This is a genomic window from Amycolatopsis circi, assembly GCF_003385235.1.
Taxonomy (GTDB): Bacteria; Actinomycetota; Actinomycetes; order Mycobacteriales; family Pseudonocardiaceae; genus Amycolatopsis; species Amycolatopsis circi.
Genome location: NZ_PQIA01000022.1, coordinates 1 through 54,253, shown reverse-complemented (window position 1 = coordinate 54,253; position 54,253 = coordinate 1). Strand labels below are relative to the sequence as shown.

54 protein-coding genes, 6 tRNA genes and 3 pseudogenes (1 of these 63 cut by a window edge) are annotated in these 54,253 nt (G+C 70.2%); 36 read left to right on the top strand and 27 right to left on the bottom strand.

What is annotated here, in order from left to right:
• Together D0D37_RS12180 and D0D37_RS12175 are read right to left on the bottom strand one after the other, a co-directional pair.
• On the bottom strand, positions 1 to 269 hold the 5' portion of the coding sequence (locus tag D0D37_RS12180) for a S66 peptidase family protein (protein WP_116200614.1). 631 nt of this gene lie to the left of the window's left edge; 269 of the gene's 900 nt are visible here — the first part of the coding sequence; its start codon is at positions 267 to 269; the stop codon falls past the left edge of the window.
• Positions 266 to 2,206 carry a S9 family peptidase gene (locus D0D37_RS12175; protein ID WP_116200613.1) on the bottom strand — a complete coding sequence of 647 codons (1,941 nt, stop codon included), beginning with the start codon at positions 2,204 to 2,206 and terminating at the stop codon, positions 266 to 268. The genes D0D37_RS12180 and D0D37_RS12175 overlap by 4 nt, the downstream gene beginning before the upstream one ends.
• 130 nt (positions 2,207 to 2,336) lie before the next feature.
• Here D0D37_RS12175 and D0D37_RS12170 point away from each other — a divergent pair, with 130 nt between their 5' ends.
• The 6 genes from D0D37_RS12170 (at position 2,337) to D0D37_RS12145 (ending at position 7,514) form a co-directional block, all read left to right on the top strand.
• Positions 2,337 to 2,912: a DUF3090 domain-containing protein gene (locus D0D37_RS12170; protein WP_116200612.1), complete on the top strand. Its 576-nt coding sequence runs from the start codon at positions 2,337 to 2,339 to the stop codon at positions 2,910 to 2,912.
• An 8-nt stretch (positions 2,913 to 2,920) separates the two neighbouring features.
• Positions 2,921 to 3,730 (top strand): SCO1664 family protein, encoded by an 810-nt coding sequence (locus D0D37_RS12165; protein WP_116200611.1) that lies wholly within the window; start codon positions 2,921 to 2,923, stop codon positions 3,728 to 3,730.
• 11 nt (positions 3,731 to 3,741) lie between these two features.
• Positions 3,742 to 4,620: a phosphotransferase gene (locus D0D37_RS12160; protein ID WP_116200640.1), complete on the top strand. Its 879-nt coding sequence runs from the start codon at positions 3,742 to 3,744 to the stop codon at positions 4,618 to 4,620.
• Between the two features lie 103 nt (positions 4,621 to 4,723).
• Positions 4,724 to 5,530, top strand: a complete 807-nt coding sequence (locus D0D37_RS12155) for a DUF3097 domain-containing protein (RefSeq protein ID WP_116200610.1) — start codon at positions 4,724 to 4,726, stop codon at positions 5,528 to 5,530.
• Positions 5,531 to 5,622: 92 nt separating this feature from the next.
• Positions 5,623 to 6,057 carry an NfeD family protein gene (locus tag D0D37_RS12150; RefSeq protein WP_116200609.1) on the top strand — a complete coding sequence of 145 codons (435 nt, stop codon included), beginning with the start codon at positions 5,623 to 5,625 and terminating at the stop codon, positions 6,055 to 6,057.
• A 116-nt stretch (positions 6,058 to 6,173) separates the two neighbouring features.
• Positions 6,174 to 7,514 (top strand): SPFH domain-containing protein, encoded by a 1,341-nt coding sequence (locus D0D37_RS12145; protein ID WP_425266930.1) that lies wholly within the window; start codon positions 6,174 to 6,176, stop codon positions 7,512 to 7,514.
• 124 nt (positions 7,515 to 7,638) lie between these two features.
• On the opposite strand, the gene D0D37_RS12140 is transcribed toward D0D37_RS12145, so the two are convergent.
• Positions 7,639 to 8,982 (bottom strand): MFS transporter, encoded by a 1,344-nt coding sequence (locus tag D0D37_RS12140; RefSeq protein ID WP_116200608.1) that lies wholly within the window; start codon positions 8,980 to 8,982, stop codon positions 7,639 to 7,641.
• A 166-nt stretch (positions 8,983 to 9,148) separates the two neighbouring features.
• Between D0D37_RS12140 and D0D37_RS12135 the strand changes: the two genes are divergently transcribed.
• Positions 9,149 to 9,718 carry a TetR/AcrR family transcriptional regulator gene (locus tag D0D37_RS12135; protein WP_116200607.1) on the top strand — a complete coding sequence of 190 codons (570 nt, stop codon included), beginning with the start codon at positions 9,149 to 9,151 and terminating at the stop codon, positions 9,716 to 9,718.
• Between the two features lie 255 nt (positions 9,719 to 9,973).
• Here D0D37_RS12135 and D0D37_RS48805 read toward each other — a convergent pair.
• Positions 9,974 to 10,189 (bottom strand): annotated as a pseudogene (locus tag D0D37_RS48805) (DUF5937 family protein); the annotation flags it as partial.
• Between D0D37_RS48805 and D0D37_RS12125 the strand changes: the two are divergent.
• Together D0D37_RS12125 and D0D37_RS12120 are read left to right on the top strand one after the other, a co-directional pair.
• Positions 10,092 to 10,430, top strand: coding sequence for a hypothetical protein (locus D0D37_RS12125; RefSeq protein WP_208719914.1), 339 nt, complete (start codon positions 10,092 to 10,094; stop codon positions 10,428 to 10,430). The pseudogene D0D37_RS48805 and the gene D0D37_RS12125 sit on opposite strands and share 98 nt — an antisense overlap.
• Before the next feature lie 4 nt (positions 10,431 to 10,434).
• Positions 10,435 to 11,202 (top strand): SGNH/GDSL hydrolase family protein, encoded by a 768-nt coding sequence (locus D0D37_RS12120; protein ID WP_116200606.1) that lies wholly within the window; start codon positions 10,435 to 10,437, stop codon positions 11,200 to 11,202.
• On the opposite strand, the gene D0D37_RS12115 is transcribed toward D0D37_RS12120, so the two are convergent.
• On the bottom strand, positions 11,199 to 11,726 hold the full coding sequence (locus tag D0D37_RS12115; protein WP_116200605.1) for a CGNR zinc finger domain-containing protein: 528 nt from the start codon (positions 11,724 to 11,726) through the stop codon (positions 11,199 to 11,201). The two genes, D0D37_RS12120 and D0D37_RS12115, sit on opposite strands and share 4 nt — an antisense overlap.
• Before the next feature lie 504 nt (positions 11,727 to 12,230).
• Here D0D37_RS12115 and D0D37_RS46530 point away from each other — a divergent pair.
• From D0D37_RS46530 to D0D37_RS12080, 8 genes are all read left to right on the top strand, one after another.
• Positions 12,231 to 12,313, top strand: a tRNA-Tyr gene (locus D0D37_RS46530).
• Between the two features lie 25 nt (positions 12,314 to 12,338).
• Positions 12,339 to 12,411 (top strand) — tRNA-Gly (locus tag D0D37_RS12110).
• Positions 12,412 to 12,439: 28 nt separating this feature from the next.
• Positions 12,440 to 12,513: transfer RNA gene (locus tag D0D37_RS12105), tRNA-Arg, on the top strand.
• Positions 12,514 to 12,670: 157 nt separating this feature from the next.
• Positions 12,671 to 12,742: transfer RNA gene (locus tag D0D37_RS12100), tRNA-Gln, on the top strand.
• A gap of 5 nt (positions 12,743 to 12,747) precedes the next feature.
• Positions 12,748 to 12,819 (top strand) — tRNA-Gln (locus D0D37_RS12095).
• A gap of 17 nt (positions 12,820 to 12,836) precedes the next feature.
• A tRNA-Lys gene (locus tag D0D37_RS12090) sits at positions 12,837 to 12,909 on the top strand.
• Positions 12,910 to 13,457: 548 nt separating this feature from the next.
• On the top strand, positions 13,458 to 14,768 hold the full coding sequence (locus D0D37_RS12085) for an ammonium transporter (RefSeq protein ID WP_116200604.1): 1,311 nt from the start codon (positions 13,458 to 13,460) through the stop codon (positions 14,766 to 14,768).
• Complete coding sequence (locus D0D37_RS12080; protein WP_116200603.1) at positions 14,765 to 15,103, top strand: P-II family nitrogen regulator; 339 nt, start codon at positions 14,765 to 14,767, stop codon at positions 15,101 to 15,103. Before D0D37_RS12085 ends, D0D37_RS12080 begins: the two co-directional genes overlap by 4 nt.
• Positions 15,104 to 16,028: 925 nt before the next feature.
• Here the strand turns inward: D0D37_RS12080 and D0D37_RS12075 are convergent.
• Complete coding sequence (locus D0D37_RS12075) at positions 16,029 to 18,215, bottom strand: MGH1-like glycoside hydrolase domain-containing protein (RefSeq protein ID WP_116200602.1); 2,187 nt, start codon at positions 18,213 to 18,215, stop codon at positions 16,029 to 16,031.
• A gap of 185 nt (positions 18,216 to 18,400) precedes the next feature.
• On the opposite strand from D0D37_RS12075, the gene D0D37_RS12070 reads away from it, so the two are divergent.
• Positions 18,401 to 18,628 carry a hypothetical protein gene (locus tag D0D37_RS12070; protein ID WP_116200601.1) on the top strand — a complete coding sequence of 76 codons (228 nt, stop codon included), beginning with the start codon at positions 18,401 to 18,403 and terminating at the stop codon, positions 18,626 to 18,628.
• 25 nt (positions 18,629 to 18,653) lie between these two features.
• Positions 18,654 to 19,058: a hypothetical protein gene (locus tag D0D37_RS46525; RefSeq protein ID WP_162834179.1), complete on the top strand. Its 405-nt coding sequence runs from the start codon at positions 18,654 to 18,656 to the stop codon at positions 19,056 to 19,058.
• A gap of 167 nt (positions 19,059 to 19,225) precedes the next feature.
• On the opposite strand, the gene D0D37_RS12065 is transcribed toward D0D37_RS46525, so the two are convergent.
• Positions 19,226 to 20,104 carry a trypsin-like serine peptidase gene (locus D0D37_RS12065; protein WP_162834178.1) on the bottom strand — a complete coding sequence of 293 codons (879 nt, stop codon included), beginning with the start codon at positions 20,102 to 20,104 and terminating at the stop codon, positions 19,226 to 19,228.
• 246 nt (positions 20,105 to 20,350) lie between these two features.
• On the opposite strand from D0D37_RS12065, the gene D0D37_RS12060 reads away from it, so the two are divergent.
• Entirely contained in the window at positions 20,351 to 20,770 is a 420-nt protein-coding gene (locus D0D37_RS12060) for a DUF2690 domain-containing protein (protein ID WP_116200599.1), read from the top strand.
• A 189-nt stretch (positions 20,771 to 20,959) separates the two neighbouring features.
• Here the strand turns inward: D0D37_RS12060 and D0D37_RS48800 are convergent, their stop codons facing one another.
• Entirely contained in the window at positions 20,960 to 21,475 is a 516-nt protein-coding gene (locus tag D0D37_RS48800) for a helix-turn-helix domain-containing protein (protein WP_116200598.1), read from the bottom strand.
• A gap of 285 nt (positions 21,476 to 21,760) precedes the next feature.
• Here D0D37_RS48800 and D0D37_RS12050 point away from each other — a divergent pair, with 285 nt between their 5' ends.
• A complete protein-coding gene (locus D0D37_RS12050; RefSeq protein ID WP_116200597.1) occupies positions 21,761 to 22,450 on the top strand; it encodes a TMEM175 family protein in 690 nt (229 codons plus the stop codon).
• 619 nt (positions 22,451 to 23,069) lie between these two features.
• On the top strand, positions 23,070 to 23,960 hold the full coding sequence (locus D0D37_RS12045; RefSeq protein WP_116200596.1) for a CHAP domain-containing protein: 891 nt from the start codon (positions 23,070 to 23,072) through the stop codon (positions 23,958 to 23,960).
• 348 nt (positions 23,961 to 24,308) lie between these two features.
• Here the strand turns inward: D0D37_RS12045 and D0D37_RS12040 are convergent, their stop codons facing one another.
• From D0D37_RS12040 to D0D37_RS12030, 3 genes are read right to left on the bottom strand one after another with little or no spacing between them, the layout of a single operon-like run.
• Positions 24,309 to 25,745, bottom strand: a complete 1,437-nt coding sequence (locus D0D37_RS12040) for a glycosyltransferase family 39 protein (RefSeq protein WP_162834177.1) — start codon at positions 25,743 to 25,745, stop codon at positions 24,309 to 24,311.
• 24 nt (positions 25,746 to 25,769) lie between these two features.
• Positions 25,770 to 27,278, bottom strand: coding sequence for a sensor histidine kinase (locus tag D0D37_RS12035; protein ID WP_116200594.1), 1,509 nt, complete (start codon positions 27,276 to 27,278; stop codon positions 25,770 to 25,772).
• Positions 27,268 to 27,999: a response regulator transcription factor gene (locus D0D37_RS12030; protein ID WP_116200593.1), complete on the bottom strand. Its 732-nt coding sequence runs from the start codon at positions 27,997 to 27,999 to the stop codon at positions 27,268 to 27,270. Before D0D37_RS12030 ends, D0D37_RS12035 begins: the two co-directional genes overlap by 11 nt.
• A gap of 852 nt (positions 28,000 to 28,851) precedes the next feature.
• Between D0D37_RS12030 and D0D37_RS12020 the strand changes: the two genes are divergently transcribed.
• The 3 genes from D0D37_RS12020 (at position 28,852) to D0D37_RS47115 (ending at position 30,125) form a co-directional block, all read left to right on the top strand.
• Positions 28,852 to 29,070 carry a helix-turn-helix domain-containing protein gene (locus D0D37_RS12020; RefSeq protein ID WP_425266925.1) on the top strand — a complete coding sequence of 73 codons (219 nt, stop codon included), beginning with the start codon at positions 28,852 to 28,854 and terminating at the stop codon, positions 29,068 to 29,070.
• Positions 29,070 to 29,765 carry a Clp protease N-terminal domain-containing protein gene (locus tag D0D37_RS12015; protein ID WP_116200591.1) on the top strand — a complete coding sequence of 232 codons (696 nt, stop codon included), beginning with the start codon at positions 29,070 to 29,072 and terminating at the stop codon, positions 29,763 to 29,765. Before D0D37_RS12020 ends, D0D37_RS12015 begins: the two co-directional genes overlap by 1 nt.
• A gap of 192 nt (positions 29,766 to 29,957) precedes the next feature.
• Positions 29,958 to 30,125 (top strand): hypothetical protein, encoded by a 168-nt coding sequence (locus D0D37_RS47115; protein WP_167493521.1) that lies wholly within the window; start codon positions 29,958 to 29,960, stop codon positions 30,123 to 30,125.
• Here the strand turns inward: D0D37_RS47115 and D0D37_RS12010 are convergent, their stop codons facing one another.
• Positions 30,126 to 30,926 (bottom strand): pentapeptide repeat-containing protein, encoded by an 801-nt coding sequence (locus tag D0D37_RS12010; protein WP_116200590.1) that lies wholly within the window; start codon positions 30,924 to 30,926, stop codon positions 30,126 to 30,128.
• Between the two features lie 46 nt (positions 30,927 to 30,972).
• A complete protein-coding gene (locus tag D0D37_RS12005; RefSeq protein ID WP_116200589.1) occupies positions 30,973 to 31,389 on the bottom strand; it encodes a hypothetical protein in 417 nt (138 codons plus the stop codon).
• A gap of 86 nt (positions 31,390 to 31,475) precedes the next feature.
• On the opposite strand from D0D37_RS12005, the gene D0D37_RS12000 reads away from it, so the two are divergent.
• Genes D0D37_RS12000 through D0D37_RS11985 form a run of 4 tightly spaced genes read left to right on the top strand, consistent with a single transcriptional unit; the run spans position 31,476 to position 34,798 of the window.
• On the top strand, positions 31,476 to 32,642 hold the full coding sequence (locus tag D0D37_RS12000; RefSeq protein WP_244223485.1) for a sensor histidine kinase: 1,167 nt from the start codon (positions 31,476 to 31,478) through the stop codon (positions 32,640 to 32,642).
• Positions 32,639 to 33,244: a response regulator transcription factor gene (locus D0D37_RS11995; protein ID WP_116200587.1), complete on the top strand. Its 606-nt coding sequence runs from the start codon at positions 32,639 to 32,641 to the stop codon at positions 33,242 to 33,244. Before D0D37_RS12000 ends, D0D37_RS11995 begins: the two co-directional genes overlap by 4 nt.
• 51 nt (positions 33,245 to 33,295) lie before the next feature.
• The gene (locus tag D0D37_RS11990; protein ID WP_116200586.1) at positions 33,296 to 33,874 is read left to right on the top strand and encodes a TetR/AcrR family transcriptional regulator; all 579 of its coding nucleotides are present in this window, start codon (positions 33,296 to 33,298) and stop codon (positions 33,872 to 33,874) included.
• Positions 33,875 to 33,919: 45 nt separating this feature from the next.
• A complete protein-coding gene (locus tag D0D37_RS11985; protein ID WP_116200585.1) occupies positions 33,920 to 34,798 on the top strand; it encodes an alpha/beta fold hydrolase in 879 nt (292 codons plus the stop codon).
• Between the two features lie 8 nt (positions 34,799 to 34,806).
• Here D0D37_RS11985 and D0D37_RS11980 read toward each other — a convergent pair whose 3' ends face one another.
• Together D0D37_RS11980 and D0D37_RS11975 are read right to left on the bottom strand one after the other, a co-directional pair.
• A complete protein-coding gene (locus D0D37_RS11980) occupies positions 34,807 to 35,295 on the bottom strand; it encodes a DinB family protein (protein ID WP_116200584.1) in 489 nt (162 codons plus the stop codon).
• A 207-nt stretch (positions 35,296 to 35,502) separates the two neighbouring features.
• Positions 35,503 to 36,576 carry a hypothetical protein gene (locus D0D37_RS11975; RefSeq protein ID WP_116200583.1) on the bottom strand — a complete coding sequence of 358 codons (1,074 nt, stop codon included), beginning with the start codon at positions 36,574 to 36,576 and terminating at the stop codon, positions 35,503 to 35,505.
• A gap of 562 nt (positions 36,577 to 37,138) precedes the next feature.
• On the opposite strand from D0D37_RS11975, the gene D0D37_RS11970 reads away from it, so the two are divergent.
• Positions 37,139 to 37,942: an SDR family oxidoreductase gene (locus tag D0D37_RS11970; RefSeq protein WP_116200582.1), complete on the top strand. Its 804-nt coding sequence runs from the start codon at positions 37,139 to 37,141 to the stop codon at positions 37,940 to 37,942.
• Positions 37,943 to 38,205: 263 nt separating this feature from the next.
• On the opposite strand, the gene D0D37_RS11965 is transcribed toward D0D37_RS11970, so the two are convergent.
• A complete protein-coding gene (locus D0D37_RS11965) occupies positions 38,206 to 39,159 on the bottom strand; it encodes an ArsR/SmtB family transcription factor (protein WP_208719912.1) in 954 nt (317 codons plus the stop codon).
• A 70-nt stretch (positions 39,160 to 39,229) separates the two neighbouring features.
• On the opposite strand from D0D37_RS11965, the gene D0D37_RS11960 reads away from it, so the two are divergent.
• Entirely contained in the window at positions 39,230 to 40,378 is a 1,149-nt protein-coding gene (locus tag D0D37_RS11960) for an MFS transporter (RefSeq protein WP_116200580.1), read from the top strand.
• A gap of 383 nt (positions 40,379 to 40,761) precedes the next feature.
• Here the strand turns inward: D0D37_RS11960 and D0D37_RS11955 are convergent, their stop codons facing one another.
• Entirely contained in the window at positions 40,762 to 41,883 is a 1,122-nt protein-coding gene (locus tag D0D37_RS11955) for an FAD-dependent oxidoreductase (RefSeq protein ID WP_116200579.1), read from the bottom strand.
• Positions 41,884 to 41,962: 79 nt separating this feature from the next.
• On the opposite strand from D0D37_RS11955, the gene D0D37_RS11950 reads away from it, so the two are divergent.
• Together D0D37_RS11950 and D0D37_RS11945 are read left to right on the top strand one after the other, a co-directional pair.
• Positions 41,963 to 42,658 (top strand): TetR/AcrR family transcriptional regulator, encoded by a 696-nt coding sequence (locus D0D37_RS11950; RefSeq protein ID WP_116200578.1) that lies wholly within the window; start codon positions 41,963 to 41,965, stop codon positions 42,656 to 42,658.
• Positions 42,655 to 43,818, top strand: a complete 1,164-nt coding sequence (locus D0D37_RS11945) for a tyrosine-type recombinase/integrase (protein WP_116200577.1) — start codon at positions 42,655 to 42,657, stop codon at positions 43,816 to 43,818. Before D0D37_RS11950 ends, D0D37_RS11945 begins: the two co-directional genes overlap by 4 nt.
• A 3-nt stretch (positions 43,819 to 43,821) precedes the next feature.
• On the opposite strand, the gene D0D37_RS11940 is transcribed toward D0D37_RS11945, so the two are convergent.
• From D0D37_RS11940 to D0D37_RS11930, 3 genes are all read right to left on the bottom strand, one after another.
• Positions 43,822 to 44,628, bottom strand: coding sequence for an MBL fold metallo-hydrolase (locus D0D37_RS11940; protein WP_116200576.1), 807 nt, complete (start codon positions 44,626 to 44,628; stop codon positions 43,822 to 43,824).
• Between the two features lie 86 nt (positions 44,629 to 44,714).
• On the bottom strand, positions 44,715 to 45,458 hold the full coding sequence (locus D0D37_RS11935; RefSeq protein ID WP_116200575.1) for a hypothetical protein: 744 nt from the start codon (positions 45,456 to 45,458) through the stop codon (positions 44,715 to 44,717).
• 27 nt (positions 45,459 to 45,485) lie between these two features.
• Complete coding sequence (locus tag D0D37_RS11930; RefSeq protein WP_116200574.1) at positions 45,486 to 46,172, bottom strand: TetR/AcrR family transcriptional regulator; 687 nt, start codon at positions 46,170 to 46,172, stop codon at positions 45,486 to 45,488.
• An 83-nt stretch (positions 46,173 to 46,255) separates the two neighbouring features.
• Between D0D37_RS11930 and D0D37_RS11925 the strand changes: the two genes are divergently transcribed.
• Entirely contained in the window at positions 46,256 to 47,392 is a 1,137-nt protein-coding gene (locus D0D37_RS11925) for an FAD-dependent oxidoreductase (RefSeq protein WP_116200573.1), read from the top strand.
• Positions 47,393 to 47,426: 34 nt separating this feature from the next.
• On the opposite strand, the pseudogene D0D37_RS11920 reads toward D0D37_RS11925, so the two are convergent.
• Together D0D37_RS11920 and D0D37_RS11915 are read right to left on the bottom strand one after the other, a co-directional pair.
• Positions 47,427 to 48,137, bottom strand: a pseudogene (locus D0D37_RS11920) (helix-turn-helix transcriptional regulator); the annotation flags it as partial.
• 126 nt (positions 48,138 to 48,263) lie between these two features.
• Positions 48,264 to 49,100: an alpha/beta fold hydrolase gene (locus D0D37_RS11915; RefSeq protein WP_116200572.1), complete on the bottom strand. Its 837-nt coding sequence runs from the start codon at positions 49,098 to 49,100 to the stop codon at positions 48,264 to 48,266.
• 114 nt (positions 49,101 to 49,214) lie between these two features.
• Here D0D37_RS11915 and D0D37_RS11910 point away from each other — a divergent pair, with 114 nt between their 5' ends.
• A complete protein-coding gene (locus D0D37_RS11910; protein ID WP_116200637.1) occupies positions 49,215 to 49,691 on the top strand; it encodes an anthrone oxygenase family protein in 477 nt (158 codons plus the stop codon).
• An 18-nt stretch (positions 49,692 to 49,709) separates the two neighbouring features.
• On the opposite strand, the gene D0D37_RS11905 is transcribed toward D0D37_RS11910, so the two are convergent.
• The 5 genes from D0D37_RS11905 to D0D37_RS11885 all read right to left on the bottom strand — a co-directional run bounded on the left by D0D37_RS11905 (position 49,710) and on the right by D0D37_RS11885 (position 53,533).
• Positions 49,710 to 50,198 (bottom strand): GyrI-like domain-containing protein, encoded by a 489-nt coding sequence (locus D0D37_RS11905; protein ID WP_116200571.1) that lies wholly within the window; start codon positions 50,196 to 50,198, stop codon positions 49,710 to 49,712.
• 29 nt (positions 50,199 to 50,227) lie between these two features.
• Positions 50,228 to 50,551 (bottom strand): YciI family protein, encoded by a 324-nt coding sequence (locus D0D37_RS11900; RefSeq protein WP_116200570.1) that lies wholly within the window; start codon positions 50,549 to 50,551, stop codon positions 50,228 to 50,230.
• Positions 50,536 to 51,354 (bottom strand): alpha/beta fold hydrolase, encoded by an 819-nt coding sequence (locus D0D37_RS11895; RefSeq protein WP_116200569.1) that lies wholly within the window; start codon positions 51,352 to 51,354, stop codon positions 50,536 to 50,538. The genes D0D37_RS11900 and D0D37_RS11895 overlap by 16 nt, the downstream gene beginning before the upstream one ends.
• On the bottom strand, positions 51,351 to 52,697 hold the full coding sequence (locus D0D37_RS11890; RefSeq protein WP_116200568.1) for an RNA polymerase sigma factor: 1,347 nt from the start codon (positions 52,695 to 52,697) through the stop codon (positions 51,351 to 51,353). Before D0D37_RS11890 ends, D0D37_RS11895 begins: the two co-directional genes overlap by 4 nt.
• An 86-nt stretch (positions 52,698 to 52,783) precedes the next feature.
• Positions 52,784 to 53,533: a TetR/AcrR family transcriptional regulator gene (locus tag D0D37_RS11885; RefSeq protein WP_116200567.1), complete on the bottom strand. Its 750-nt coding sequence runs from the start codon at positions 53,531 to 53,533 to the stop codon at positions 52,784 to 52,786.
• 106 nt (positions 53,534 to 53,639) lie between these two features.
• Here D0D37_RS11885 and D0D37_RS11880 point away from each other — a divergent pair.
• Positions 53,640 to 54,253, top strand: a pseudogene (locus D0D37_RS11880) (ATP-dependent helicase); the annotation flags it as partial.

The following is a 54,253-nucleotide window of genomic DNA, read 5'->3' as shown; positions in this document are numbered from 1 at the left end:
ATCATCCGCTGCGTCCCGTAGCCGCCGCGCGCCGCGAGCACGCACTGGACTTCCGGGTCCAGCCACGCCTCGGTGAACTCCGCCGCCCGCGCCCGGTCCGGCGCGGACAGGTAGGACTGCCCCGAAGCCCGCACCCCGGCGCCGACCCGCACCTTCACCCCCCAGTCGCGCAGCACCGGCAGCGCGGCGTCCAGCAGATCCTGCGGCACCGGTCCGGACGGCGCGACGAGCGCGACCGTGTCCCCGGCGGAGAGTCTGGCGGGCCTCACCGGGACAGCTCCAGCCGCGGCACGTCCGGCGTCTCGAAGCCGAACACCTGGCCGTAGAAGGAAAGTTCCGCCTCCAGCGCGGCGACGATCGTCTCCGCCTTCCGGAACCCGTGCTGCTCGCCCTCGAACCGCAGGTACGCGTGCGGGATCCCGGTGCCGTCGATTTCGGAGACGAACCGGTCCGCCTGCTCCGGCGGGCAGATCTCGTCCTCCAGGCCCTGCAGGAACAGCACCGGCCCGGCCAGCGAGCCCACGTGCGTCATCGGCGAGCGCTCCCGGTACCGGTCGGCGGTTTCCGGATACGGGCCGACCATGCTGACCAGGTACTGCGACTCGAAGTCGTGCGTTTCGCCGCCCTCGCCGGTCCAGCCGGCGAAGTCGAGGATCGGGAACTTCACCGTCGCCGCCGCGTAGGTGCGGGTCATCGTGATCGACGCGGCCGAGGTGAACCCGCCCGCGCTGCCGCCGCGGATGCCCAGCCGGGCCCGGTCGGCGATCCCTTCCGCGACCAGAGCTTCGGCGACCGCCGCGCAGTCGCGCACGTCCACCACGCCCCACTGCTCCCGCAGCCGCTCCCGGAACGCTCGCCCGTAGCCGGTGGAGCCGCCGTAGTTCACCGCGACGACGCCGATGCCGCGGCTGGTGAAGTACGCGAAGTCCAGGTCGAGCGATTCGTCGCTGTGCCCGGTCGGCCCGCCGTGCACGTGCACCACATACGGCGGCAGTTCGCCTTCCGGCGCAACGAAGTCCGGGTTCGTCGGCGGGAACACGTATGCCGGGATCTCCGCGCCGTCCGGTCCGGTGAAGACGCGCTCCTGCGGCACCGGCAGGTACTCCGCGGGCGGCAGCGAGGCAGGCTGCGGCGTCAGGGCGCGCCACTTCCCGGTGTCCGGGTCAAGCACCACGACCGCGCTCTCGTGCCGGGGCCCGCCCGCGATCCCGGCGATCCCGTCCTCGGTCGCGACCAGCCCGCTCGAAGACCACACGGTCAGCTCGGTGTCGACGCGCGTGACCGAACCGTCGCTCTCGTCGAGAATCGCCGGCTTGCCCGAGTTGAGCACCGCGTGCTTCCCGCCGCCCAGCGGGGCGAACCAGCTGGTGCCGAGCTTCCACATCGGCCCGCCCAGCTCGCGCTCCGCCGGCGCGAGGTTGACCGCCGAACCGTCGAGCCCGACGCGGTGCAGGTTCCACCAGCCGTCCGGGTCGGCGAGCACGAGCAGTTGCTCCGCGGACTCCCACGCCACCTGGCACACCGCGACCTCCGGCCCGCCCGCGAGCACGCGCGCTTCCCCGAACGACCCGTCGGCCGCGACCGGCGCGACGAACAGCTCGGTCCCGTCCCACGGCATCGCCGGGTGATCCCAGGCGATCCACGCGGCGTGCGCGCCGTCCGGCGACAGCTGCGGCGCGGTGAAGAACCGGTGCCCTTCGACCAGCACCCGTTCGGCGGAGCCGTCCAGCGGAATCGCGACCAGTTCGCGGGAGATGTCGGTGCGCCGCGGCCCGGTGCTGCGCTCGCGGACGGCCCACACCTCGCCCGCGCGGCCGGGCCGGAGGTCGCCGTACCGGACGCCTTGCGGCGTGGCCGGTTCCGGCGTCAGCGCGACGACCTCGCCGTCTGTGCCGTTCTTGAACGCGTACACCCGCTGATCGGCCCAATGCGTGAAGACCACGACGCCGTCGACCGCGAGCCACGGCCGTCCGCCGTACTCGTGCACCCGGTTCCGGACGTTCCACGGCGCGGGCAGCACGTCCTCGACGCCGCCGCCGGGAAGCGCGCGCACGAGCGCGACGCGACCGCCTTCGGCAGGCCGCGCCTCCGCCCACCAGAGCGCGCCGTCGACCGCGGCGAGCCATTGCGCGCCGCCGCCGGCGGCCGCTGCGTCGGCCGCCGTGACGGGAGAGGTCCAGGTTCCATGAGGAGAGATGCGAGGCACCCGGAAAGCCTAACGAGGATCCGCTGTGTGTCCGGATCCGCACGCACCGCGCAGGAATCGCGCGCGAACTTCCCGCAACCCGGGGCGGCGGATGCCGATCATGCGTGCGTGGCCTAGGGTCGAAGACGCTATGTCACGCGTAATCCACGTCTTCCGCAAGCCCGACCGGTTCGTGGCCGGCACGGTCGGCGAGCCCGGCGACCGCACCTTCTACCTCCAGGCGACGGAGGACGTGCGGACGATCAGCGTCACCATCGAAAAACAGCAGGTCGTCGTCCTCGCGGAGCGGCTCGGCTCGCTCCTGGAGGAGGTCGCCAGCCGGTTCGGCGCCGACGTGCCCGCACAGGCCCCCGACGACGAGGTCGACGTGGAGCCGCTCGCGGTGCCCGTCGAGGAGGAGTTCCGGGTCGGCACCATGGGGCTCGGCTGGGACGCCGACTCCGGCGCGGTCGTCGTGGAACTGCTCGCGATCACCGAGGGCGAAATCGACGAGACGGTCGTGCTCGACGACACCGAGGAGGGCCCGGACGCGGTCCGCGTGTTCCTCACCCCGGTCGCCGCCCGCGCCTTCGCCGAACGCGCCGACCGGGTCGTCAACGCCGGCCGCAAGCCGTGCCCGCTGTGCGGCGAACCGCTCGACCCGGCCGGGCACATCTGCCCGCGGCAGAACGGGTACCGGCGCGACGTCGACGTGACCGAGGACTGAGGGCGCCCGTGGCGAGCACCGCGCCAGGGCCGGCCGACCCGGCCGCCCGCGACTTCGTCTCCCGCGGCCGCATCGACGTCGAGGGCAGGCTGGTCGACGCCTCCAACGTGACGCTGTTCTGCGCGATCGAACTCGACGGCGTGACCGGCCGCGTCGTGTACAAGCCGGTGTCGGGGGAGCGCCCGCTGTGGGATTTCCCGGACGGCACTCTCGCCGGGCGCGAAGTGGCCACCGCGATGATCTCCGACGCCTGCGGCCTCGGCGCGATCCCGCCCACCGTGCTGCGCGACGGCCCGTTCGGGCCGGGCATGGTGCAGCTGTGGGTCGAGACCGACGAGGACACCGAGGTCGTCGACGTCTGCGCGCCGGAGGAAGTCCCGGAAGGCTGGCGCACCGTGCTGCACGCGCACGACCGGCTCGGCGAACCGGCGGTCCTCGTCCACGCCGACCACCCGGACCTGCGCGAACTCGCGGTCCTCGACATCGTCGTCAACAACACCGACCGCAAGGGCGGACACCTGCTCGCCGGCACCGACGGCCACGTCTACGGCGTGGACCACGGCATCTGCCTGCACACCGACCCGAAGCTGCGCACCGTGCTGTGGGGCTGGATCGGCGAGGAACTGCCCGAGGACGCGGTCGAGAAACTGCGGAAACTCCGCGCGGACCTCGACGGCCGTCTCGGCGCGGAACTCGGCGAACACCTGACCGCCTTCGAGATCCGGGCGCTTTCGCAGCGCACCGACTACCTGCTCGCCGAGGCGGTGTTCCCCGAGCCCGGCGACGACTGGCGCGCGATCCCCTGGCCGCTGTTCTGATGGCGGAACTGATGGACAACGCTCTGATGGACGCCGCCGCCCGCGCCCGCCTCGTCAACCGCTTCGGCCCGGCCGCCGAAGCGTGGTGCGACGCGCTGCCCGCGCTGGCCGACCGGCTCTGCCGCCAGTGGGGCCTCACCGTGTCCGAAGCCCGGCCCGGCAACACCGGCCGCACCCTGCTCTGCCGCGACGGCGAGGGCGTGCTGAAGGTGCTCAAGCTCTGCCCGGACCGCGCGATCGCGACCGCGGAGGCCACCGCGCTGGGTTCCTGGACCGGATTGTCGCGCGTCGTCCAGATCCTGGATGCCGACCTCGACCACGGCGCGGTGCTGCTCGAAGGACTCGAACCCGGAGACGCGTTCACCGAACGCGGCGCCGACGTCCCGTGGGACCAGATCGGAGAACTGCTCGCCGACGTCCACGGCGTCCCCGTCGCGGGGCCGTTCCCGACGCAGCTCGAACGCGTCCGGTTCATGTTCGGCCTCGCCGAGCAACGCTTGACCGGTTCCCCGGCGGAAGCGCACCTGCCGCTGGACGCGCTGCGCACCGGCCTCGCCCGGTCCGAGAAACTGGCCGCCAGCGGCCCGATCGCGCTCGTCCACGGCGACCTGCATCCGGGCAACGTCCTGGACGCCGGACCGGCGCGGGGAGCGGTCGCGATCGACCCGCGCCCGTGCGTCGGCGACCCGGCCTTCGACGCGGTCGACTGGGCAGTGCTGCCGATGGCCGACGGCGCGGCCGTGGAGGACGGGATCGCCAAACTCCCGCACCTGGACGGCGACCGGGTGCGCGCGTGGTGCGTCGCGCTGGCCCCGCTGGTCGCGATGGGTCCGCTCAGCCGCGGCGGGCCGACGCCGTTCACCGACGCCGTGCTGCGGATAGGTGCCTGAGCCGTTCCCCACGGCAGGCCCGAGCCGAGAACGGCCAGCCCGGCGGCCGGTCCCCGGCGTGGCGGCGGGACGCCTCGCCGCCACGGCGATAACGTGCCCGACCGTGCGCTATCACGACGTGCTGTCCGGCCCCCGCAAGCGGAAGATCCCGGAGGTCCCCGCCGAGCCGGGCCTCGTGGTCGAAGACCCGGCCAGCGGCTACTGCGGCGCGGTGGTGAAGATCGAGTACGGCAACGTCGTCCTCGAGGACGCCAAGGGCCGCCACCGCGTGTTCCCGCTCGCGCCCGCCGCGTTCCTGCTGGAAGGCAAACCGGTCACGCTCGTGCCGGTCAAGAAGACCGCCGCCCCGGAACGGCAGGTGTCGGCGTCCGGCTCGGTCCGCGTGCAGGGCCTGCAGGCGCGGGTCGCGCGCGACTCCCGGATCTGGGTCGAGGGCAAGCACGACGCCGAACTGGTCGAACGCGTCTGGGGACACGACCTGCGCGTCGAGGGCGTCGTCGTGGAACCGCTCGACGGCGTCGACGTCCTGGCCGACCGGATCGCCGAGTTCGGCACCGGGCCCGGCCGCAGGCTCGGCGTGCTCGTCGACCACCTCGTCGCGGGCAGCAAGGAATCCCGGCTGGTCGAACAGATCCGCGACGAGCAGGTGCTGGTCACCGGCCACCCGTACGTCGACGTCTGGCAGGCGGTGAAACCGGCGTCGGTCGGCATCCGCGCCTGGCCGGAGATCCCGCGCGGCATCGAATGGAAGACCGGCATCTGCGACGCGCTCGGCTGGGGCGAACCGTACGAGGGATGGCAGCGCGTGCTCGCCGGCGTGCGCAGCTTCCGCGATCTCGAAACGCCGCTGATCGGCGCGGTCGAACGGCTCATCGACTTCGTGACCGAACCGGGCGGCGACACTCCGTAGTGTCCGGTATGCCGGAAAAATCCAAGGTCACGCGTCGGTCACGTCGAGTAGTTTGCCCGGTGCGAAAGGACGCGATCTGAGAGCATGAGGGCATGGCAGCGGCTCTGATCTGGCTGATCCTCGGCATCGTCCTGATGATCGCGGAGGTGATCTCCGGGGACTTCGTGCTGATCATGCTCGGCATCGGCGCGTTGCTCGGGGCCGGCACGGAAGCGCTCACCGGCAACATCTATCTCGACGTCGCCGTGTTCGCGGTCAGCTCGGTCGGGCTGATCGCGCTGGCGCGCCCGGCGCTCAAACGCCGCTTCCTCGCCGGATCGGGCATCCCCACCGGCATCGACGCGCTGGTCGGAGCCCGGGCCGTCGTGGTGTCCACTGTGGACTACGATGCCGGCCAGGTGAAGATCGGCGGCGAGGTGTGGTCGGCGCGCGCCGTGCACGAATCGCAGCCGCCGATCGCCCCGGGCACCAGCGTCACGGTCGTCGAGATCTCCGGCGCCACGGCCGTGGTGGACATTGTCGCGTGAGGCGCCGTCCGAGGAAAAACGGTACTAGGTAAGGGGAAACGCTCTTGTCCACAATAGCGATCGTCGTGGTCGCACTGCTGGCCCTGTTCGTCATCATCACAGTGGTCAAGGCGATCATGGTGGTGCCACAGGCCCAGTCGGCGGTGATCGAGCGGCTCGGCCGGTTCCGCACGGTCGCTTCGCCCGGCCTGACCTTCCTCGTCCCGTTCCTGGACAAGGTGCGCGCGCGGATCGACCTGCGCGAGCAGGTCGTCTCGTTCCCGCCGCAGCCGGTGATCACCGAGGACAACCTGACGGTGAACATCGACACCGTCGTGTACTTCCAGGTTACCGACTCGCGCGCCGCGGTCTACGAGATCTCCAACTACATCATCGGCGTCGAGCAGCTCACCACCACCACGCTCCGCAACGTGGTCGGCGGCATGAGCCTGGAGCAGACGCTGACCTCCCGCGACGCGATCAACACCCAGCTGCGCGGCGTGCTCGACGAGGCCACCGGCCGCTGGGGCATCCGGGTCGCCCGCGTCGAGCTGAAGGCGATCGAGCCGCCCGCCTCCATCCAGGACTCGATGGAGAAGCAGATGCGCGCCGACCGGGAGAAGCGCGCGATGATCCTCACCGCCGAAGGCCAGCGGGAATCGTCGATCAAGACGGCCGAAGGCCAGAAGCAGAGCCAGATCCTCGCCGCGGAAGGCCAGAAACAGGCCGCGATCCTCGCCGCCGAGGCGGAACGGCAGTCGCGGATCCTGCGCGCACAGGGTGAACGAGCCGCTCGCTACCTGCAGGCGCAGGGCCAGGCGAAGGCGATCGAGAAGGTGTTCGCCGCGATCAAGGCCGGCCGCCCGACGCCGGAAGTCCTCGCCTACCAGTACCTGCAGACGCTGCCGCAGATGGCGCAGGGCGACGCGAACAAGGTCTGGATGATCCCGAGCGACTACGGCAAGGCCCTCGAAGGCTTCGCCCGCGCGCTGGGGGCTCCGGGAGACGACGGCGTGTTCCGGTACGAGCCGCCGAAGGACGACACCCCGGCTCGCCCGGACCTCGACGACGAAGAGGTCGCCGGCTGGTTCGACACGAGCAGCGACCCGAAGGTCGCCGAGGCCGTCGCGGCCGCGGAAGCGGTGGCACGCAAGGAGGTCGACGGGCCGCTGGGCGCGTCGCCGGAGCGGCGGGCGATCGGCGGGGCCACGGCCAAGCCCGAGGCTCCCGCGCCGGTCCGGGAAGAGGAGCCGCCCGCTCCGCCGGAGCGGCCGCAGCCCAGCGCGCCGCCGCCCGCCCAGCAGCAACAGCAGTCGCTTCCGCAGCCCCAGCCTCCGGCGCCGCCGCAGGGCGGGCCGTACCAGGGACCGCCGCCGCAGCAGTTCGGCGGACCGCAGGGACCCGGCCCGGGAAGCGGGCCGTTCCCGCAGCAGGGCCCGTTCGGCGGACCGCAGGGCGGACCGCCGCCGCAGCGCTGATCGCTCTGAACGAAAAAGGGCTGCCGCACCTTCTCCCGGTGCGGCAGCCCTTTTTCGCGGTCCGTGAAGGGAACCCTGAGGGAATCAGAGTCCGTGAAGGTTCCCCTCACGGACGCCTGGAACGTCAGCGGGCGTAGACGCCGACGTCGTCGATGTCGGCCTTCGAACGGTCGGGCAGCGCGATCACGCACAACACGGTCACCACGACCGAGGCGACGATGTAGATCGAAATCGAGTACGGCGTGCCGGTGGTGTGCAGAAGCCAAACTGCCAGCAGGGGCGCGGGTCCGCCCGCGAACACCGACGCCAGTTGATATCCCAACCCCGCGCCGCCGTAGCGCAGATGCGTCGGAAAACTCTCGCCGATCAGGGCTGCCTGCGGGCCGTACTGCATCGAGTGCGCCACCAGGGAAACGATGATGGCCAGGAAGATCATCGCGTGACCGCTGTGGGTCAGCACCGTGAAGTACGGGAACGCGAGCACTCCGGTGAGCACCGCGCCAGTCAGGTAGACCTGTTTGCGGCCGATCCGGTCGGAGAGCTGGGAGAACAGCGGGATCAGCAGCAGTTCCGCGGCCGCGCCGACCAGGACCGCGTTGAGCACGAACGTTTTGCTGAACTCCGGTCGTTGCACCACATAGACCAGGACGTAGCTGGTGAACAGGTAGAACGGCATTTGCTCGCTGAACCGCAAACCGGCCGACAGCAGGATTTCCCGCCAGTGGTGCCGGACCACGTCCTTCACCGGGGTTTTCGAGGTGCGCTTGGCGGCGACCGCGGCGGCGAACATCGGCGTTTCCAGAATCCGCAGCCGGATCACCAGGCCGATCGCCACCAGCACCAGGCTCAGCAGGAACGGGATCCGCCAGCCCCACGAGGAGAAAGCGTCCGGGGACAGCGTCGCGGACAGCAGGGTCATCCCGCCGGTGCCGAGCACGAGTCCGACCGGGACGCCGACCTGCGCGAAACTCGCCAGCAGCCCGCGCCGGCGCTGGTCGCCCCATTCCATCGCCAGCAGCACCGATCCGCTCCACTCGCCGCCGATCGCGATGCCTTGCACCAGGCGCAGCAGCACGAGGATCAGCGGGGCCGCGACGCCGATGGTCGCCGCACCGGGCAGCAGTCCGACCACCGCCGAGGACAAGCCCATCAGCAGAAGCGTCACGATGAGCGTCGCCTTGCGGCCCAGCCGGTCGCCCCAATGGCCGAAGATCGCCGCGCCGACCGGGCGGGCCGCGAACCCGACCGCGTAGGTCGCGAACGACTGCATCACCCCGGCGTAAGCCGACGACGAGGGAAAGAACAGATGGGGAAAGACCAACGCCGCGGCGGTGTTGTAGAGGAAGAAGTCGTACCACTCGATGGTGGTGCCGATCGAACCGGCCAGAGCCGCCCGGCGTACTTGCACCCGGCGGTCGCCGGAGGAAGCTTGGACTGACTGGGTGACTTCGTTGTCGCCTAGAGTCATGGTCGTGCACCTCTCGTGACGGTCGTCACACTACAGTGTGAACGACCGGCAGAGGTTTGACGATTCCTGACGCCTGCTCCGGACGGGTAGTTTCCGGCCCTCCGGCACACCCGACCCACCTGGATCGGGCGCCGCGCGGGCAGGGCGCGCGACTACCATCACAGCCGTGACCGAGGACAAACCGCTGCGCGCCGACGCGCGGCGAAACCGCGCCAAGGTGCTCGAAGCCGCCGAGACCGTGTTCGCGGCGAAGGGCACCGGCGCGCCGACCGAGGAGGTCGCGCGCGAGGCGGGCGTCGGCATCGGCACGGTGTTCCGGCACTTCCCCACGAAAGAAGCGCTGCTGGAGGCCGTGCTCTACGCGCGGCTGCACCGGTTCGTCGACGAGGCGGACGCGGTCGTCGCGCAGAACGCCGACGATGCCGGAGCCGCGTTCTTCACCTTTCTCACCAGCTGGATCGAGATGTCCAGCGCCAAAAACGCCTACTTCGAAGCGCTCACCTCCGCGGGCGTGTGCGTCCCCAGCACGGGTTCGGTGATCGGGGAGCGGCTGCGCGAATCGCTCGGCGTGCTGTTGCGGCGCGCCCAGGACAGCGGTGCGGTGCGGCGCGACGTCACCACGACCGAGCTGATCCCGGTGATCATCGGCACCGCGAAGGCGGCCGAGCACGTCGGCTCCGATCGCGAGCTGCGCGACCGGACCATCGCGATCCTGTTCGACGGCCTCCGCACCTGAGTCAGCTAAGGACTGCGGCCAGCAGGTCCATGCCCAGCGAGGACAGCTGCCGCAACGCGAGGGAGTAACGGACGTACCGGCCTTGGCGCGAGGTGCCGGGACACCTCCGGCGCGGACAGATCCCAGTTGTGCGCGAGTTCGCTGGTGGTGTGCGGGTTGCGTGCGAACCAGGCGCAGCCGTACCGGATGCGCGAGTGCGTCGAGGCGCAGTTCGACCGTTTCCAGCGGCACCGGCGCGGCGGCGTCGGCGACCGGATACTGCACGACTGGCTGCCAGCCTGCTGCGTGGACCACGATCAGGTGCGGGCTGCCGAAAACGCAGGGATGAACGTGACGCCCTCCCGGGCGGAGGTCGCTGGCGGCTGGCGGAGTCGTGCTGGGGTTGTCGTATCTCGGGTTCCTCACCGCGACTGTGCTCGGGTCCAGTTGGGCGGGTCCGGCGATCGCCGCCGTCTCGGTGGTCTGCACCATCGGCGAGATCATCTACGCGGGCAACGCCACCACGTTCGTCATGGCCTTGGTGCCCGCGCGCCTGCTCGGCCGGGCGGTGGCCCGCTTCGAGCTGTCGACCGGTGTCGGTCTGGCGGTTTCTCCGGCGGTGCTCACCACGCTCGCTCCGCTCGGCCCGGGCGCGCTCTGGGGCGGCCTCGCCGGAGCTGCTCTGCTGTACGCGGGCGCCGTCGCAGAGGTGGGGGAGCCGGGCCTAAACTGAGGCAATGACCAACCGCTTAGTCTGTATTGGCGATTCGTTCACCGAAGGCGTCGGGGACGACGATCCGTCCGCGCGCAACGGGGTGCGCGGGTGGGCCGACCGGGTCGCCGAGGTGCTGGCGGCCGGGGAGCCCGGGTTTCGCTACGCCAATCTAGCGGTGCGCGGGAAGCTCCTGCCGCAGGTGCTGAACGAACAGATCGAACCGGCTCTGGCGATGAAGCCGGACCTCGTCACCGTCTACGCGGGCGGCAACGACCTGATGCGGCCGCGGGTCGACGTCGACAGCCTCGCCGACTCGTACGAGCGCGCGGTGGCCCGGTTCCGCGCGGCCGGTGCGCAGGTGCTGCTGTTCACCGGCGTAGACGGCGTGGAAGACGCGCTGTTCCGGCAGATCCGCGGGCGGGTCGCCATCTACAACGAGCATGTGCGCGGCATCGCGGCCCGGCACGAGGCGCTGCTGGTGGACATGTGGTCGATGCGCCAGCTGCGCGACCGTCGCATGTGGTCGCCGGACCGGCTGCACCTCAACGCGGCCGGGCACACCGAAATCGCCATCGCCGTTCTCGACGCGCTGGGCGTCCAGCACAGGCTCGCGAACGCCGCGCTGGGCCCGCGACCTCGCCTGTCGACGCGGGAACAGCGCGCGGCGAACCTTCGCTGGGGCAGGGAACACGCGTTGCCGTGGATCGGCCGCCGCCTGCGCGGCGAGTCCTCCGGCGACACGATCGCCCCGAAATACCCGGAACTGCAGTCGTTCGAAGCGGCCGACTAACCCACGAGCTGCCGCGCGCGATGGTCGGCGACATTGACCCGCGTGCCGCAGCGAGTGGAACAGAACCGCCTGCGCCCGTTGCGCGACGTGTCCACGAACGCGATTCCGCACCCTTCGCGCGCACAGACGCCGAGGCGGTGCGGCTCCTCGCACACGAGATGCGCGAGCCCGCCCGCGGTGTAGGCGTAGAACCGCTCGACCACTTCCGCGCCCTCGCTGGAGTAGTGCAGATGCGGCCCTTTCCCGTCATGGCTGGCGATGTTCGGCCGGCACGCGGCGACGGTGAGCAACTCGTTCAGGAGATCGATCCGCTCGGCCGTCGTCTCCGCGACGAACACCCGGTGCAGCCGCCGCCCCCACGCGAGGATCCGCTCCGCTTCGTCCGCGGTGATGCGGGGCAGCACCATGTCGCGCGCCTGTCCCGCGGCCCGCACCTCGGCGGCCGTGACGTCGTCGCGCTGGGCAAGGGTTGCGAGGTCGGCGGCTACTTGCGCGCCCGCGCCGCCGTAAGGGTTGAAGTGCACTCGGCCATTACAACACGATCTGCCTTCCAGGGAAAGCCCGGCCGAAAACACTTCTTCGGAAAATAAGATTGACGCACCGCTTCGGCACAGGCGAAGATGAATCCACCACAGCGGATGAAGGAGCGGTCATGGCGAACATGCGGAAGCGGGAGAGGCGAGGCCAATATCCGGCCGCCGTCCGCGCTGCCCAGCGTTCGCCGCGCTATCAGCACCGCACCTGCCGAAAAGGCGGCCTCCACGGTGGTATCCGCTCCCTGACCTGACGCAGCAGTCGTTCGCGCACAGGGAGCCGCCCGTCGAGAAACCGATCCGGGCGGCTTCTTTCGTCAGGCCTCCGAATGCACTCAATTGCGAATATTTATTTTCCTGCTGCCCATTTTCGACGGGCGCGGTTTTTTGACAACTGCACAGCGGAGCAAGACATTTCCGAGACTCGTCCCCGTCGCCTCACCCGCGGCCAGGACGAGCGCCGGGTCCGGCAGCCAAGCGCCGCCGGACCCGCACGGTGAAGACGGGGCGGCGGCCCCACCCGGCTGTAACCCGGGCGCCCTTTTCGGGCAGTGAGGGTTCGACTCCCTCCTTCACCACTGCGCCCTGCTCCGGGCGCGCCTCGCGGTCGTGGTGAACTCGGCGGACACGTCGGTCTTCCAAACCGAAGAAGAGGGTTCGACGCCCTCCGGCCGCTCGCGGTCCGGCCCGGTAGCCGGACGCACACCCTTGTAGCTCAGCGGGAAAGAGCGCCGCACTACGAATGCGGAGGCCCCAGGTTCGAGTCCTGGCAGGGGTACGGGCCCGGCGCCGAGGGGGCGCCGGTGCCTCCCACTCGCGGGTCCGGCCCGGTGCCGGACCGCGTTCCGGATGCGAGGGGCATCGGCGACCCCGCCTGGTTCGGGACCAGGAGACACCGCGTTCGACCCGCGGGCATCCGACGCGCTCGGCCGCGTTCCCGGTTGGTGTAACCGGCAGCATCGCGGATTTTGGATCCGCGGGACCAGGTTCGAATCCTGGACCGGGAGCCCCGTGCCCGTTCGTCCAACTGGCAGGACGCCGCGCTCTGGACGCGGAAACCGAGGTTCGACCCCTCGACGGGCAGCAAGACCCCCGCAGCGCGGACCGTTAGCTCAATCGCGCAGAGCAGCCGGCTTTTACCCGGCGGGTTCAGGGTTCGAATCCCTGGCGGCCTACTTCCGGACCCCAGGTCACCAGTGCTGGTGAACTGGGGTTTTGTGCCGTTCGGACGAGTTTCTCCCGACACTGCACTGTCCATTGTGGTCTCCTGCGAGCCCGAGGGGAGCCCGAGAGCGCGGGCGCCGTGCACAGCGGCCTGCCGGGGGATCGCCGACGCGAGTTTCCGGGCGGCGTCGGCGGCGACTTCCTGGGCGACGTTCGTGTAGATCCATGGTGACCTTGAGCGAGGAGCGGCGGAGGATGCGCGTCCGCTCTATGAGCGTCGCCGCTCCGTGGCGGAGCCCGTGGAAAGTGTCGGGATCCAGCGGGAGCCGGCCGACCCCGAATACTCGGCCTGACCATTCGCCGCCTCTCTGCCCGTTTCGTTTCGTGGCGCCGTGCGCGGTAATTCCGATGGTCTCGTCACGGATCACCGTCCTTTCGATTCCGGTTCGACCGTTTCGCCGGACTGCGGGTCGGCAGCGGAAGCACGACGGAAACATCCCGGTAACACCGCCCGGTTAACTTCCATCGGCCGGGCGAGGAGACGAGGAGAGTCCGATCGTGGTCGATACCGGAAGCACGGCGTGGTTGCTGGGCAGTGCGGCACTGGTCATGTTGATGACGCCGGGCCTCGCGCTGTTCTACGGCGGAATGGTCCGCGCCCGGAGCGTGCTGAACGTGATGGCGATGACGTTCGTCTGTCTCGCCACCGTCGGTCTCGTCTGGGTCGCTTACGGGTATTCGCTCGCGTTCGGCTCTGATTGGTTCGGCGGGCTGCTCGGCACGTTGCGGCTGGCGGGATTGCACGGGGTCGCCGAGCAGCTGGTCGGGCCCGCGGGAAACCAGGTGCCGCTGTTCGCGTTCGTCGCCTTCCAGATGATGTTCGCGGTCATCACGGTGGCGCTGCTGGCGGGCGCGATCGCCGAACGGGCCCGATTCTGGACGTGGACGTTGTTTTCCGTCGTGTGGGTCACCCTGGTGTACCTGCCGGTGGCGCACTGGGTGTTCGCCCCGGACGGATGGATCGCGGCCCACCTGCACGTGCTGGACTTCGCGGGCGGAACCGTCGTCGAAGTGAACTCCGGCGCGGCCGCGCTCGCGCTGGCGCTCGTGCTCGGCCGCAGGCACGGCTGGCCGAAGCAGGCCGTCCGGCCGCACAACCTGCCGTTCGTGATGTTCGGCGCGGGCCTGCTGTGGTTCGGCTGGTTCGGCTTCAACGCCGGTTCCGCGCTGGCCGCGAAGAACCTTGCCGCCACTTCGTTTCTGAACACCACCGTCGCGGGTGCGGCCGCGGTGCTGGGCTGGCTGCTCGTCGAGCAGTTCCGCGACGGGAAGCCGACCACGCTCGGCGCCGCTTCGGGCGCGGTGGCCGGGCTGGTGGGGATCACGCCCGGATGCGCTTACGTCGAACCGATCGGCGCGATCGCGATCGGCGTGGCGGCGGGCGTCGCGTGTTCGTTCGCGGTGAGCCTGAAGTACCGGTTCGGGTTCGACGACTCCCTGGACGTGGTCGCGGTGCACGGCCTGGGCGGTTTCGTCGGGACGCTGCTCATCGGCCTGTTCGCGACCGCCAGCGTGGATCCGGGCGGCGTGAACGGCCTGTTCTACGGCGGCGGGTTCGACCAGCTGTGGCGCCAGGCGGTCGGAACGCTGGCGGTACTAGGGTATTCGCTGGCGGTGACCTTCCTGATCGGCTGGGTCATGCACAAGTTCATGGGATTCCGGGTCGACCGCGAAGCCGAGATCGACGGTGTCGACGAGGCAGAGCACGCCGAAGGCGCGTACGAGCTGGCAGTCCAGTCCGGACGCCGGGGGAGCGCGCCCGCCGGCGCACTGGGATCGCACCGGCCCGCGCGCGAGGAGACCCGATGAAGCTGTTGACCGCCGTGGTGAAACCGTTCGTGCTGGACGATGTCCGGATCGCGTTGCAGGAACTGGGCATCGCCGGGATGACCGTGAGCGAGGTCCGCGGGTACGGCAGGCAGAAAGGCCACACGGAGATCTACCGGGGCGCGGAGTACGAGGTCGATTTCATCACCAAGTACCGCCTGGAGATCCTCCTCGACGACGACCAGGTCGAGGAGGCGCTGCGGACGGTGCTGGAGACCGCGCACACGGGCAAGATCGGCGACGGGAAGGTGTGGGTGACGCCGGTGGAGACCGTGGTGCGCGTCCGGACCGGGGAGCGCGGGCGCGACGCGTTGTAGCGCCGCTTCAAACGGATCCGGTCGCGGTCGGGCGGGCCGCACCGCTTGACGAACCGGAAATCCACCTCGTCCACTGTGGACAGTATGGCGGTTTCCGTGGCATAGGAGGATCGGTTTCGACCGGGGCCAAGCACGAGAAAGCTCCGGCGGGCCAGTACGGCCGGTGCCGGAGCTTCGGCGGAAAGAGTCAGCGCGGCTGGTCGGCCGCCGTGACGATGGCGGCGGTGTCGTGCCCGGTTGCGCGGGAACGGCTGTGGTCTTCGCCGGTCCGTTCGGGAGGAAGTGCTGGCCCGCACGGCTTTTCGTTGCGGTCGTCAACGCTGCGGTGCGGTAGGGCGCTCAACGAAACTGCCGTTGTCCCGCCTTTTCTCGGCACCGCTCGACGGGCGGCGCTCGCGTGCCTGGCAGAGCGGAAATTTCACGACCGGGCAGGGCCTGGGACACCGGGCCCTGCCCTCCTGCTGGTTCGCCGATTCAGCGGTTTCACCCAAGCGCCGAGATGCCTGCCATCGCTTCATCCGGTCAGACAGGAGAGTTCTCTTCGGCGAAAACCGCGAAACGCACCGAACTTTTATCCAGCATCAATTTGCCGCCGGTGTACGCGAGTCTGTCCCTAACTGAAAAATGTCGACCCGCGTGTCGCTCGCCTTTCCCGCGATGAGTAGTCGTTCCGCTGTCGTAAAGCTTTCTTCGCGTGGCGTGTCGACGACGGACGCTCCCGTGCGTGGACCACCGCTCTCGGCGCAATACGCTCCTTCGCCGCCATCGTCCAGCCACGACAACCCTGGGGAACCGCGGTCCCGAAACGACGCGCCCGACGAGGTCGCACCGACCCGGGATCTCGTCGGGCCAGGCCCGCATCGGGGTTGTTCCCGTCCGGCGAATCAGGGCGGTGAGCGGCCCGATTCGCCGGACGGTCCCGGCGTCAGGCTCGCTGCGGGTGATCGAGTGCCAGCAGCATCGCCGCGGACCAGCTGAAGCCGCGTGAGTTCATCGGGGCGCCGTTGGCTGGGTTGTAGTTCTCCATCAGCGGCCCGTTGCCCAGCAGACCGGCCGCGTTCGAGCGCAGCTGGTCGGCCAGTGCCGCTGAGTCGGTGCCGTATCCGTAGCGCTGCAAGCCGGTCAACGCGAAGTACGCGTGGTCCAGCCACACCGCGCCGCGCCAGTAGCCGGTCGGCTGGTAGTACGGCGAACTCGCCGAGGTGGTCGGGAACGGCATGCGGGTGTCGAATTCGCTGGGGGACAGGAGGTTCCTCCGCACGGCTGCCGCCTGGCCGGGAGTGGCGACGCCGGCCCACAGGGGGATGACGCCTTCGATTCCCTTGCCGCGTGCGGTCAGCCGCCGCCCGGTGCCCAGTTCCGTGTCGTAGAACCAGCCGGTGGCCGGGTCGAACATGGTGCGCTGGACGGTGGCCGCGACGTCGGCCGCCGAGGCGCGGTAGGACCGGGCGGCCCGGCGGTCGCCGAGCCGGTCGGCGATCAGCGCCAGGGTTTTCTTGTCCATCACCAGGTAGGAGTTGAGATCCACCGACTCCTGGGCGAGCGACGAACCGACGATCTGTCCGGACGGCGAGGTGTTGTCCACGACGCTGGCGCCGAGCTTCGCGTCGAAGCGCGGCGCGTTGTCCATTCCGCTTTCCCACGCGGCCGCCAGTCGCTTGTCCTCGGCGGTCGCGTTGGCCGGATCGACGGTGGCGCCGTATTCGGCGAGGCCGTTGTGGTCGTGGTCGCGGTCGCGGTACCACCAGGCGTGGTAGGCGGCCAGCTTCGGGTACATCTCGCGCAGGAACGCGAGATCGCCGTTGCGTTGGTAGACCGACCAGACCGCCCAGGCGGCGAGAGGCGGTTTGGAGTTGCGCTCGTTCCAGTTGCCGCCGCCGTGGGCGGGGTCGTTGTAGAAGACGGCGTCCGGGATCATCCCGGCGTCCTGCGGCCGGGCCGTCGACGCCGCGGTCACCTGGTAGTCGAACATGGAGCGGATCTGGGATTCGGCCAGCGCCGGATCGAACACGGCGGTGCCGACCGCCTGCTTCCAGGTGTCCCATGCCCAGAGGCCGTTGAACCACTTGTTGGAGATCGCGGGCGTGATGCCGTCGTGCTTCAACGCGCCTGCGGGACTGCGCCAGTTGGTGATCAGCGTTTCGGTCGACTTCACCGCCAGCCGCCGCCGGTTCGGCGGCACCCCGCGGGTGGCCGCCGTGACGTAGCCGTGCCAGCGAGCGTCGTCCTCGGCGACGGTGCGCCACGGCTGAGCCAGCGCGCGCTTCGCCGCCGACGCGTCGGCGGCGGCCTCGGCGGGGGTGAAGGTGTAGGACTCGGTCCAGTTCAGCGTTTGCCGGCCGTGCGGGCCGAGCACCAGGGGCGCGTCGCTCGTGGTGGTGTACGTGTCGCCGGCGACCGTTGTGGTCACCGGGTCGGCGTGAGCGACCTGGAACCGTTCGGTGCCGTCGGTCAGGTAGTCGTTCGTCTCGCGCACCTTGGCGAAACCGACCGCGACGCCGTCCTCGGTCACGGAGAGCCGGGGAGCGCCGTGCTCGGGTCCGGCGTCCGGCCGCAGCAGCGTGCCGCTCCAGCCTGCGCGGACCGACCGCCGCCGGTGCTCGGTGTTCTCCACGGTGGCCTGGACCAGTGCGGTGCGGTTGCTGGCGTAGCGCAGCTCCATGACGACGCGCAGACCGTCGACCTCGAAACTCTGCCGCAGCGCGCCGGGCAGCGAGCTGAATGCCGGGTCACGAGCGCCGGCGAGGCTGATCGGATGCCCGGCTTCGCTCAGGTTGAGCCGGCTGAAACCGGTGCTCAGCCACCACGGGTACTCCTGCGCGAGGTACAGCGGCCCGGTGAACGCACCGTAGGACGCGGTGTCGCCGACCTTGGGCAGCGCGTAGGCGTGCCATGCGCCGCGGTCGGCGAACACGTTGATGTCGCTGACATCGCCGCCGGCCGAGCCGGGCAGCGCCGAGGTGGGCACGCCCTGCAGATCGAGCACGTCCGCGTAGGACGAGGCGGATGCGGCGGCCTCGTCCCCGGAGGACTCGGACGCGACCGCGGGAGGCGGGAGAAGGAGAGCCGCGCCGACGGTGATCGCCGCGAGAGCTGGGCGGGAACGGAACATGGACACCTTCCTGAGCGAGAGAATCGACCCGCCGGAAGCACCGCGCCGGGCGCCGCTTCTGCACGTCGACGGGGCACGATATCGCCTGGCTGTCAGCAGGCCCAGACCGGACGCGATCCGAGAGCACGGGCGGCCCCGACGGTGATCGGAGACAGCGAGTCCGGTGCGGCAGCCGCGGTACCCGGGTGACCCGGAACCGAGCAGCGTCCCCGGATGAGGGGCGGTTCAGCCGCCTCGAACGGCTCGTCGACTACCCGCTGCGCCGCATCGATCTCTGCCGCGGACTCATGGGCGAGACCGCGGCTCGTCGCGGGTCACCACAGGTGAACCAGCCAGTGTGCCGTTCGTACCTCGAGGTCGAAGACATCGTCGTATTCGCGGGAACGTCGGTCGGGTATGCGGCGACTGCGTAGTCCCTGGCAACGAGGAAGAGCGAGCGTGGGATCGTTCGGCGACGGTGTCATGGAAACGATCTGGAGCACTTCGCTGTCTGTCCTAAGGACGCCGGTGAATCGCTGCGCCGGAGCCAAAGGTGCGGCCGGGGACGCGGTTCAGACCTCGACGGCAAGCCTGATGTCGGCGATTCCTGGTTGGAGCGTGAACAAGACGCAGGTGTCCGTCGAGGTTACCGAGTCGGTCCCTGGTCGATGTTCGTTGAGTTGCTGTGCAGCGGTGAGGACGTCGCCCGTTGGCGAACTGGCGGAATTCGTCGGCTGGGCGCGCCGGAACGGTGCGAGCCCAGCCGAGAGTTGCCGCTTATTGCGCCGATGGATCGGCGATTACGAAATCCTCGACACCGCTGGCACCGCCTCCCTCTGGATCACCGGCGCATCCGCTGCTTGACGTGCCGCAGCGCAGCCGCCGCGGCCGGACGCGACGAGAACGCCCGAACTCGACCCACTCGCCACCGTGACGGGTGCCAGGCGAAGGCGTGGTGTGCTGGAGCACGCATTCCTGGCGCTGGAAGTGCTCACGGGGGCGGAGCTGGCTCCGGCGGGCGGTTGCCCGGATCAGGTCTGGCTGCCGATCCGGTCGAGCATGCTCTTCATCTCGGCGGTGAAGTACGGGCTTTGGATCGTGCCGTTGTTCACCGTGACGCTGAGGACGCCGTCCACCGTGCCGAGGCTGGTGTTCGGATCGATGTTGATCAGCCAAGGGCCGCCGAGTGCCTTGCCGCCGCCGACCGGGGCGCAGGGCATCTGGATGCGGCCGTCGGGGAGTGCGCTGGTGGTTCCCGCGCAGGTGGAGGGGAATCCTTGCAGCGAGTAGCCGAGGGAGTTGACGAACATGTCGCGCGGCCAGTTCCAGCCCAGGCCGTCGCCGCCGACGGCGTCGACGAGCCGCTGGTTGTTCTGGTTGTTCCAGGTGCTCACCATCGCGACGTCGTAGTTCAGGCTGCCGTCGTTGACCCACGCGTTGAAGGCGATGTACTGCTTGGCGGCGAAGCTGCCGTAGGGCTGGCTTCCCCGGAAGGTGTCCGGCACGAAGATCCAGTTCCGCATCCAGTCGTGCCCGGCGCGGCTGTAGGCGCAGCTGGCGCTGGTGATCACCAGGATGCGGGACGCGCTGTTCAGCGCGTTGCCGTCGCAGCTGCGGTTGGAGTTGTCCCACGGGTCGACGTAGAAGATCTTGCCCAGCCGGGACGGCACCTCGTCCGGCGCCAGGTTGGCGGGGCGGCGGATCGCCGGTGCCGCAGCGGGCTTGCTGCCGGGTTTCCCCTTGGCTGCCAGCGTTTTGTGTTCCCCTGCGGGGACTGCGGTCGGCTTGGCCTCGCGCATTCGTTCGGGTGTCCAATAGGCCCGCACGGCAGCGGACGCGTCCTGTGCGCCAGTGGCCGCCGTCGAGGTCGTGCTCGTGGTGGAGGGCGCCGCAGCCGCGGCACCGGTCATTGCCAATACGGCAAGCGCTATGGCCGCCGAAGCGGCTCCTAATTTTCTCACGGACGAATCCTTCCCCCAGACAGCGCGTGGCCCACCGCGCGCTAAGTCGCCGATCGTGGATGCCGGCCGTCACGGCGGCGTCACGTCGGCGCGGTGACGCGAAAGTGACGGTGCGGGCGGAGCCTGGACGCCGTCGGCCGCAGGGGTGCCCAAGACCGGTAGCGGACGACTTCGATTTCGATCCGAGGGGGAAACATGAAACATGTCGCTGTCCAAGCAGCTATGGCGCTAGGCCTGACGCTGATCCCAGTCGTCCCGACCGGTGCGCAGGCGGCAACGTCGTCGATGCCGGTCTCTTGTTCGGCGGAGAGCTGCTACGGGAAAAACCCGATCAGCAGGGGATGCGACCAGGACGCGGTGACCATGTACACCGCGGGAAATGCTCAGGAATGGGTCGAGTTGCGATTCAGCAGCGCCTGCTTCGCCGCGTGGATCAAACTCCATGGGCAGCCCGGAACCAGCGGCTACGTCCGGAACACCCAGACCAGGCAGATCGGACAGGAAATCCGGGTCGGGAACTCCAGCTACAGCCTCATGGTGAACGACGAGAACGGCATCCGGGCGTTCGGCTGCGTCAGCATCGCCGAACGACCGGTGTGCACTCCGGCGTTCTGAGCGGTTGCCCGGGCGAGGTGTTCCGTCGGAGCCCAGGCCACGACAGGCTGCGTGTGTGTTCACGATGAGGATGACACCGCAGCGACGCGCGAATGACCTGTTCGGACAGTCCTTAGTGGAGCGCAACGCCGCGTGCTCTGGGACAGGTTCCGCGTAGGGTGCCGGGGACGGCTGCAGGCACCAGCGACGTCACTGGTGCCTGCAGCCGGTAGCTGGCACCTGGAGATCTTTGTTGTCTCCGCGACAATCAGACCTGACGCGGTCCGGTTCGCTGGCTCTGTGAGGTCGGGGAATCTGGTGGGCGGCCAGTACCTCCAGGCGGCGCGTGGGGCAGGCAGCGCCGGGATCGTGCGCAGCGGTCCGCGGCAGAAGGAAGACCGGGGATGGTCGAGCTTCCTGCCGGCAGTTGAGAACGCTGCGTCGGGAGAACGACCCGGAGGTTCTGGAAGCGGCGGTTGAGCAGGACGTGGCCGGAGGATTCGTGATCGCGTTGACGAACGTGCTGCGCGAGACATCCGCGGCCGCCGCGATCTCCTCCACGCTGACCGCCTCGAAACCGCGTTCGCCGATCAACTCGAACGCGGTCGCGCGGATAGCACGCCACGTCTGGAGCTTTTGCGCTCCCGCAAACCACCGCTGCCACCACGATGAGCCTGAACTTGGACCGAGTGCAACTTTGGAGATGGCTCCGTGCCACGGCCGCATTGGGTGACAGCTATCGCCTGTTTCCGGTGACAGTCATGACCTGCAATCGCTATCAGACGCAGGTCTCAAACCGTGTCCGACGCGGGAATTCCGGTGGGATGCGAGTTGCGGGGGTTGCGCGTGGAGCGGTGGTTCCGTTCGTCCACTCTGGAACGGATTTCCGGGCAGATGTCGCGCCGGTGTCGCTCTGGCAGGCGTGTCGTGGCCGTGGTCTCGGCGGCGGGCTTGTATAGCCAGCGGTGACAGTCCGCTTTGCGGACGGGGCAGAAGAAAGGTGCAACACGCATGAGTGCCAGCGACGTCGCCGACGAGACCGGCGCGGGAGGACCCGGCCGGGCGCGGCCGGTGTCCGTGCCGGGCAAGGGCAAGGGGGGTGCGTCCGGGGAGCGGCTGGTGCTGTTCACCGACGCGGTGACCGCGATCTCCATTACCTTGCTGATCCTGCCGTTGGTCGACCTGGTCCCGGAGGTCGCGTCGCACGGGCACGCCAGCGAGGTGATCACCGGTCACGTCGACCAGATCTGGAGTTTTCTGCTGAGTTTCGCGGTCATCGCGAACGTCTGGCGGGAGCATCACCGGACGTTCTCCTCGGTCGGGAGGGTCACCCGGCCCTTCACGATGTGGAACATGGGGTGGTTGCTGTCGGTCGTCGTGCTTCCCCTCCCGACGGAGATGATCGGCGCTTTCGGCCGGGACCGGTTCGTGGCGGTGTTCTATTACGCGACGCTCCTGGCGAGCATGGTGTGCCGGTTCGCGATGCTGAGGATCCTGAAGGCCGACCCGGAGTTGCTGGACGAGGACGATCGGGAGCCGGAAACGCTCCAGGAGCTATACACGGAAAGCTATCTCAACGTGTTCGCGCTGGTCCTGGCTTTGGCTCTCGCTCTCGCCGTGCCCGCGTTGCAGTACTACAGCCTGGTGCTGCTCGTCCTGCCCGGCAGGCGGGTGCTCCAGTGGCGTCGGCGCGCCCGCTGACCGTACCGGCCGAAGATGTGGCGATCATCCAACTCGGACCCACCGCGGAGGGGAAGAACGTCGGGGACGCTGTGGGGGTCCTGGAAAGGGCTCATGGTCAATCAGCCGGTCGTGGCCGACCGCGTCTTCCCACACGGGGCAAGCAGAGGACCGTGGCTGCAGGTGTACGACGGCAGCAGCAAGCTTGGCTGCGTCAACGGCGTCATCAGCAAGGGCAGCAGCGGCGCCAGCGGCGAAACCATCTCGCTCGTAGCCTTCGTTGCGGCGCAAGTACCACCTGCGTCATCCGTCCTCTGTCATCGAGTCCAGCTGAAACCCGGGGCCTCACCGTGAGCAGGAGTCCGCGCAGCGGTCGCGCCGGGGACACCCGTCCGGGCGGGCGGATCTTCTCGTAGCGCGCCCTGCCTCCAGCCAGGCGGTTCGGCTGCGGATGTCGTCATACCGGAATCCTGCTCCGATGTTGCTCTCGTCAAGGGTGGATGCCCAGCTGCGGGCCCGGTGACAACTGTTTTTGGGTGATAGGCACGACCTAGACCGTGTGCGGTGACGACTATCGGCTGTAGTCACACTGCTGCTGCCGTTCGGCAACGCCTGCCTGCTCGCCGGGGTAGCGTAAGCCGTGCCCGAGGATCTGGACTTTTCGCCGTTATCCGACCCGGTTGATCCGGCGGCGGTGTTGGCCCACGCGGAGCGGAACGGCGACCGCCCGGGTCGTGACGTGGCCTGCTGTGCACTCTGGCTGGTTTTCCTCGCCCTCGTCTTCTTCGGGTTGATCAGCGTGCCGCTGAGCATGTACCTCACGGACGCTTACCCGGACGGTGGGTTCGGCATCCGGATCCTCGGGCTGTCGCCGTTGCTCGTCGGGCTGGTGCTGGTCGTTCCGGTGGTCCGGCTGATGCGCAAGGACGGCGCTCAGGGGCGGATCAGCCGCTACCGCATCATGCAGTTCGCGGCGCGCAACGGGCTGGGCTACCACTGGACCGTCGAAAATCCGGAGCAGGCGGCCGGGATCTTCACCGTCGGCACCCGCCGGGCGGCGGGTGACGTCGTCGCGTTCGACCAGCCGCGTCCGATGGAGTTCGGGTGGTACCAGCACGTCACCGGGAACCGCGAGATGGCGGCCGAACGCTGGTACTACGCGACCACTCCGCTCGACGCCAAGCTCCCTCATCTTCTGCTGAACTCGCGGGCGAAGCGCACCGGCGTACTGACCGGCGGCACGGACGACGCACTCGGCCGTCCCGACCTCGCCGGCCCCGGCACGACCGTCTTCTCCGTCTCCGGCCCGTTCGGCCGCGCCCGCCAGATCCAGACCGTCCTGGACCGCACCCTCTTCTCCCCGGACCTCCTGGACCGCTACACCGCCCGCCCGGTCCACATCGAAATCGTCCAGAACCGGCTTTACCTCTTCGCCCGGAAACCGTTTGTCACCACCGATCCGGACGACTGGCGCTGGATCGTCCGCCTGCTCGTCGACACCGCCGAACGCCTGGAAACCCCGCCCGCCTGACCGGACGCCGGAGCCACGCGGTCACGGTATTCCGCCGCTGTCTGATGCTGGCGTCCCGGAACTGGTGCCCGACGCCGGTCTGGCGTCCGGTCACAGCGGGATCCGGCGCGAACCGCCTGTGCGTCGCAGTCCTTTCGCCGCCCTCGACACCCCGTGGGTCAACGCGACTCGCGCCACGCTGGCCAAACATCGGCACACCGCCCAGCCCGACCTGGCAGGCATCTGCCTGCACGCGGTGGCTCGCCGGGCTGTCCGGGCACGATTGCCCGGTCGGCGGCGACGTGGTTGCGGACGAGGTGTCGATGCTCGGCCGATGGAGCCGTATGCGTCCGAGCGTCGGTTCGGAGTTCACCGTCCGTAGAGCGCCACGGTGATGTCTCCCGCCGAATACGTTGCGGCTAAACGCAAACCGCTCGCAGCGAGTGGTTCGGGCGCGCCGGTGCCGCCCATTTCGACGAGCCACAGGCGGTTCGCGTCGCCGAGTCGGCGCGTGAGCGTCGGTGCGTCGGTGTCGATGCCGCGCAGAGTGGCTGAGGCGGTCGGGCTCTGTGCCAGGGCCAGGTCGTCCAGCGGGCCGAACGCGTCCGGGTAGCCGTAGGCGAATTCCCGGGGAGTGTTCGGATAATGGCAGGACGGGCAGTGGTAGAGCACGCCGTCGCCGGGGCGGGAGTGCGTGGCGATGACGGTCGCCGCGGTGCGGATGTCGTCGCCGTGGCCGTTTTCCCGGCGCTGGGCGATCTGCGTCGGCAGGCCGAGCCCGGCGATCAGCAGCAGCGCGATCGCCCTTGGCGCGACTGCGATTCCGGCTAGCGCGATGCCGACGGGGAGGGCGAGCGCGGGCAGGCAGAAGGCGAGATACCGCGGCACGTAAACGGGCACGGCCAGCTTCGCCGCGGCCAGCAGCAGCACCGGCGGGACGATCAGCCACGGCAGCGCGAGCCACGTCGCGGTGCCGGAGGTTCGCGAGCGGAGGCCGAGTCCGACGAGGACACTTGCGAGCACCGCTGAGCCGGTCGAGCCGGCCAGCCAAACGACGAAATCGCCCGGGGCGGTCGCGTCGGGTGCGGTGAGCCAGCCGAGCTGGTCGCGTTGCCGCCAGGCGAGCACGGCGATCGGCACCGCGGGAAGACAGCCCAGCAGCGCCGCGGCGAGCCAGCGCCGGACAAGCGTGCGACAGCGGGCCAGCACGAAGATCGCGTGCCCGGCAAGCAGGAGCAGTCCGAACAGGTTGAGCAGGCCGAGCAAGGCGACCGCGCAGCCGTATCCGGCCCGCCACCCGGGACCTTCGGCGAAACGCGTCAGCAGGTAGCTCGCCAGCACCGCGCCGAGAAGCGCGAAAGCGTACGGGCGGCCTTCCTGCCCGTATCGGCTGACCTGCGGCAGCACCGCGAACACGAGCCCGGCCAAGACCCCGGCACGCGGCGAGTGAAGCCGTCGTCCGAGGGCCGCGATTCCTGCTGCGGCGGCCGCGGCGGCCAGTGCCGAAGGGAGGCGCAGCACGACTTCGCCGGTGCCGAAGACGTGCACTATCGGCCACACCAGCAGGTAGTACGCGCCGTGCACGGCATCGACGTGGGCCAGCATGCGCACCAATGCGGACACCGGGCGTGCCTCGGCGTCGAGGGTGGCCGCCTCGTCTCGCCAGTACGAAGGCGTGCGCAGGCCCCAAACGACCATCAGCAACGTGACCGCGGCGGGCACGAGAAGCACGAAGCCGGGCCGCCGTGCCGTTTCGGGTCGAACTCCGGCCGTCCTTGCCATGGCTGCGACTGGCGGTGTGGACACGAGGCAAAGCTTGCCGGGCGAAGATCAGATCGCCGCCGGAGAATCGTGTGAGTCCGGTGTGAGTCCTCGTGGCAGCGTCAGCCGCACGCGCAAACCGTGCGGCGAGCACGGTTCGGCCACCGCTCTTCCATTGTGGACGGTGGCGATCTGGCTGACGATGGCCAGGCCGAGCCCGGAACCGGGATGTGGATTCGTCCCCGCCCGGTAGAAACGGTCGAAGATGTGCGGCAGCCGCTCCGGGGCGACCCCCGGGCCGGTGTCGGAAACCTCGATTTCGACGTCGTCGTCGTTCTCGCGCAGGACGATCGTGGCCGTGGCGCCGTCCGGGGTATGTGTCAGGACGTTGGCGAGCAGGTTGTCCACCGCGCGGCGGAGCAGTTCCTCGTCGCCGACCACGACGACGTCGCCGGGGATCTCCACGTGCCATTCGCGCCCGGGCGCGGCCACGCGAATCCGGTCCACGCACCCGGAGACCAGTTCGCCCAGTTCGACCGGCTCGCGCTGCCGGTCGGGATGCTGGTCGAGTCGGGCCAGCCGCAGCATGTCGTCGACGAGGGTGCTCATCCGTTTCGACTCCAGGCCGATGCGCCGCATCACTTCGTCCACCTGCACGCGCTCGGGCAGCGCGCCCTGCTGGTACAGCTCGGCGTTGGCGCGCAGGGAAGCCAGCGGGGTTCGCAGCTCGTGACTGGCGTCGGCGAAGAACCGGCGCATCAGGTCCTGCCCGGCTTCCCGCTCCTGCACGAACGCCTCGATCCGCGCCAGCATCCCGTTCAGCGCGGCGCCCAGCCGTCCCACTTCGCTGCGCGGGTCGGGCGAGGCGACGCGGTCGGTGAGGTCGCCCGCGGTGATCCGGTCAGCCTGCGCGGCCATCGTCTCGATCGGGCGCAACCCACGCCGCAGCAACCAGAATCCGGTCAGCCCGATCAGCAGCACGGCGATGGCCGAGCCGGCGATCATGATCGTGCGCATCCGGTCGACGGTCCGCGCCACGCCTTCGAGGCTGGAGCTGACCAGCAGGATGCCGCCAGGGACCGGGGCCGCCGCCACCCGCACTTGCGCCGTGCCGTCGATCGAACGCATGGTTCGCGCTCCGCCGCTCGAGGCCAGCGCGCGCAGGTCGGCGGGGATGGTGCGCTGTTCAGCCTCTGCGGGCGCGGTCGACAGGACCGTGTCGCTGACCGTCAGCGCTGTGCCCTTCTGCCCGTCGGGCCAGTAGAGCGCGGTGTACGCGCCGACCGTGACGTAGTTGACCGGCAGGGCGGCTTCACAGCCCGCGCGCGGTTCGCCGGTGAGCTGGCAACCCGTGCCCGGCCCGGCGACCGCCTCCGTGCGGAGCACGTTCGACAGTACGTCGGGCAACCGGCCTTGGATGCTCTCCGCCGCCGCGTGCAGCGTGTCGTCGGTCTGGTTCACCAGATAGCTGCGCAGTCCGGCGACAGCGGCGATGTCGAACGCGGCCAGCACAACCAGCGTCGCCGACACGACCGGGACGAGCACGCGCAGCCGCAGCCGCTTCGGCTCACTGCTCATCGGGTCCGGCCGGTTCGTCGGAACGCGGCAGCCGCAGGCTGTAGCCGATCCCGCGCTGGGTGTGGATCAGGTCCGGGCCGAATCGCGCCAGTTTCCGGCGGAGGTAGGCGATGTAGGTGGAGACCACCGTGCTGGTGCCGCCGAAGTCGTAGTCCCACACGTGGTCCAGCAACTGCGCGCGGGTCAGCACGCGGGCAGGGTTGGCCATCAGGAACCGCAGCAAGCGGAACTCCGTGGGCGAAAGCTCCACCCGGCGACCGCCCCGGCGCACCTCGTAGGTGTCCTGGTCCAGCTCCACATCGGCGAACGCGAGCACCGCCCCGGTCCCGGCCGGGCGAGCCCGGCGCAGCACGGAGCGGATCCGCGCGGCCAGTTCCTCCAGACCGAACGGTTTGGTCAGGTAGTCGTCACCGCCGATGGTCAGCCCGGCGACCTTGTCCGCCTGAGTGTCCTTCGCGGTCAAGAAGATCACCGGCACCAGCTGCCCGTCACGACGCAGCCGCCGCACGATTTCGAAGCCGTCGAGGTCGGGCAGCAGCACATCCAGCACCGCCAGATCGAACGACTGCTCCCGCAGCAGGCGCAATGCCTCCCCGCCGGTGCCAACGGTCTCGACCTCGAAGCCGAGAAACCGCAACGAGGCGGCGACGGCGTCACGCAGAAAAGGCTCGTCGTCGACCACCAGCAGCCGTTCCACGCCCTCCGCGGTCGCCGATTCCATCGCGCATTCCTCCTCGTCCCCACCATCTGAGCACACCGGCGCGAACGCGGCATGCGAACTGTGTGTGAGTTTCGTGTGGATCGGGCGCGCGGCATCATGCCGCGTGAAGACCTCCTGCGCCGACGGCACCACTGGCCGAGCTGACCCCCGCGCGGTCGGGAGTGGAGGACTACTCCGCCTACCGCCGAGAACGGCCAACGGCGCGCCCGATAGCGCAGGAGAGGCGGTGGGGCTGACCGAAGCTGAGGTCTGGGCGATGATCGACTCGCTCGGGGACATCGGCGCTGCGTCCGTCTGCTGAGCGAACACCTCGTGCACGGCGGACCTCGGACCGCTTCCTGCCGGACGCGTCCGCTGCGCGCGTTTCGAACATCATCCGCGGGGATGCGGCCGGGCAGGTCGTCCAGACCAGGTCGACGGGCCCGGTCACGATGAACTTGGGCCCGGGCCCGGGGGCACACAGCCCCACGATCAACTGCTACGTCGAGGGAAACGCTGGAGAGCCTAGACTCGGACGTGCCGGACTTCGCCGATGCGCTGCTACGAGGTCTCGCTGCGGCGACAGGTGCCGACCAGCAGCTCAGCGAGGCAACTCGCCTGGAGTCGGAAGATCTTCGTCGGGCCGCTGCGTTCGGCGCACGCTAGTGGCTTCTGGGGCGAAGCGAACCACGTCCGGGCGTTGCTCGCCGAGGTGATTTAGCCCGGCGGGTTCAGGGTTCGAGTCCCTGGCGGCCCACTTCCGCCCCCGTGGTCCAGCTGACACGACTCCGGCGTCCGAAGCCGGGAACGCCGGTTCGACTCCTGCCACGGGAGCGTTGCCTCGCAGCCGATCGTCAGCATATGCTGACGGCCATGTCGATGATTGCCGATCTCGACCAGGCCGTTCGCGGCGCCGATCCGGACGCGGGATTGCGGGCGGTGGCCCGGCTTCGCACGCTGGTCGAGCAGTTGGAGGCCGAGCAGGTGGCGGCGGCGCGGCAGAACGGCTGGTCGTGGCGGGACATCGCCGTCCGGCTCGGCGTCGCCAAGCAGACCGTGCACCGCAAGCACCACCGCGCCGAGGGGGCCTGATGTTCCGAGGATACCATCCCGAGCTGAGCCAGGTTATCGGCAGGGCGATCGCCTTGGCACGCGGACTCGAGCATCCGCGCACCGGCAGCGAGCACCTCCTGCTGGCCCTCGCCGCCAGCCGAGGTCCCATTGCCGCAGTACTGGCGGATCACGGAGCGACCGAGGACGCGATCCGAGGGGCCGTTCTCGTAGCTGCTCCGGCAGGGGCTGGCGCGGCCGCGGACCGGGCAGCCCTGGCCCCGCTCGGGATCGATCTTCAGCGCCTGACCGGGTCAGCCCTGGACCGCTCGCCCGCACGCGAACCGTTGCTGCCGCTCGGAATGGGGGAAGCGCGGCAGCGATGCGCCCAGCAGAAACCCCCGCTCGGCCTGGACGCGCAGGCGGCTTACGAAGCGTCACTGCGGCTCGCGTTGGCTCGCCGGGAACGGGAACACCGGCTCGAACATCTCGCCTTCGTGCTGGTCACGCTCGATCCCGGCACGGCCTGGGTTCTCGACGTCGCAGGCATCGACGAGCGGGCGCTGCTCGCCGGGCTTGCTGCGGCCTTCCCGATCCCGCGACGCAATCCGGTACTGCGAGCCGAACGGCGCCTGGGCCAACGGATCCGCCATCGCGACCTCGTCCGCCGTTACCAGCACACGACGGGGCGGACCGTCTCCGCAGGACACGCCGTCGCCGCACTCATCGCGGACTGATCTCCGCCCTCATCGGACGGTCCCGCTGCGAAAGCAGCCTCCGCGCGCGGTTCGGCAACCGTTTCACGACGGCCGTGGCACGGGCTGCAAAGCCGTGGACTCCCGGGTGGGTCTCCGCGAAGGTCCTGCTCCGCTGCACCGGAAACTCGTAAGGGTTGAACTGCACTGAACCATTACCGCACGATGACGGGCATGGAAGAGAACCGTTGCCCCCGTTGCGGCTGGCCCCTGGCCGAACTGCCCGCCTCCGCTGTCGTTCCCGCGTCGGCGGCCAGCCGGACCGAGTACGTGCGTTGTGTGTGCGGCAGCTGGATCGCCCGTCTCGGCGGGGTTGTCGTGGGTTCTACCCGGCCGCGCTGACTACCAGTGTTCGGGGCGGGCCAGCCGTGAAGGCAGCTTCGTCGCGGCGTCCCCGCGGGCCGCGTTCACCTGGGACTGGGTAAGGAAAATGCTGTCGGTGAAGTCGGCTCCGCGGACGTCGGCGTCGCGCAGATCCGCCCCGATCAGGTCTGCCCGGCGCAGGTCCGCGCCCCGGAGATCGGCCGCGATCAGGTACGCGCCGCGGAGGTTCGTGCTCCGCAGGTCGGCTCCGGCCAGTTTCGCGCCGATCAGGTCGGCACCGCGGCGGTCCTTCTTGCGTCCGGCTCCGGCGCGGACCAGTTCGCTGGTGCGGACGAGCAGCGGGTTCACCTGGGCCCGTCGGGCGTCGACGTCGATGGCCAGCACTGCGTCCGCTTCTGCAGCCGTTGCCTGCTCGATCTCAGCGATCGCTGCGTCCAATTCGGCGTGGATCTCGCGGGTCGCGGCCAGCGAGCGTGCCTCGGTGAGGTACCAGAGCAGTTCGTGCAGGTGCCGCATCACCGGCAGCGCGGCGAACATCTGCTCGCGGGTCTCCGGAGCCTCGCGCCAGCTGCGCCCGCCGAAGGTCACCTGCGACACCTGCTGTCCGGCGCCGAAGCAGTCGTACCCGGTACAGCCCGCGAAGCCCTTGGGGCGCAACCGGTCGTGGATGCCGCAGCGGAAGTCCTGCTGCAGGTTCGGGCACGGGTCGCCGGCGCGCTTGTCGATGGCGAAGTCAGCGGATTTGGTGAAGGTGAGCGCGACGCAGCAGAGGGCGAAACAGCTCGTGCAGTCGGCGGTCAGGGTGCGGCGGTCGGGCAAGGTCTCTCCAGCGAAGGCGGGCGAACCTGCCAATAGTAGTCGCCGCTCAACTGCCCGCGACGACCACGACGCGTCGGCGGCGTGCGCGCATCGCCAGCGCCGCGAGCACGAACACCTGGAGTTCCGGTTCGACGCCGGACAAGTCAGCGGTGCCCGCGGAGACGGTGCCGATGGTGTTCCCGGACTCGTCGACCTGCGCGTGGTCTCGGCGGCCGGTCCGTCGGAAGCGAAGCTCCGACCTGCCGCGCTCGACGCTCCAGGTGCGCGTACCCGGCCGATGCGTGCTCGCGAGCACCGACCCGTCAGCAGCCAGCAACTGATAGGTCCGGAACCGACGGCGGATCCGGTAGCCAGTGCCGTCCAGCTGGAATTGCCCTCCGGACCGGCCTTCGACCACGGTGAGCGGGCGGCCGTCGCGGGTGATCTCGTACTTCGTCAGTCCGGATTTCTTGAGGTGCAGCATGCGGCCACTTCAGCATCGCCCCGCCGGGACCGCCCGTGCCGTTTGTCATGGGTGATCATCGGCGAGGCGCCCGTACCATGATCGACGTGCGCGAACCCGATCCGGACCGGTTCTCGGCCCGCCAGTGGCCGGACTGGAGCTTCTGGACGGACGCGCCGAGCGGAGCGTCCGGCCCGCACCGCGGCCGCGTCCGGTCCGTGGTCGTCAACGGCCTCATGATGGGTTTCCTGGTCACCTGGGTCATCGCCCTCGCGGACGGACCGTACGGACCGGTCCGCATGGGGGTCGTTCTCGGCTTCCTCGTCTGCTACGCCGTCGCGTACCTCCTCGTGCTCTGGTTCGGCCCGCTGGCACTGCGGCGGCAGCGGATCGCGATGGTCGTCGCGTTGTTCGCGCTCGGCGCCACGCCCGCGCTGATTCTCGGCTCCCCGGCGTACCTGACCGGCCTCACCTACGCCATCGCGACCGGTCTCATGCTGTTGCCGCTGCGGTTTTCCCTGCTGATCGGCTTCGGGGCAGCAGCCGCCCAGATCGCGTGGATGCTCGCCAGGGACGGCCGCGTCGCCTGGGGCCAGGTGCTCACGCTCGTCGCCGTCACCGCGATCCTCGGCGTCGTCTACGCGCTGACGTTCACCATCGGCCACCTCAGACTGGCCCGCGAGCAGATCCGGCGGATGGCCGTCGACCAGGAACGGCAGCGCGTCGCCCGGGATCTGCACGACGTCCTCGGCCACAGCCTCTCCACGATGACGCTGAAACTCGGCCTGACGCGGCGGATCCTGGAAACGTCCGACAACACCGCCGCGGCGCTCGCGGAGATCCGGGACCTGGACGACCTGTGTCGGGAAGCCCTTTCCGACGTCCGCGCGACCGTGTCCGACTACCGCACGGTGTCGCTCGCGACCGAAGTCGCCGGCGCCCGGATGGCGTTGCGGGCCGCCGGAGTCCATGCCGACCTGCCCGACCCGGCCGATACCGTCGCTCCCGGACTGCAGGGCGTTTTCGGTTACGTAGTAAGGGAAGCCGTGACCAACGTGCTCCGGCATTCCGACGCTCAGCGCTGCACCGTCCGCGTCGGCCGCGACTGGCTGGAGATCGCCGACGACGGCACTGTCCCGGCGGAGATCGTCCCCGGACACGGCCTCACCGGCCTCGCCGAGCGGATGGCTGCGGTGTCCGGCTCGCTGGAGCACGGCCGCGGCCCGCACGGCGGATTCCGGGTGCTGGCACGCGGACCGGCGGGTGCGGCGTGATCCGGGTCCTGCTGGCCGCCGACCAGGCGCTCGTACGCGGAGCGCTGGCTTCGTTGCTGCGGATGGAGCCGGACCTCGAAGTGGTCGCCGAAGTCGGTTCCGGTCTCGAAGTCGTGCCCGCCGCGCAACGGACCACGCCGGACATCGCGCTCGTCGACGTCCAGATGCCCGGCCGCGACGGGCTCGCCGTGACCGCCGAACTGCGGCACGCGCTGCCGGACTGTCGCGTGCTGATCTGCACCACGTTCAGCCGCCCCGGATACCTGTCGCGCGCGATGTCCGCGGGCGCGGCCGGGTTCGTGGTGAAGGATTCGCGCCCGGAACAGCTGATCAACGCGATCCGGCGGGTGCACGCCGGACTGCGGTTCGTGGACCCGGCGCTCGCCGCCGAATCGCTGGCCAGCGGCGCGAGCCCACTCACCGACCGCGAGGCGGACGTCCTGCGCGCCGCGGCGGAAGGCGGGACAGTCGCGGACCTGGCGACGGCGCTGGGCCTGTCGGCCGGGACGGTGCGGAACCACCTGTCGTCGGCGATCGGGAAGACGCAGGCCCGCACCCGCGCGGAGGCGGTCCGGGTCGCCGAGACGAGCGGGTGGCTGTAGCGGCAACCCCTTTCTTGAGCGGACGATCCAGAAAGGCGTAGGGTGGGGGCCATGGTCCGCACCCGCGAGTTCGACACCGAGGCAGCGGTGGGCCGTGCGATGGAGCTGTTCTGGTCGCGCGGCTACGAGGCGACCTCGGTACGAGATCTGACCCAGCACCTGGGCATCGGGCAGGGCTCGCTGTATGCCGCGTTCGGCGACAAGGACGGCCTGTACCGAGCCGCTTTGGAGCACTACCGCACCACCCTCGCGGCAACCGCCCTGGAAAGCCTGGAAAACGGCGCCGACGCCCGTTCCGCGATGCGGACGCTGCTGGTCGAGCGGATCCGGATCGCCGCGGCAGGCGACGGCCGAGGCTGCCTCGCGGTCAACGCCGTCTGCGAGCGCCTGCCGGGGGACACGGCGACCCGGCGCACCGTGCGGGACATGCAGGAAGCCAGCCAGGAAGCGATCACCGAGGTGCTGCGCGTCGCGGCCGAGCGCGGCGAGATCGCGGCACGGCACGATCCATCTACGCTGGCCGCTTTTCTGGTCACGTTCCTCAATGGACTTCTGGTCACCGCGAAGATCACCCCGGACGTCCGCGTCCTCGAACCCCTCGTGGAGGTAGCCCTGGCCGTTCTCGACTGAGTTTTGCCGCCCTCAATCTGGATCGATCGCTCAAGAAAGAGAACGATGCTCGACCACGACAGAACCCCACTCCGCACCGGCCGCGCCGCGGTCAACGGAACGAGCCTGCACTACCGGACCGCCGGATCCGGCCCCGCGGTGGTGCTGCTGCACGGCGTCCCCAAAACCGGTTACCACTGGCGGCATCTCGTCCCGAAGCTCACGCCGCACTACACCGTCGTCGTCCCGGACCTGCGCGGCCTCGGCGATTCCGCCCGCCCCGCCGACGGATACGACTCCGCGACGATGAGCGACGACGTCGCCGAGCTGATGACCAGCCTCGGCCACGAGAACTACGCCGTCGTCGGCGAGGATTGGGGAGCGGTGATCGGCTACCAGCTCGCCGCCCGCCACCGGGACCGCGTCACGTCGCTGGTGTTCGCCGAGGCGCTGTTCCCCGGGTTCGGCTTCGAGGACCACACCGCGCTGACCGCCGAGAACGTCGCCAGCGGGATGCATCTGTGGCACCTCGGCTTCTACTTCCAGCCGGACGTCCCCGAAATGCTCATCGCCGGCCGCGAACGCGAGCTGATCACGTACCTGATCAAGTTCGAGCGCAGCCGTCCCGACAGCGCGACTCCGGACGCGATCGAGGAGTACGTGCGCTGCTACTCGATGCCCGGCGGCATCCGCGCGATGCTCGCGATCTACCGGTCGATGCTCGTCGACGCCGAGCAGAATCGGCAAGCGTCGCAACGGAAACTGGACATCCCGGTCCTGGCGCTCGGCGGATCGGCGTTCATCGGCGAGCGCGCCGAGTCCCAGATGCGGATCATGGCCGACGACGTCACCGGCCGCGTTTTCGACGCCGGACACGACCTCGCCGAGGAAGTGCCCGACGAGATGGCCGACGCGCTCCTGCCGTTCCTGGCCAAACACCGGTAGCCCGGGAGTCAGGGGAGAGGCTGGTCGATCTGCTCGCGGAGGATGTCGCCGTGTCCCGCGTGCCGGGCGAATTCCTGGATCATCGCGAGCAGCGTCCAGCGCATGCTGACGGTTCCCTCGCCCGGGAATTCCTTGGTGTCGTCGAGTTCGAAGCGCGCCGCGATCTCCCGCGACCGCCGGCTGGCGCGCTCGTACTCGGCGATCACGTCGGCGACGGTCTCGTCGTCGGTGACGGTGAAGGTGCCGATGTCGCGCTTGGAGTATCCGTCGCATTCGGACTCGTCGAGTCCCGCCCAGAACCGTTGAAACCAAATCCGTTCCGCCGCGGCGGCGTGCTTGACCACGGAAATCGGCGTCGACAGCGACGCGACGAGGTGCCGCCGGGCGTCGGCTTCGGACAGGCCGCGGAGGGTCTCGACCAGGGCTTCGCGGTTGCGGTCGAGCGTGTTCTCGAGGAGCGCTCGTTCGGCGCCGTTGGTGATGCGTTCGGTGGGCATGGTTCTGCTCCGTTCTTGGGCATGGCTGTGGGACGACCTGACGGGCCGGGATCGTTGAAGTGCTCACCAGAGGGAGCGCGCCGATGCGGGCCAGGAAAAGCACCGCAGGCGAGGTCAGTGCGCCGGGAAGATCCAGCGACTGAAGCTATTCAACCACAACCTTCACGGGCGTGGTGGCTGCCTCAACGCGCAGCCACCACGCCCGATCTATTCTTCCGCCCGCTCCGCTTCCGCGGCTTTCTCGGCCTCTCGAAGCTGGTGCAACTCGTCCAACTCCGCCTGCTGCGCGCTGACGCGAGCGCGCAGTTCGCCCAGCTCAGCGTGCAGCGGTGCCAGCGTTTCGGCGTACACCTTGGTCGCCTGGCTCAACTGCGCCGCGGACTCGGCCACCCGCTGATCGGCCGCCAGTTGGACACCGCGCACTCGCTCGTCCGCCTCCGCGGCCTGCTCGCGGAGCCGCCGTTCCTGGTCGCGCAACCGGCTTTCGTGCTCGGCAGTCAGGGACGTCCGTAGTTCCTGCTGCGCTTCCGCTGCGTCTCGGCGGGCCTGTTCCAGATCCTCGACCGCCGTCGCCCGCAACGCGGAGATTTCGCGCTGCAACGCCGTGACCCGGTCGTGCGCAGCCGCGGCCTGTTCGAGCGCACGCTGGCGGTTGTTCTCAGCCTCATCGCGGACAGCCAGCGCAGCTTCCTGCGCTTTCCTTGCCGCAGAAGCGTCTGAGAGCGCACTGTCCCGCTCGGTTCGGTCCACTTCGGACTGCCTTTTGGCCTCTGCCTCAGCCTCGCGCGCCTCCTCGGCCGCGGCTACTGCGTGCGCGCGCTCCGCGTTCGCCACTCGCGCCTGTTCCACCGCCTCGTCGCGGGCAGCCTCGGCCTCTTCCCGCGCTTTGAGCGCGGCCGCGGTCTGGTCGGTGACGTGCGTGCGCAACGCGGACAGCTCCGCGTGCAGCGGATCGAGTGCCGACAGCGCCGAGCCGAGCTGCTCGTCGAGCGCCTGGGTGTCGAGGAGGGTCATCGGCTGGTCGGGGCCGTAGACGGTCACCCAGATCTCGCGCTGCTCGTCGAGCATCGCGCACGTGACGACCTTCGCGCCCCACTTGCCGTACCGCTCCGGATCAGCCGGGCAGTACGGAGTCGGCCGCCCGCCCTGCCGGGGGATGGGCGGCAGCGGCTGACCGCAGTACGCACACCCCGCCTCGTCTCCGGCGGCCAGCGCGCGCACGGTCGCCTCCCGCCGCTCCTCCCGGCTCCCACGCCGAATCGGCGGTCCGCCCGTCTCCATCGATGCCCCTTTCCGCAGGTGGAAGACACTCTACAGTTTGAGTATCAATACTCAAACATGAGGTATTGGATTCGTAATGTGAACCTGTGACGACAGCCGACACCGATCAACCATATTGATAACTGAGATTATTAATATAGTTCCGGTCCAGACTGCTTGGGGAGCCGCCGGAGGACTGTGGTCCTGCACCACCACGCGGCGATCGCAGCGAGACGACCTGCCCAACAACTACGCGCCCGGCACCGAACGAGACCTCGCGCCCGCCACCGCAGGACTCACGGCGCCGTGGAATTCCGGAGTCATGAAGGGCATGTCAACCGCAAACGAGACCCGCTTGCCGCAAGCAAGAAAACTCTTGTGCGGGCGGGGTTTGAGCCAGCTGGTCAGCCAAGGGTGGCTCTCGGAGTACCTGTATCGCCAGGGTCTCCCAGCCTTCGAAGACGCCTGTCAACCTGATCAAGTCGGCACCCTGAGCGCCGACACTTGCGCGGCAGCTTTGCCCCAGTCAGTGCACGCGCGACCGCGTCAGCACCTGCTTCCACGACAAAAGGACCGAAGACCAATGGCGGACAACCAGTTCACCACACACTCTGACCTGTTCGATCTGAGCGGGAAGCACGCACTTGTCACTGGCGGCACCAGGGGCATCGGGATGATGATCGCGCGCGGCTTGCTGCAGGCTGGCGCCCGCGTCATTGTCTGCTCACGCAAGGCAGACGCGTGCGCGGAGGCTCAGCGTCTGCTGTCCGAATTCGGCGACGTGCAGGCATTCCCCGCCGATCTGTCGAGGCACGACGAGTGTCAGCGCCTCGCTGATCTGGTCACGGCCCGCTCGGAACGGCTGGACATCCTCGTCAACAACGCGGGAGCGATGTGGCGCGAGCCGTTGGAGACGTTCCCGGCCGAGGCCTGGGACGCGGTGCTCGACCTCAACCTCAAGTCGCCGTTCTGGCTGGTGCAGGCGCTGCTGCCCGCGCTGCGCAGGGCGGGTGCCGCCGACGATCCCGCGCGCATCATCAACATCGGCAGTATCGCCGCCGTCCACGTCGCCGAGGCGCCCAACTACTCGTACGCCAGCAGCAAAGCGGCGCTCCATCAACTCACCAGGGTCCTTGCCCGGGAACTGGGCCCACAGCACATCACGGTGAACGCGGTAGCCCCGGGAGTGTTCCCGTCGCAGATGATGGCGGACACGATCGACGCCATCGGCGACACGATCGCGGCGAAGGCCCCGCTGCGCAGGCTCGGCCGCGACGACGACATGGCAGGCGTCGCCGTGTTTCTCGCCAGCCGGGCCGGGTCGTACCTGACGGGCGCCATCGTCCCGGTCGACGGCGGCACCGCAACGACCGCATCGGGCACCTAGGCGGACGGTCGTCAACCAGCGCTGCTGCAGAATGCTCGAGGGTGGGCCACGGGTAGGCCAGGCGTCTCGGGGTGGAAGCCGGGGGGTGACGACCCGTCTCAGTCTGACGTGCCTCGGAGCGTCGGGGTGGATCCGAGGCACTCGATGAGTTCCGGCGAAAGGTCGGCTCCGGCAGCGAAGCATGGGCGGCGCGTAGTGCCTGGTCCGGTTTTCGGTGACTGGACGGTCAGGCCCGACGTCCGAGACCTGCGGCTCGAACCACGTTACTGAGGCGACCTGGTCTGAAGCAGCGCGTCGCCCAGGGCGGTGCGGCGGTAGAGCACGCGGTGCCGGTTGCGGTCGCTGGTCAGCAGTCCGGCTGCGCGCAATGTGGTCAGGTGCGCGGACACGGTTGCTGGCGCGAGGCGCAGTTGCTGGGCGAGGTCGACGGTTGGCGAGGGCTGGTCCAACCGGGCAAGCAGGAGTGCGCGGGTCCGGCCGATGAGGTTGGTCAGCGGATCCGGAGGTTCCGTCGGCGGAGCCCACAGCGACGCGACGCCGCGGGCGGGATACAGCAGGGCAGGCTGCCACGGCGGCACGGTCACCACCCCGACGTTCGGCCACGCGAACACCGCCGGGATGAGCAGCAGCCCGCGTGCGTCGATGTCCAGCCGTTCCCGGGATTGGACGTCGACGAGGATGGACGTTTCGGCCAGTCGTACCTGCGGGTGCAGTTCGGCCAGCGCTTTGGCGAGCCCGCCCTCGCCGAGCAGTCTCGTCCGGTGTGCGATGTCGGCGGCGAGCAGTTCGCGCAGCGTGGGCCAAGCCGGCGCGAGCAGCGCGTTCCAGACGGTCTCGAGTTGGTCGGCAAGCAGATCCCGTGCGGTCGCCGGGTCGTCGGGCAGGCCGCTCAGGTCGGCGTCGACCATCGCCAGTTCCAGTGCGACCTGGCGTGGCGGGGTGGCGCGAACGGTGTCGAGCTGTGTTTCCGCGGTCGTTTCCGGGCCGTCCGGCGGAGGGCTCAAGAACTCTGTGATGTAGTGCCGGGCGCTCAGCACCGCTGCCAGCTCGGGGACGCCGAGGTCGTCGAGGGCGGGAGCGCTGGACACCCACGGCAGGTGGATCGGATGTCCGCGGACGCCCAGCAGGGTCTGCACCGCGCCGAGCACTTCCTCCAGCGGCGAGATCGCGAACCGGATGCGTTGGCTGCCCGCCGCGGTCATGGCCAGCTCGATCACGACCGGCTCACAACATTCGGTTGCACCCGAATCACTATGCCGTATCAGGGGGTCCAGCGAGCGTATTCGCATGTCGTTGTTCACTCATCGGGCGTACTGGCGCTGGTCGGCGGGCGTCCAGTTCGCCCGGCTGCCGACGACCATGGCGCCGCTCGCGTTCACGCTGCTGACCACGGCCGCCTCCGGGTCGTATCGGCTCGGCGGCGTCCTGATGTCGGTCTACGTCGGCGCCGAGATGGCCGGTGCGGTCCCGCTGGCGCGGTGGCTGGACCGCGTCGGCGCGGCACGCGGCCTGACCGCCTTGCTGCTGCTGGCCGCCACCGGATTCGCCCTGCTCACCGGTGCTGCCGCTATGCGCATGCCGAACGCCGTGCTGCTCGTGCTCGTGGTGTTGCCCGGCGCTGCGGCGGGCGCGTCGTCCGGCGGTTTTCGGACGCTGTTGGCCGACACGGTCGACGACGAACTGCTGCCGAGGGCCGTGTCGGTCGACGCGGTCATCCTCGAATGCGCCCTGGTCGGCGGGCCGGTGCTGGTTGCCCTGCTCGCTCTGGCCGGACCGCTGCTGCCGCTGGCCGCCATGACCGCAGTATGCCTGCTGGCCGCGGTCCTGGTCCCGCGCCGCGTGAGGGCGCACCAACGGGCCGAGGTCGCCGAGGATGTCCCGCCGCTGACCATCTACCTCCCGTGGCTGTGCTGTGCGTTCACCGTCGGGCTGCTGCTGTCGACGATCGAGGTGGCGCCGTTGCCTCTGGTCCATCGCCTCGGCGCGCCCGATGCGGCCGCGCCGGTGGTGATCGGGGTGCTGAGCGGGGCCAGTATCGCGGGCAGCGCACTCTGTGCGTGGCGAGGGAAGACGGGCGACCCGCGGCTGTTCCTCGCCGGTCTGGCCGCCGGCGGGCTCGCGCTCGCCGCGGACCTGGGCTGGCCCGGACTGGTGGGCTCGCTGACGGTGATCGGCGGGTGTACCGGGCCGTTGGTGGCCGCGACCTCGGTCAACCTTCAGCGGCTGCTGCCGAAGAATCGCCGGTCGGCAGGGTTTTCGCTGTCGTTCACCGTACAAGCGTGCGGATTCGGGCTCGGTTCGCTGGCGGTGGGCGTGCTGCCGTTGCCGCTCGCGCCGCTGTTCGGTGTCGGCTCCGCGGCCGTCGCTGCCGGGATGTTGGCGGCTGCGGCGAAATCGCCGCGTCATGGACCGCTGAAGGCGCCCGCCCAGCCGTGATCGTCTGCGTGAGGTCAGCCCGCGCAGGGTCGCGGTGTCTTCCCAGCCCGGGCAGCCAGCCAGAGTCAACGTGGTCCCGTTGTCCCGCAAGCAGCCGAAGAGCGTGCGCAGCTGCAGGTTGACCGGAGCGGTGCCGACGCAGGAACGCGCGCCGGGGCCGAATGAGCCAAAGCCACGCCGATCTGGCTCGGAGGACGCCGGATCGCCCGGCTGACGCAGCGGCGGGTCAACGGCGTGCCGCACGAGACCGAGCACGAGGCCCGCGCGCTGTCCGCGTCGCTGCGGGCGAGTTTCGGTCCGTGAAGGGCTCCTTGAGGGAATCTAATTCCCTCAAGGAGCCCTTCACGGACCGCTGATTCCCTCACGGACCTGACCGGGCAGGCCTAGGTCCCGGCGACGAACTCGGCGAGCAGGCCGTGCGGTGCGTCGGGACCGAACATCTGCCGTTGCAGGTGCGCGCCCTCGGCGGCGGTTTCCTCGCCGCGCGGGAACATCGCCTGCTCGTACTCGGCGAGCGCGGCCTCGACGTCGTCGGGTCGGGCGGCGAGCGCGATTCCGAGTTCGGCGCCGTCGAGCATGGCCAGGTTCGCGCCTTCGCCGTTCGGCGGGGCGAGGTGCGCGGCGTCGCCGATCAGGGTCACGCCCGGCACCCGCTCCCACCGGTGCCCGATCGGCAGGCCGTAGTGCGGCCGCAAGCGCGGCGCGGTGTCGCTTTCGGTGATCAGCGTGGTCAGCGCGGTCGACCAGTCCTCGAACTCCGCCGCGATGCGGGCGGTCGCGGCGGCTGGGTCGGCGAAGCCGATGCCGTCGAACCAGTCCAGCGACCGGGCGAGCCCGATGTAGGCGTGCAGGATTCCGTCTCGCTCGCGGTGTGCCGTGATGCCGTGGCCGGGCGCGAGCGCCAGCAGCATCCCGCCGCCGACTGCTTCCGCCGTGGCAGGGAACCGGCGGTCGGAGTCGTGGACGAAGGTCTCGACGGATGCCGTGCCGGTGTACTCCGGCTTCGCCGAGGTCAGCAGCGGCCGCACCTTCGACCAGGCTCCGTCCGCGCCGACCAGCAGGTTCGCGGTGACCGTGCTTCCGTCGGCGAAAGCGACCTCGTAGCCCTGCGCCAAGGCTCGCGCGCCGCTGACCTTGTGTCCCCAGTGGACAGTGCCCTCCGGCAGCGAGTCGATGAGCAGCTGCCGCAGCTCGCCGCGGTGGACTTCGGGTCGGCCGCCGGTGCCGTCGTCGGGTTGTTTGAACAGCACCGTCCCGTCCGGGCTCAACAACCGGAGTTCTTGTCTCCCTTCCAGGATCAAGGTGCGGAATTCGGCGGACAGCCCGGCGGCGTCGACAGCGAGCTGACCGTTGTAGTCGTGGATGTCGAGCAGGCCGCCCTGAGCGCGCGAGGTCGGGGAGGGTTCGGCTTCGTAGACCGCGGCGGGGATCCCGTGGACGTGCAGGACGCGGGCGAGCGTGAGACCGCCGAGCCCGGCGCCGACGATCGTGACGGGTGTGTTCATGACACGGCTCCTTCAAAGCGAGAGTTCTGGTACGCCATTCCATATTGGAACGGCACTCCAGATGTGTCAAGATGGGCGCATGGCTACGGGGACGCGCCGGGCACAGCGGCGCACGGAGGCGCTCTCTCGGGAGCGCATTGTCGAGGCTGCGGTGGAACTGCTGGACGCGGCCGGAGAGAACGGCCTGACGTTCCGGGTGCTCACCGAGCGGCTCGCGACCGGGCCCGGGGCGATCTACTGGCACGTCGCGAACAAGGGTGAGCTGCTCGCCGCCGCGACCGACGCGGTGGTGGCGGACGCCTTGGCGGCGGAGTGCGCCGGTTCGCCGCGCGAAGAGGTGCACGCGGTCGCGCTCGGGCTGTTTTCGGCGATCGACGCGCATCCGTGGCTGGCCGCGCAGCTTCTGCTGCAGTTGTCCCGCAGCCCGGGCGGGCCGGTGACGCCGCGGATCCTCGAAAGCCTCGGCCGCCGGGTCCGCGCGCTCGGCGTGCCCGAGGAGCACTGGTTCACCGCGACGTCGGTGCTGATGCACTACGTCCTGGGCGCGGCCGGGCAGAACGCGGCGAACAGCCAGGTCGCCGAACCGGACGCGGACCGGGCCGAATTCCTTGCCGCGACGGCGGAAGCGTGGGACGACCTGGATCCCGAGGAGTACGAGATCACCCGGGCGATGGCGGGCCAGATGCGCGAGCACGACGACCGGGAGCAGTTCCTCGCCGGGATCGATCTCGTGCTCGCCGGGGTCGCCGCGCTGTATCCGGGCGGGCGCGCATGACGCTGGCGCTCACCGATGCCGGGGGAGCGGGCAAGGACGCGCGGGAGCGGTTCGCCGAGTTCCTGCGCGTGTACGCCTCGCTCAACACCCGCGTCGCGTACGCGACCGATCTCGGCATCCCGCTCGACTGGGTGCCCGGCTATCAGCCGCCGGACCCGGGACGCCGCCGCGGCCGGGCGCGACGGACCGATCCGGACGCGCTCGCATGGCTGCCGTGGTGCCTGCGCAACGGGTTCGCCTCGTTCGCCGACGTCCGGGTGGAGCACGTCGAGCAGTGGCTGGACGAGCTGGCGCAGGCCGGGTACCGCGACGCGACGCGCGGCCGGATGCTGTCGGCGGTGTCCGCGTTCTATCGCAAGTACCTGCTGCGGGAAGGCCTTGCCGGGCACAATCCCGCGGCGCTGGTGGACCGGCGCGCGCAGCATCTCAACCGGCCTTCCGGCGTCCCGTCGCAAACGGCGCGGTGGTCGTTCGACGCGTGCCGGGCGTTGCTGCTGGCGGCGTGGCTGCTGGTCGAGCACAGCCGGAACGGCCTGCGCGACCGGGCGATGGTCGAGATCCTGATCGGCACCGGGGTGCGCGCGGAGGAACTCGTCGGCGTCGATCTGGGCGACTACCGGCGTCCGACCGCGGGCGGCATCGGCGTGCTTCGCGTGCACGGCAAGGGATCCAAGGACCGCGAAGTCGCGCTGGCCGCACCGGTGGCGGACGCGCTCGACGCCTACCTGGCGGACCGGGTCACGCCGCAGGTCCCGGCGCTGCGCGGGCAGGTCGGCGCGAAACGGGCGGAGCCGCTGTTCGTCACCAGCACCGGCGCGCGCGTGCACGTTTCGCACGTGACGGCGTTGCTGCGGCGGTTGTGCGCGACGTTCTGCCAGGAGCCCAAGACCGTGCGGCTGCGGGAAGTGCTCGACACCGCCGAGGCCCGGTTCGTCGCGACGCACCTGCAGCCGTTGTGCGACACCATCCACCCGCATTCGGCGCGCCACTCCTACGCGACGCACGCGATCGAGCGAGGGGTCCCGCCGCGCCAGGTGCAGCGCGACCTCGGGCACTCCGCGTTGTCGACCACCGAGGGCTATCTCCACGACGAGAACGCGATCCGGGACTCGGCCGCGCACGAACTGGCTCCGGCGCTGCATCGCGGCTGGCTCGGCTGATCGTCAGCCGCTTGTCCTGGCAATCTTTCGGGCTTGTCCTTCGTGCAGGTCCCGGACCCACTCCCAGCCGGGCTTGGCCGACGGACCGATCCGCGGGTCGTCCGGCTCGCGGCCGTCGCGCAAGGCCAGCACATACGCGCGGTCCAGGCTGATTCGCGCACGCGTCTGATCGGTTCCGACGGATCCGTGGCCGGGGACGAGGATCTCGACGTTGGCCGCTGCGGCTTCGAGCAACCGCAATCCGGTGAGGTAGTCCTCGACCGGGTCGGCGGTGTCGTCGAACATCGGGACCAAGACGTCGGACAGCATGTCCCCGGCGACGAGCACCCCGCGTTCCTCGATGAGCAGCGCGGCGTGGCCCGGAGCGTGAGCCGGATGTTCGATGATCCGGATACGAGGGCCGTCCCAGGGGAGGTACGCGGTTCCGGCGGGCAGACCGGTGACGCGGCCGAAAAGGCCCAGCGGCACGTCGTCGGCGATCTCCGGCGGCAAGCCCTCGGCGAGGCGGGTTTCCCAATCCGCGTCCGAGAGCAGATCCCGCAGGTAGGCCGCGCAATGGGCGGTGCCGTAGCGGGGCACGTCGCCGAGTTCGGCGTGCCAGAGCGCGTGATCCCAGTCCGGATGCGTCGCGAAGCCTGCCACGACGGGCTGTCCGAGTTCGCGCAGATCGTCGGCGAGGCACGCCAGTTCGCCGCCGGTGAGCCCGGGGTCGACGAGCAGCACCCCGGTCCCGCCCTGCACGACGACCGCGTTGTTCTCGAGCAGTTCGCTCTGGTGGACCAGCACGCCCTCCGCTGCCCGTCTCAACATGGCGGCTCCTTCCGCTCGCGGTGCGGTCGAGACCGTAGCCCCAAGTGATGGCAAAGTGCAAGCACTGCTGATCGCCGCGGCAGCGGTCAAGCCTCGATGAACGGTTCGGAGCACAACGTGCAGCTGATCGGCCCCAGTTCCAGGATCGACCGGGCCGCGCGGATCCGGCGGGGCGGTTCGCAGCGGCAGATCGCCGCGACGTAGTTCGGTCCGCCGCGGTGCGCGCCGCGGCCGTCGACCGGGGCGATCACCACCGGCGGCGCGGGCGGTTCGGCCACCTCGTCCGGTCCTTGCGGATCGTCCGGCGGGGCCGCGACCGCGCGTCGCGCGACCTCCTGCTCGGTGTGCCGCCACACGGTCAGCGCGGCTTCGAGCCGGGAGAGTTCTTCTTGGTACGCCTCGAGAGTCGCGGGGAGCGCCGTGGTCGCGGACCAGCCGATCCGGTCCGCCTGTTCGGCTCGCAGGCCGAGTTCGGCGGCGAGCGCGGCGAATCGTTTGTTGTGGTAGCGGCCGTCGCTGACGTCGACGATGTCGCGCGTGGCGGCGAGTCCGTGCGCGGCCTCGTGCAGCGTCGTGGAGAGGATCTCGGCGGGACCGCGCCGCAGGCCTTCCGCGCCGAGGAAGAACTCGGCGCGAGGTTCGACGCCGTCGCCGACGTGCCAGCGGGACCGGGCGAAGTGGCCGTGGATCTCGGTGGCGGTGCCCATCGTTCCCGACGCCAGCACGAGGATCGCTTCGGGAACGTCCGCGTGCCGTCGGCGGATCTCGGCCCAGAGCCGTTCCATCGCGTGCATCACGCGGGTGGTCGGCCCCAGCGCGGTGGTGTCCATGCGCCCATCTTGCCGCTTAAGCGGTAACTAGCCGAGGGAGAGTCCGGAGAGCACCCGGTCGAGGCCGGCGGCGAAGACGGCGTCGCCATCCGGGTGGACGGCGTCGCGCGCGGTGCGGAGGAGGGTGGGGTAGCGGCCGGAGTCGAACATTCGCTTGAGGTACGGGCTGGCGGCGCGGTGCCAGGCTTCCTCGTCGAGGCCGGTGTCGCTGATGAGACGGCGTTCGCGGATCTCGCTGCGCACCGCGCCGGTCACGTAGGAGTGCACGGTGAACACCGTGATCATGGCGTCCTCGATCGGGCCCGGACCGGCCGCGGCGGCGAGCGACGCCTCCAGGTACGCGAGCGCGTTCGGTCCGAGCCCGGGGCGTCCGCCGATCAGGTCCGCGAACCACTCGTGCCGCTGGACGGCCGCGCGGCAGCCGTGGGCGAGCGCGCGGAGGGCGGCGGGGCCTTCGGTGTCCGGGTCCGGCAGCGGGATCTCGCCGTAGACGGCGTCGGTCATCAGGTCGAGCAGTTCCTCTTTGGTGTCGAGGTAGCCGTACAGCCGCATCGGACCAGAGCCGAGCGCGGCCGCGACTTTGCGCAGCGACACCGCTTCCAGCCCGCCTTCGTCGGCCAGCGCGCAGGCGGTCTCGACGATGCGGGCGCGGCTCAGCGGCGCCGGCGCCGCGCGCGCCGGCGGTTCGGGCCGTTCCCACACCAGTTCGTCCATGCTCGCTCCTTTTCGGGTGACAGTACCGGGGCGGTTCCGATACGGTGTATCTATTCAATACAGTGTATCGAGGGGATGTCATCATGCGGATCGTCATCGCCGGGGGCGGGCTCGGCGGGCTCACCTGCGCGCGGGTGCTGAAGGCGCACGGCGTCGACGCCGTGGTCTGCGAACGCGACGCCGGCCCGGAAGCCCGGGTGCAGGGCGGCACGCTGGACCTGACGGTCGACGAGGGCCAGTGGGCGCTGCGCGAGGCCGGTCTGGAGGCCGGTTACCGCGCGATCGCGCGGCCGGAGGGCCAGGACATGGTCCTCTACGACTCCGCGGGAACCCTGCTGCGGCAGGAAATCACTCCGGACGAAGGCGAAGCGCGCTGGGGCCGTCCCGAGGCGGACCGGCCGGCGCTGCGGAAACTGCTGCTCGACGCGCTTCCGGAGAGCAGTGTCCATTGGGGACACGCGGTGACTCGCGCGGAGCCGCTCGGCGACGGACGGCATCGCGTCCACCTGTCCGGCGGGGAAAGCCTGGAGTGCGATTTCCTCGTCGGCGCGGACGGAGCCCGGTCGAGAATCCGCCCGCTGCTCACCGACGCGGAACCGGCGTATTGCGGCGCGCACGGGATGGAGCTGGTCATCCACGACGCGGACCGTGCGCACCCGACAGCGTCAGCGCTCGTCGGACGAGGCGGCTTTTCCGCGATCGGGGATCATCAGACGCTTTCCGCGCAGCGCAACGGAGACGGCACGATCCGCGTCCACTTGGCCCTCCGCTGCGCCGAGGACTGGCCGGAGACGTCGGGGATTCCCTTCGACGACCCGGCTCGCGCACGCGTCGCGCTGAAGGAGCTGTACGCCGCGTGGCCGACGGAGTTCCTGGCGTTGCTGGACGCGACGTCCGGGCCGGTGCTGGTGTATCCGCTGACCGCGTTGCCGATCGGATTGCGCTGGGAACACACACCGGGCGTGACACTGCTCGGCGACGCGGCGCACCTGATGTCGCCGTTCGCCGGACAGGGCGCGAACCTCACCATGCGCGACGGCGCCGAACTTGCCCTGGTTCTCGCTCAGGGCGGCGACGTGCGGAAGTTCGAGGAGGCGATGTTCGACCGCGCCGAACCGGCGGCGCAGATGTCGGCGGACAACCTGGAGCTGTTCCTGTCCGACGGCGCGGCGGAGAAAGTGCGGCATCTGTTCGCGAAGATGTCCGGCGAGGAGGACTGACCGCTCGTGCGGGGCACCGCGCTCAGCCGGACGCTCAGGCAGGTTCGCGCAAGCGGTAGTGCTGCGGACTGCGCCCGTACTCCCGTTTGAACGCGGTGCTCAGCGTGAAGGGGCTGCGGTAGCCGACCTGCCGGGCGATCGCGGTAAGAGTCGCGTCGGGGTGCTGCCGCAGGAGGTCGGCGGCGAGGGCGAGCCGCCAGGTGGCGAGGTAGGTCATCGGCGGCTCGCCGACGGCGTCGGTGAACCGGCGGGCGAGCGCGGCGCGGGAAACGCCGGTCGCGCTGGCCAGACCGGCGACGGTCCACGGGTGCTCGGGCCGGTCCTGCAGCAGGCGCAGGGCTTGTCCGGCCACCGGGTCGCCGTGCGCGCGGTACCAAGCGGGCGCGGCCGGGCGGTCGAGCCATTCCCGCAGGACGCGGACGAGCAGGAGGTCCAGCAGCCGGTCCAGGACGGCCTCCTGTCCGGGGACGTCGCGCTCGATCTCGTCGGCGAGCATCGTAACGAGCGGATCAGGCGTGGTCCCGGCGCGTGCGGTGACCACGCTCGGCACCGCGGCGAGCAATCGGCGCGAGACCTCGCCGACGGTCGGGTAGGTGCCGGTCAGCAGCACCGTCGGGCCGTCCGCGTCGCCGCCCCAGGTGCGGACGCCGAATAGCGCTGCGGCAAGGGAAAGCCCGGCGGTGCGGGATGCCCTGCCGCAGCGATGCGACGGTGCGGTGAAAGCAGGATTCCGCGGTCGACTCGCCGGAGTCCACCGCCTCGCCGTTAGCGAGCGATCCCAGCGATAGCCCACTGTTCGAGGAAGCCCTTGCCGCACAAGCGATCCCGCTCCGAAGGACGGCCCGGCTTGCACCTGAGCGCCGACAACCGTTCAAGCGAGCATCGCGGCGGCCACCTCCTCGGCGGCAGAGTCCGGAATCGCGCTCGCGGCATCCTCCAGGACGACCAATCGCGCTCCCGGGATCTCGCGGGCGAGAGCTTCGCCGTTGCCGACCGGGAAGAACGCGTCCCGGCGGCCGTGCAACACCACAGTCGGGAGCGCGAGTTCCGGCAGGCGTTCGCGCCAGCGCGGCGTGCAGTCGAGTTTCGAGAACACCATGCCCAGCTGATTGGCCAGCTGCACGACCGGCTCCGTGCTGGGCGCGCGGTCGAAGATGCGGGCGGCGACGGATCGGGCCTCGTCCGGATCATTGCCGAGGACGGCGGCGCTGGCGGCGGCGCGTTCGGCGACGGCGGCTCGGTCCGACCAGTCCGGCATCGGCAGCGCGAAGACTTCGCGCATGGTCTTCGCGTCGTGATCGGGCAGGTCGGGGTCGACCGGACCCGGCGCGACGGGGCGGGTCCCGTACAGCGTGAGGGCGGAGAACGCGGCCGGGTGGTCGAGGGCGGCGACCTGGGCGACCATCCCGCTGACTCCGATCCCGGCCAGGTGCGCGGGCCGGTCGTCGAGATCGCGGGCGAGGGCCGCGGCGTCGGCGGCGAGGTCGCGCAGCGTGTAGGCGGGGGCGTCCGGGTCCACCGTGGCCGAGGCGCCTGCGTCGCGGAGGTCGTAGCGCACGACGTGCCGTCCGCCTTGGGCGAGTGCTTCGCACAGGGCGTCCGGCCAGGACAGCATCGTGGGTCCGCCGGCGAGCAGGACGAGTGGCGCGGCCGGGTCGCCGAAGTGCTCGGCGCCGAGCGTGACGCCGTTCGGAAGGGTGTGCGGCATGGAGGCCTCCTGCTGAGACGATCGCGCATGGTTCCGAGCGGATAACCGATGGATCGTCTCGCGATCTTTGGATTGACTGGGGGCGTGCTGGGGGACAAAACGGAAGGCAAGCCGATGGTGATCGTTTCCAAGGCGGTTCTGGTGGCGGCAGTGGTCGCGGCGGGGCTGATCGCGGGGTTGTTCTACGCGTACACGGTGTCGGTGATGCCCGGTCTCGCCCATGCCGACGACCACACGTTCGTGACCGCGATGCGCCGGATCAACGACGCCATCGTGAACGGCTGGTTCCTGCTGTCGTTCCTGGGCGCGCCGCTGCTCGCGGTCGCGGCCGTGGTCCTGCACTTCACGGGCGGGGTGAAAGGCGGGTTGCCGTGGCTCGTCGCGGGTGCGGTGCTTCTGGTGGCGATGGTGATCGTGACCGGTGCGATCAACGTGCCGATGAACAACGCCCTCGCCGCGGACACGGTCGACTTCGCCGCGCTGCGGGCCCAGTTCGAGGATCCGTGGGTGCGGTGGAACACGGTGCGGACAGTGGCGTCCGCGGCCGGGTTCGGGTGTCTCGTGGGCGCTTTGGTGACCCGGAGCGCGTGACTCCGGGCCACCGGCCGCTCAGTCCGCGAGCCGGAAGCAGAGGTCGGTGTCCCAGTTGTTCGCGTCCGGCTCGATCTGCGGGTTCGTCCGGTAGATCTCGAGCCGGGCGGCCCAGTGCTCGCCGTCGGGCTCGACGGTGCGGTCCCAGCGCACGTCCTCTTTTTCGCCCCAGGCGAGCAGGTCGGCGGTGGCGGCGAAGAGGCCGCTCGGCGGACCGTGGTGGGTGGCCTGGGCGTATTTCCCGGCGGGCAGGACGTCGTTGAAGTACTCGTCGCCGAGGTCGACGGCGTCCGTGACCGGGACGCCGACCTCGACGGTGACGGTCTCCATGTCCGTGCCGAGCACCAGGTAGCGGAAGAACGGCGCACAGGCGGGTTCGAGGCCGCGTTCGGCGAGCGCGCCGACGATCGCGGCGATCCGGTGCGCGACCTCGGCCATGCCGTCGAATCCGACCGTCGCGCGGTATCCGGCGTAGCGCTGTTCGTTTCTGTCCACAATGGCGGGCATGGGGTTCCTTCCGGAATGGGCGGCGGGCATCAGCCGAGGAGCGGGCGTACTTCGATGGTCCCGTAGGCGGCGGCCGGATGGCGGGACGCGTGTTCGACGGCCTCGTCGAGATCGGCGCATTCGAGCACAGCGTAGCCGCCGATCTGGTCCTTGGTCTCGGCGAACGGCCCGTCGCTGAGCAGGACGTCGCCGTCGCGCACGCGCACCGTGGTCGCTGTCGCGGGCGGGTGCAGGCCCCCTCCGCCGACGAGGATGCCGCGGGCCGCCAGGTCTTCGGACCAGCCGCCGCAGCCGATCGCGAGCTGCTCCGCGGTCGGCTCCTCGGATCCGGCGATCATCAAGAGATAGCGCATGGGTTCTCCTCGTTGAGGGTTTCGGCGAGGCGGGCGGCGAATGCCTCGGGTTCGGCGGCGAAGCCCGCGTGGTCTCCCGGGAACCGGACGGGTTCGCCGCCGAGCGCGCGGGCCAGCCCGACGCCTGCCTCGTAGGCCGGGGTGCCGATCGCGTCGCCGACCGCGACGACGATCCGGGTGTCCGCGGCGGCGAGCGCTTCGAGATCGGGCTCCCAGGCTCCGATGGCGGCCATCAGCTTGCCGAAGAACACCTCGAAGTTGCCGCGCATCTGCTTGCCCTGCTCGATTTCCTCGGCGGTCGGGTGCTCGGGCGGCGGCGGGATCTCGAAACCGCTGGCGGCCATGAACGCGCCCACGGCCGCGTCCACGCCCTGCTCCCGGTAGATCGCCGGGATGTCCGGGAAATCGGCCAGCAGATCGCCGAGGTACCGGCTGACCGGCGGTTCGTGCGCGACGAGCGTCCGCACCGCGCCGGGGTACCGGGCGGCGTGTTCGAGCATGGTGATCGCGCCGCCGCTGTTGGCCAGCACCGAGACCGGCCCGGCGTCCAGTTCGGCGAGCAGCCGCTGGACGTCCTCGGCGTGCTGGCCGACCAGGTCGTCGTCGAGATCGGTGGTGCGGCTGCGCGAGATGCCGCGCGGGTCGAAGGTGACGACGGTGTAGCGGCCGACGAGGAACGGGCGCAGCGCGGTGAAGGCGGTGGCGTCCGCGGGGCCGCCGGGCACGAGGAGCAGCAGCGGTCCGGAGCCTGCGAGGTCGTAGTGGAGTTCCGCGCCGGGCACGCGAAGGGTTTTGGTGATCACGGCTGTCCTTCCGGGGTTCGGGCTGGTTTGCCTTCCCGACGAACGGACGGCGCGGAGACAGACACCTCCGGCGAAGAAATTTCCGAAAGTCGTCTCCGGAGGTAGCTGCGTTCGGCTCCGGTGCGCGCCAACGCGAGCGCCTCGGTGTACGCGACCTGGGCTTCTTCGTCGCGGCCGAGCCGGCGGAGGAAGTCCGCGCGGGTGGCGGGCAGCAGGTGGTAGCCCGCCAGGTCTTCGGTCAGCCGGTCGGCGAGGGCGAGTCCGGCTTCCGGTCCCGCGGCCATCCCGACCGCGACCGCGCGGTTGAGTTCGACCACCGGGCCCGGCCGGAACCGGTGCAGTTCGAGGTAGAGTCCGGCGATCTGTCTCCAGTCGGTGTCCTCGGCGCGCGCGGCGGTCGCATGGCACGCGGCGATCGCGGCCTGCACCTGGTACGGCCCGGGACTGCGCTGCCGCAGCGCTCCCTCCAGCAGCGTGGTGCCTTCGGTGATCGCCGCGGTGTCCCACCGGCTCCGGTCTTGTTCGTCGAGCGGGATCAGTTCGCCGTCCGGCCCGTTTCGCGTGCTGCGGCGGGCGTGCTGCAGCAGGAGCAGCGCGAGCAGGCCGGCGGCCTCCGGTTCGTCCGGCAGCAAGGTGCACAGCAGCCGGGCCAGCCGGATGGCTTCGACGGCCAGGTTGGGACGCTGGAGGTCGTCGCCTTCGCTGGCCGAATAGCCCTCGTTGAACAACAGGTACAGCACGCCGAGCACCGCCGCGGTGCGCTCGGGCAGCAGGTGCGCGGGCGGCACGCGATACGGGATCCCGGCGGCGCGGATCTTGCGTTTCACCCGGACGAGGCGCTGCGACATCGTCGATTCGGACACCAGGAACGCGCGGGCGATCTCCGCGGTGCTGAGCCCGACGAGCGTGCGCAGCGCGAGCGCGACCTGTGCTTCGAACGCGAGCGACGGGTGGCAGCAGGTGAAAATGAGCCGGAGCCGGTCGTCCTCGACTCCGCTTACTCCACCGGCTCCGTCGACTCCGCTTACTCCACTGTGGACAGTCACGGGTTCGTCCGGGACGGCCAGGCTCGCGGCCTCCCGGAGTTTCTCCGCTCCCACGGCCGCGCGCCGGAGCCGGTCGACAGCCCGGTTGCGGGCGGCGGTAGTGAGCCACGCTCCGGGGCGGTCGGGAACGCCGTCGCGCGGCCAGGTGCGCACGGCCAGCGCGAACGCGTCCTGCGCGCATTCCTCGGCCAGGTCCCAGTCTCCGGTGACGCGGATGAGCGTGGCCACGACGGAGCCCCACTCGTCGCGGAACGCCTGCGCGACGGCGGTGCCGACCGCGTCCTGCTGCCCGGTCACCTCGTACTCCCTCCCCGTGCTCGTCGGCGGCGAGTTCCGCCGACACCCTTCGCACGGTAAACCGGGACCCCGACAATTTCGCGCGCTCAGGCTCCGGCGAGCTGCCCGATCCCGTCGAGGATGCGGCCGAGCCCGAACCGGAAGTGGTGTTCGGGATCCGAAGAGCCGCCGTAGGCCTGCCCCGCGGTGGTGCCGACCCGGCTCGCGCGTGGGAAGTGGACCGGGTCCGCCGCCGGGATCTCGGCGAGCACCGGCGCGGAGCGGTTCCACCAGTCGAAGTCGGTCATCCCGCTGCGCCGCGCGGCGCGGGTCGCGTCCACCGATCCGCGCGCCGCGCCGGCGACCAGTCCGTTGACCAGGCTGACGATCGCGTCGAGCTGGACGTCGTCGAGGTCGAGTTCGTCCATCGCGGCCAGCTCGCGCTCGTATTTGGCGAAGGTGTGCGGCCCCAGCGTCGGACGGCCGACGCGGATCTCCAGCAGCCACGGGTGCCGGTGGTAGAGCCGCCACAGGTCCTCGGCGACGGCGGCGAGCCCGGCCCGCCAGCCTTCCGGCAGTTCGCCGGGGAGTTCGCCGTGCGCGTGGTCGAGCATCAGCTCCAGCAGCTCGTCGCGGCCGGGCACGTAGGTGTAGAGCGACATCGTCGCCACGCCCAGCTCGTCGGCGATCCGGCGCATGGTGACCGCGTCCAGCCCGTCCTCGTCCGCGACCCGGATCCCGGCCGCCACCACGTGCTCGACCGACAGCTTCGGTCTCGGGCCGCGGCGCGGGGGACCGGACACGCCCCACAGCAGTTCGATGGCCCGCCGCGGACCGTCCGGGTCCTCCGTGCCCATTTCGCTCCTTGTACGCAGTACAGAGTTTTCCGGTAGACTATCCCGGAGAGGCCAGCCAGGGGAGGGCGGAGCACTGAATTCAGCAGTGGTGGAGCCGGGACGGATCGTGTTCTGGAGACCGGACGGGGCGGAGCCGGACGGTCCCGGGGCGCCCGGCACGGTCGAGGTCGTGCTGGCCGGCGGGGTGCGCACGGTGCCCGCGCTGCGGTTGCCGACCGCGGAGGCGGTGCCGGTGCTGCGGTCGCTCGCGGATCCGTCGGCGCGGTTCTGGGCGCTGGCCGCCGAAGCCGCGGAACGGCTCGTCTCGGCCGGGTGGACCGGACCGCTCGACCCGGCCGAGGAAACGTGGCTGCGCCGCCTTGCCGACGCGATGCCGCCCCGCGCCCACGCGACGCCGATCCCGGACGATCCGGCGCGGCTGCCGGAGCCGTACCCGTTGCTGATGCGGTTTCTCGGCGACGTCGCCGGGGTGCAGCCCGCGCTGCGGGTGTCGCTGCGGATCGAATCCGACGACCTGGCGGACGGCCGGTTCCGCGCGGTCGTCCAGGTGCACGGCGGGACCGAGCCGCTGGTCGACGCGGAAGAGCTGTGGCGCACCGGCAGCCAGGACGCGCGGCACGAAGTCCTGCTCGCGCTGCGCCGCGGTGCGGAGGTGTGGCCCGCGCTGGCCCCGCTGTTGTCGGCGGCGGTTCCGTCGTCGGTCGCGCTGGAAGACCGGGG

What these genes read in the sequence shown, in the direction of transcription:
- D0D37_RS12030 (WP_116200593.1), bottom strand. Translation starts at nt 27,999, where the DNA reads ATGGAATCGGCGACCGCGGAGGGCGTGGAACGGCTGCTGGTGGTCGAC.
- D0D37_RS12170 (WP_116200612.1), top strand. Translation starts at nt 2,337, where the DNA reads ATGTCACGCGTAATCCACGTCTTCCGCAAGCCCGACCGGTTCGTGGCC.
- D0D37_RS12120 (WP_116200606.1), top strand. Translation starts at nt 10,435, where the DNA reads ATGACCAACCGCTTAGTCTGTATTGGCGATTCGTTCACCGAAGGCGTC.
- D0D37_RS11980 (WP_116200584.1), bottom strand. Translation starts at nt 35,295, where the DNA reads ATGCCCACCGAACGCATCACCAACGGCGCCGAACGAGCGCTCCTCGAG.
- D0D37_RS11985 (WP_116200585.1), top strand. Translation starts at nt 33,920, where the DNA reads ATGCTCGACCACGACAGAACCCCACTCCGCACCGGCCGCGCCGCGGTC.
- D0D37_RS11910 (WP_116200637.1), top strand. Translation starts at nt 49,215, where the DNA reads ATGGTGATCGTTTCCAAGGCGGTTCTGGTGGCGGCAGTGGTCGCGGCG.
- D0D37_RS12140 (WP_116200608.1), bottom strand. Translation starts at nt 8,982, where the DNA reads ATGACTCTAGGCGACAACGAAGTCACCCAGTCAGTCCAAGCTTCCTCC.
- D0D37_RS12020 (WP_425266925.1), top strand. Translation starts at nt 28,852, where the DNA reads ATGTCGATGATTGCCGATCTCGACCAGGCCGTTCGCGGCGCCGATCCG.
- D0D37_RS11960 (WP_116200580.1), top strand. Translation starts at nt 39,230, where the DNA reads ATGTCGTTGTTCACTCATCGGGCGTACTGGCGCTGGTCGGCGGGCGTC.
- D0D37_RS11935 (WP_116200575.1), bottom strand. Translation starts at nt 45,458, where the DNA reads ATGGACACCACCGCGCTGGGGCCGACCACCCGCGTGATGCACGCGATG.
- D0D37_RS12015 (WP_116200591.1), top strand. Translation starts at nt 29,070, where the DNA reads ATGTTCCGAGGATACCATCCCGAGCTGAGCCAGGTTATCGGCAGGGCG.
- D0D37_RS11930 (WP_116200574.1), bottom strand. Translation starts at nt 46,172, where the DNA reads ATGGACGAACTGGTGTGGGAACGGCCCGAACCGCCGGCGCGCGCGGCG.
- D0D37_RS11990 (WP_116200586.1), top strand. Translation starts at nt 33,296, where the DNA reads ATGGTCCGCACCCGCGAGTTCGACACCGAGGCAGCGGTGGGCCGTGCG.
- D0D37_RS47115 (WP_167493521.1), top strand. Translation starts at nt 29,958, where the DNA reads ATGGAAGAGAACCGTTGCCCCCGTTGCGGCTGGCCCCTGGCCGAACTG.
- D0D37_RS11975 (WP_116200583.1), bottom strand. Translation starts at nt 36,576, where the DNA reads ATGGAGACGGGCGGACCGCCGATTCGGCGTGGGAGCCGGGAGGAGCGG.
- D0D37_RS12160 (WP_116200640.1), top strand. Translation starts at nt 3,742, where the DNA reads ATGGACAACGCTCTGATGGACGCCGCCGCCCGCGCCCGCCTCGTCAAC.
- D0D37_RS12075 (WP_116200602.1), bottom strand. Translation starts at nt 18,215, where the DNA reads ATGTTCCGTTCCCGCCCAGCTCTCGCGGCGATCACCGTCGGCGCGGCT.
- D0D37_RS12005 (WP_116200589.1), bottom strand. Translation starts at nt 31,389, where the DNA reads ATGCTGCACCTCAAGAAATCCGGACTGACGAAGTACGAGATCACCCGC.
- D0D37_RS11885 (WP_116200567.1), bottom strand. Translation starts at nt 53,533, where the DNA reads ATGGGCACGGAGGACCCGGACGGTCCGCGGCGGGCCATCGAACTGCTG.
- D0D37_RS12060 (WP_116200599.1), top strand. Translation starts at nt 20,351, where the DNA reads ATGAAACATGTCGCTGTCCAAGCAGCTATGGCGCTAGGCCTGACGCTG.
- D0D37_RS11900 (WP_116200570.1), bottom strand. Translation starts at nt 50,551, where the DNA reads ATGCGCTATCTCTTGATGATCGCCGGATCCGAGGAGCCGACCGCGGAG.
- D0D37_RS11905 (WP_116200571.1), bottom strand. Translation starts at nt 50,198, where the DNA reads ATGCCCGCCATTGTGGACAGAAACGAACAGCGCTACGCCGGATACCGC.
- D0D37_RS11950 (WP_116200578.1), top strand. Translation starts at nt 41,963, where the DNA reads ATGGCTACGGGGACGCGCCGGGCACAGCGGCGCACGGAGGCGCTCTCT.
- D0D37_RS12065 (WP_162834178.1), bottom strand. Translation starts at nt 20,104, where the DNA reads ATGACCGGTGCCGCGGCTGCGGCGCCCTCCACCACGAGCACGACCTCG.
- D0D37_RS11925 (WP_116200573.1), top strand. Translation starts at nt 46,256, where the DNA reads ATGCGGATCGTCATCGCCGGGGGCGGGCTCGGCGGGCTCACCTGCGCG.
- D0D37_RS12035 (WP_116200594.1), bottom strand. Translation starts at nt 27,278, where the DNA reads ATGAGCAGTGAGCCGAAGCGGCTGCGGCTGCGCGTGCTCGTCCCGGTC.
- D0D37_RS12150 (WP_116200609.1), top strand. Translation starts at nt 5,623, where the DNA reads ATGGCAGCGGCTCTGATCTGGCTGATCCTCGGCATCGTCCTGATGATC.
- D0D37_RS11915 (WP_116200572.1), bottom strand. Translation starts at nt 49,100, where the DNA reads ATGCCGCACACCCTTCCGAACGGCGTCACGCTCGGCGCCGAGCACTTC.
- D0D37_RS11945 (WP_116200577.1), top strand. Translation starts at nt 42,655, where the DNA reads ATGACGCTGGCGCTCACCGATGCCGGGGGAGCGGGCAAGGACGCGCGG.
- D0D37_RS48800 (WP_116200598.1), bottom strand. Translation starts at nt 21,475, where the DNA reads ATGCGGCCGTGGCACGGAGCCATCTCCAAAGTTGCACTCGGTCCAAGT.
- D0D37_RS12145 (WP_425266930.1), top strand. Translation starts at nt 6,174, where the DNA reads ATGGTGGTGCCACAGGCCCAGTCGGCGGTGATCGAGCGGCTCGGCCGG.
- D0D37_RS12080 (WP_116200603.1), top strand. Translation starts at nt 14,765, where the DNA reads ATGAAGCTGTTGACCGCCGTGGTGAAACCGTTCGTGCTGGACGATGTC.
- D0D37_RS11955 (WP_116200579.1), bottom strand. Translation starts at nt 41,883, where the DNA reads ATGAACACACCCGTCACGATCGTCGGCGCCGGGCTCGGCGGTCTCACG.
- D0D37_RS11940 (WP_116200576.1), bottom strand. Translation starts at nt 44,628, where the DNA reads ATGTTGAGACGGGCAGCGGAGGGCGTGCTGGTCCACCAGAGCGAACTG.
- D0D37_RS11970 (WP_116200582.1), top strand. Translation starts at nt 37,139, where the DNA reads ATGGCGGACAACCAGTTCACCACACACTCTGACCTGTTCGATCTGAGC.
- D0D37_RS12050 (WP_116200597.1), top strand. Translation starts at nt 21,761, where the DNA reads ATGAGTGCCAGCGACGTCGCCGACGAGACCGGCGCGGGAGGACCCGGC.